This is a genomic window from Chloroflexus sp., assembly GCF_034432675.1.
Taxonomy (GTDB): Bacteria; Chloroflexota; Chloroflexia; order Chloroflexales; family Chloroflexaceae; genus Chloroflexus.
The window spans coordinates 1-57,617 of record NZ_DAOUBI010000006.1 but is presented as its reverse complement, the minus strand read 5'-3'; the positions used below and the strand labels follow the sequence as shown (position 1 = coordinate 57,617).

Annotated in this window: 44 protein-coding genes and 2 pseudogenes; 28 read left to right on the top strand and 18 right to left on the bottom strand. The window is 56.4% G+C overall.

Going from position 1 to position 57,617, the window contains the following annotated elements; all coding sequences use genetic code 11:
- Window positions 1–315: 315 nt before the first annotated feature.
- From VAE55_RS00965 to VAE55_RS00955, 3 genes are all read left to right on the top strand, one after another.
- Window positions 316–996, top strand: coding sequence for a type II CAAX endopeptidase family protein (locus VAE55_RS00965; RefSeq protein ID WP_322813958.1), 681 nt, complete (start codon window positions 316–318; stop codon window positions 994–996).
- A gap of 89 nt (window positions 997–1,085) precedes the next feature.
- On the top strand, window positions 1,086–2,366 hold the full coding sequence (locus VAE55_RS00960) for an NAD(P)/FAD-dependent oxidoreductase (RefSeq protein ID WP_322813957.1): 1,281 nt from the start codon (window positions 1,086–1,088) through the stop codon (window positions 2,364–2,366).
- Window positions 2,367–2,630: 264 nt separating this feature from the next.
- Window positions 2,631–5,912, top strand: a complete 3,282-nt coding sequence (locus tag VAE55_RS00955; protein ID WP_322813956.1) for a BTAD domain-containing putative transcriptional regulator — start codon at window positions 2,631–2,633, stop codon at window positions 5,910–5,912.
- 33 nt (window positions 5,913–5,945) lie between these two features.
- Here VAE55_RS00955 and VAE55_RS00950 read toward each other — a convergent pair whose 3' ends face one another.
- Window positions 5,946–6,767, bottom strand: a complete 822-nt coding sequence (locus tag VAE55_RS00950) for a DUF4058 family protein (protein ID WP_322813960.1) — start codon at window positions 6,765–6,767, stop codon at window positions 5,946–5,948.
- A gap of 652 nt (window positions 6,768–7,419) precedes the next feature.
- The gene (locus VAE55_RS00945; protein WP_322813955.1) at window positions 7,420–8,196 is read right to left on the bottom strand and encodes an FkbM family methyltransferase; all 777 of its coding nucleotides are present in this window, start codon (window positions 8,194–8,196) and stop codon (window positions 7,420–7,422) included.
- Between the two features lie 1,130 nt (window positions 8,197–9,326).
- On the opposite strand from VAE55_RS00945, the gene VAE55_RS00940 reads away from it, so the two are divergent.
- The 12 genes and pseudogenes from VAE55_RS00940 to VAE55_RS00885 form a co-directional block, all read left to right on the top strand.
- Entirely contained in the window at window positions 9,327–10,871 is a 1,545-nt protein-coding gene (locus VAE55_RS00940) for a long-chain fatty acid--CoA ligase (protein WP_322813954.1), read from the top strand.
- Window positions 10,872–10,884: 13 nt separating this feature from the next.
- A complete protein-coding gene (locus tag VAE55_RS00935; protein ID WP_322813953.1) occupies window positions 10,885–11,952 on the top strand; it encodes an alpha/beta hydrolase in 1,068 nt (355 codons plus the stop codon).
- Window positions 11,953–11,980: 28 nt separating this feature from the next.
- Window positions 11,981–12,757 (top strand): alpha/beta hydrolase, encoded by a 777-nt coding sequence (locus VAE55_RS00930; RefSeq protein ID WP_322813952.1) that lies wholly within the window; start codon window positions 11,981–11,983, stop codon window positions 12,755–12,757.
- Between the two features lie 13 nt (window positions 12,758–12,770).
- Window positions 12,771–13,163, top strand: coding sequence for a MaoC family dehydratase (locus VAE55_RS00925; RefSeq protein WP_322813951.1), 393 nt, complete (start codon window positions 12,771–12,773; stop codon window positions 13,161–13,163).
- Window positions 13,156–13,944 carry an enoyl-CoA hydratase/isomerase family protein gene (locus VAE55_RS00920; protein ID WP_322813950.1) on the top strand — a complete coding sequence of 263 codons (789 nt, stop codon included), beginning with the start codon at window positions 13,156–13,158 and terminating at the stop codon, window positions 13,942–13,944. The genes VAE55_RS00925 and VAE55_RS00920 overlap by 8 nt, the downstream gene beginning before the upstream one ends.
- Window positions 13,941–14,300 carry a hypothetical protein gene (locus VAE55_RS00915; protein ID WP_322813949.1) on the top strand — a complete coding sequence of 120 codons (360 nt, stop codon included), beginning with the start codon at window positions 13,941–13,943 and terminating at the stop codon, window positions 14,298–14,300. The genes VAE55_RS00920 and VAE55_RS00915 overlap by 4 nt, the downstream gene beginning before the upstream one ends.
- A 68-nt stretch (window positions 14,301–14,368) precedes the next feature.
- On the top strand, window positions 14,369–15,733 hold the full coding sequence (locus VAE55_RS00910; RefSeq protein WP_322813948.1) for a substrate-binding domain-containing protein: 1,365 nt from the start codon (window positions 14,369–14,371) through the stop codon (window positions 15,731–15,733).
- 66 nt (window positions 15,734–15,799) lie between these two features.
- Entirely contained in the window at window positions 15,800–16,570 is a 771-nt protein-coding gene (locus VAE55_RS00905) for an ABC transporter ATP-binding protein (protein WP_322813947.1), read from the top strand.
- Window positions 16,567–17,274, top strand: coding sequence for an ABC transporter ATP-binding protein (locus VAE55_RS00900; RefSeq protein WP_322813946.1), 708 nt, complete (start codon window positions 16,567–16,569; stop codon window positions 17,272–17,274). The genes VAE55_RS00905 and VAE55_RS00900 overlap by 4 nt, the downstream gene beginning before the upstream one ends.
- 187 nt (window positions 17,275–17,461) lie before the next feature.
- On the top strand, window positions 17,462–18,937 hold the full coding sequence (locus VAE55_RS00895; protein WP_322813945.1) for an ABC transporter permease subunit: 1,476 nt from the start codon (window positions 17,462–17,464) through the stop codon (window positions 18,935–18,937).
- Between the two features lie 3 nt (window positions 18,938–18,940).
- Window positions 18,941–19,984, top strand: a complete 1,044-nt coding sequence (locus tag VAE55_RS00890) for a branched-chain amino acid ABC transporter permease (protein ID WP_322813944.1) — start codon at window positions 18,941–18,943, stop codon at window positions 19,982–19,984.
- A gap of 591 nt (window positions 19,985–20,575) precedes the next feature.
- Window positions 20,576–21,199, top strand: a pseudogene (locus VAE55_RS00885) (site-specific DNA-methyltransferase); the annotation flags it as partial.
- Between the two features lie 159 nt (window positions 21,200–21,358).
- On the opposite strand, the gene gcl reads toward VAE55_RS00885, so the two are convergent.
- The 3 genes from gcl to VAE55_RS00870 form a co-directional block, all read right to left on the bottom strand.
- Entirely contained in the window at window positions 21,359–23,092 is a 1,734-nt protein-coding gene (gene gcl, locus VAE55_RS00880) for a glyoxylate carboligase (protein ID WP_322813942.1), read from the bottom strand.
- 53 nt (window positions 23,093–23,145) lie between these two features.
- A complete protein-coding gene (locus VAE55_RS00875; RefSeq protein WP_322813941.1) occupies window positions 23,146–24,021 on the bottom strand; it encodes an NAD(P)-dependent oxidoreductase in 876 nt (291 codons plus the stop codon).
- Between the two features lie 100 nt (window positions 24,022–24,121).
- Window positions 24,122–24,958 carry a hydroxypyruvate isomerase family protein gene (locus tag VAE55_RS00870; protein ID WP_322813940.1) on the bottom strand — a complete coding sequence of 279 codons (837 nt, stop codon included), beginning with the start codon at window positions 24,956–24,958 and terminating at the stop codon, window positions 24,122–24,124.
- 822 nt (window positions 24,959–25,780) lie between these two features.
- Between VAE55_RS00870 and VAE55_RS00865 the strand changes: the two genes are divergently transcribed.
- Window positions 25,781–28,519 (top strand): FAD-binding oxidoreductase, encoded by a 2,739-nt coding sequence (locus VAE55_RS00865; protein WP_322813939.1) that lies wholly within the window; start codon window positions 25,781–25,783, stop codon window positions 28,517–28,519.
- Window positions 28,520–28,651: 132 nt separating this feature from the next.
- Here the strand turns inward: VAE55_RS00865 and VAE55_RS00860 are convergent, their stop codons facing one another.
- The 7 genes from VAE55_RS00860 to VAE55_RS00830 all read right to left on the bottom strand — a co-directional run bounded on the left by VAE55_RS00860 (window position 28,652) and on the right by VAE55_RS00830 (window position 34,543).
- A complete protein-coding gene (locus VAE55_RS00860; protein WP_322813938.1) occupies window positions 28,652–29,311 on the bottom strand; it encodes a response regulator transcription factor in 660 nt (219 codons plus the stop codon).
- Window positions 29,312–29,334: 23 nt separating this feature from the next.
- The gene (locus VAE55_RS00855) at window positions 29,335–30,147 is read right to left on the bottom strand and encodes a DUF4230 domain-containing protein (protein ID WP_322813937.1); all 813 of its coding nucleotides are present in this window, start codon (window positions 30,145–30,147) and stop codon (window positions 29,335–29,337) included.
- 42 nt (window positions 30,148–30,189) lie between these two features.
- Window positions 30,190–30,912 (bottom strand): bifunctional demethylmenaquinone methyltransferase/2-methoxy-6-polyprenyl-1,4-benzoquinol methylase UbiE, encoded by a 723-nt coding sequence (gene ubiE / locus VAE55_RS00850; RefSeq protein WP_322813936.1) that lies wholly within the window; start codon window positions 30,910–30,912, stop codon window positions 30,190–30,192.
- A gap of 90 nt (window positions 30,913–31,002) precedes the next feature.
- Window positions 31,003–31,926 carry an asparaginase gene (locus tag VAE55_RS00845; protein ID WP_322813935.1) on the bottom strand — a complete coding sequence of 308 codons (924 nt, stop codon included), beginning with the start codon at window positions 31,924–31,926 and terminating at the stop codon, window positions 31,003–31,005.
- A complete protein-coding gene (locus VAE55_RS00840; RefSeq protein ID WP_322813934.1) occupies window positions 31,911–32,675 on the bottom strand; it encodes a class I SAM-dependent methyltransferase in 765 nt (254 codons plus the stop codon). The genes VAE55_RS00845 and VAE55_RS00840 overlap by 16 nt, the downstream gene beginning before the upstream one ends.
- Window positions 32,672–33,631 (bottom strand): lysylphosphatidylglycerol synthase transmembrane domain-containing protein, encoded by a 960-nt coding sequence (locus tag VAE55_RS00835; protein WP_322813959.1) that lies wholly within the window; start codon window positions 33,629–33,631, stop codon window positions 32,672–32,674. The genes VAE55_RS00840 and VAE55_RS00835 overlap by 4 nt, the downstream gene beginning before the upstream one ends.
- A 6-nt stretch (window positions 33,632–33,637) precedes the next feature.
- The gene (locus VAE55_RS00830) at window positions 33,638–34,543 is read right to left on the bottom strand and encodes a glycosyltransferase family 2 protein (protein WP_416181155.1); all 906 of its coding nucleotides are present in this window, start codon (window positions 34,541–34,543) and stop codon (window positions 33,638–33,640) included.
- Here VAE55_RS00830 and VAE55_RS19065 point away from each other — a divergent pair.
- A pseudogene (locus tag VAE55_RS19065) lies at window positions 34,484–34,618 on the top strand (hypothetical protein); the annotation flags it as partial. The gene VAE55_RS00830 and the pseudogene VAE55_RS19065 sit on opposite strands and share 60 nt — an antisense overlap.
- On the opposite strand, the gene VAE55_RS00825 reads toward VAE55_RS19065, so the two are convergent.
- From VAE55_RS00825 to VAE55_RS00805, 5 genes are all read right to left on the bottom strand, one after another.
- Window positions 34,589–36,691, bottom strand: a complete 2,103-nt coding sequence (locus VAE55_RS00825) for a glycosyltransferase family 39 protein (RefSeq protein WP_322813932.1) — start codon at window positions 36,689–36,691, stop codon at window positions 34,589–34,591. The pseudogene VAE55_RS19065 and the gene VAE55_RS00825 overlap by 30 nt on opposite strands.
- Window positions 36,692–36,915: 224 nt before the next feature.
- Window positions 36,916–39,096 carry a glycosyltransferase family 39 protein gene (locus VAE55_RS00820; protein ID WP_322813931.1) on the bottom strand — a complete coding sequence of 727 codons (2,181 nt, stop codon included), beginning with the start codon at window positions 39,094–39,096 and terminating at the stop codon, window positions 36,916–36,918.
- A 37-nt stretch (window positions 39,097–39,133) separates the two neighbouring features.
- Entirely contained in the window at window positions 39,134–40,183 is a 1,050-nt protein-coding gene (locus VAE55_RS00815; RefSeq protein ID WP_322813930.1) for an SH3 domain-containing protein, read from the bottom strand.
- On the bottom strand, window positions 40,180–41,418 hold the full coding sequence (coaBC, locus tag VAE55_RS00810; RefSeq protein WP_322813929.1) for a bifunctional phosphopantothenoylcysteine decarboxylase/phosphopantothenate--cysteine ligase CoaBC: 1,239 nt from the start codon (window positions 41,416–41,418) through the stop codon (window positions 40,180–40,182). Before coaBC ends, VAE55_RS00815 begins: the two co-directional genes overlap by 4 nt.
- A 741-nt stretch (window positions 41,419–42,159) precedes the next feature.
- On the bottom strand, window positions 42,160–42,345 hold the full coding sequence (locus tag VAE55_RS00805; RefSeq protein WP_322813928.1) for a DUF2256 domain-containing protein: 186 nt from the start codon (window positions 42,343–42,345) through the stop codon (window positions 42,160–42,162).
- 152 nt (window positions 42,346–42,497) lie between these two features.
- Here VAE55_RS00805 and VAE55_RS00800 point away from each other — a divergent pair, with 152 nt between their 5' ends.
- From VAE55_RS00800 to VAE55_RS00750, 11 genes are all read left to right on the top strand, one after another.
- On the top strand, window positions 42,498–43,154 hold the full coding sequence (locus VAE55_RS00800; protein ID WP_322813927.1) for a double zinc ribbon domain-containing protein: 657 nt from the start codon (window positions 42,498–42,500) through the stop codon (window positions 43,152–43,154).
- 57 nt (window positions 43,155–43,211) lie between these two features.
- On the top strand, window positions 43,212–44,906 hold the full coding sequence (locus tag VAE55_RS00795; protein WP_322813926.1) for a methylmalonyl-CoA mutase family protein: 1,695 nt from the start codon (window positions 43,212–43,214) through the stop codon (window positions 44,904–44,906).
- A gap of 352 nt (window positions 44,907–45,258) precedes the next feature.
- Window positions 45,259–45,831: a DUF1294 domain-containing protein gene (locus tag VAE55_RS00790; protein ID WP_322813925.1), complete on the top strand. Its 573-nt coding sequence runs from the start codon at window positions 45,259–45,261 to the stop codon at window positions 45,829–45,831.
- 143 nt (window positions 45,832–45,974) lie between these two features.
- Window positions 45,975–46,235 (top strand): FmdB family zinc ribbon protein, encoded by a 261-nt coding sequence (locus tag VAE55_RS00785; protein WP_322813924.1) that lies wholly within the window; start codon window positions 45,975–45,977, stop codon window positions 46,233–46,235.
- A gap of 273 nt (window positions 46,236–46,508) precedes the next feature.
- Window positions 46,509–47,279 (top strand): serine O-acetyltransferase EpsC, encoded by a 771-nt coding sequence (epsC, locus tag VAE55_RS00780; protein ID WP_322813923.1) that lies wholly within the window; start codon window positions 46,509–46,511, stop codon window positions 47,277–47,279.
- A gap of 37 nt (window positions 47,280–47,316) precedes the next feature.
- Complete coding sequence (gene cysS / locus VAE55_RS00775; protein ID WP_322813922.1) at window positions 47,317–48,735, top strand: cysteine--tRNA ligase; 1,419 nt, start codon at window positions 47,317–47,319, stop codon at window positions 48,733–48,735.
- A 9-nt stretch (window positions 48,736–48,744) separates the two neighbouring features.
- Entirely contained in the window at window positions 48,745–49,731 is a 987-nt protein-coding gene (locus VAE55_RS00770) for a 50S ribosomal protein L11 methyltransferase (protein ID WP_322813921.1), read from the top strand.
- Window positions 49,732–49,757: 26 nt separating this feature from the next.
- Entirely contained in the window at window positions 49,758–50,792 is a 1,035-nt protein-coding gene (locus VAE55_RS00765; RefSeq protein WP_322813920.1) for a type I phosphomannose isomerase catalytic subunit, read from the top strand.
- Window positions 50,793–50,818: 26 nt separating this feature from the next.
- A complete protein-coding gene (locus VAE55_RS00760; protein ID WP_322813919.1) occupies window positions 50,819–51,556 on the top strand; it encodes a 16S rRNA (uracil(1498)-N(3))-methyltransferase in 738 nt (245 codons plus the stop codon).
- A 13-nt stretch (window positions 51,557–51,569) separates the two neighbouring features.
- Window positions 51,570–52,913: a S41 family peptidase gene (locus VAE55_RS00755; protein ID WP_322813918.1), complete on the top strand. Its 1,344-nt coding sequence runs from the start codon at window positions 51,570–51,572 to the stop codon at window positions 52,911–52,913.
- 393 nt (window positions 52,914–53,306) lie between these two features.
- Entirely contained in the window at window positions 53,307–55,202 is a 1,896-nt protein-coding gene (locus VAE55_RS00750) for a protein kinase domain-containing protein (protein ID WP_322813917.1), read from the top strand.
- A 260-nt stretch (window positions 55,203–55,462) separates the two neighbouring features.
- On the opposite strand, the gene VAE55_RS00745 is transcribed toward VAE55_RS00750, so the two are convergent.
- Window positions 55,463–57,397 (bottom strand): ATP-dependent helicase, encoded by a 1,935-nt coding sequence (locus tag VAE55_RS00745; RefSeq protein WP_322813916.1) that lies wholly within the window; start codon window positions 57,395–57,397, stop codon window positions 55,463–55,465.
- Window positions 57,398–57,617 lie beyond the last annotated feature (220 nt).

Here is a 57,617-nt window from a genome sequence, read left to right as displayed (position 1 = left end):
GTGACCAGCCGGGTCAACGACGTGACACGTGCCAGATCGTGCGCACGGCTGGCGCGGCAGCATGGCTGCCGCACTTCAAACCACGCCACACGCGGATGATGAGCGATCAAGGCAACCTATTCAGCGCGTGATGGCACCGGAGATGGTTATTCGAGCGCGACAGTACAGCTTTTTATGAAATAGGTTCGCGTCGCCGCACAGAGATTGACTTGTCACCGTGAGTGCAGGACGCCGCAAACATCAGTACTCATTCTGACAGTTTCTCCCGTTGTTATAATACGAGTGGAACGTTGGGTATACAACAGGACGGCAACAATGTCTGGCAAGCAACGATCACCCGCAACCCTGATCGGCCTGTGTGTGGCGCTGGGTTTGCCCTTCATCCTGACCCTGGTGTCAAGTGGACGTTCGGAGGTGTTGTGGGATACTCCTCGCACCGTGCTTATCATCGCTCAGGAATGGGTTGTTACGATTATTTTGATCGGCATCGTGATCTTCTGGGAACGCCGCACACTGGCGTCTATTGGTATCGTGCGAACAACGTGGCGCGATGTACTTTGGGGATTGGTCGGTTTCGTGCTCGGTGCACTCTCATTTGTCGTGACCATGCCGCTGGTTACGGCGTTGGGTCTGGAAACAACTACAACAGGCATCAGCCAGTTGGCACAAACCCCGCTGGGGCTGCGGATAGCAATCGTGATCACTGCCGGGATTACCGAAGAGATACTCTTTCGCGGCTATCCGATTGAGCGCTTTACCGAAATGACCGGCAAGATCCACTGGGGAGCCGGTATTGCCTACCTTGCTTTTGTATTACTGCATATTCCCTTCTGGGGCTTAGGCGGAACTATTCAGATTGGAGTCTGGTCATTGATTGTAACAAGCCTCTACGTCTGGCGGAGAAATCTACTGACCTGTATAATGATGCACGTGTTGAATGATGGGTACGCATTTATCTTGCTCCCAGAACTGTTCGCGCAATACCTACCACAGTGAGAGGTTTCATGAATAGGCGATCATTTCTTACTCTGCTCGGTCTGCTATGCTTAGGTAGTGGCATAGGTGCTTGCAGTAAAGCGGGAGGGATGGAGGCAAGCCTCCGAAATAAGCGACGTACCATCGTTATTGGCGCGGGCCTGGCTGGTCTGGCAGCAGCCAATTCATTACAAGACGCAGGTCACGAAGTTATTGTGCTTGAGGCGCGTGATCGTATCGGTGGGCGCATCTGGACAAGTACGAAATGGTCCGATGTCCCCCTTGATCTCGGTGCATCGTGGATTCATGGCATTCAAGGCAATCCGTTGACAGTACTGGCTAACAACCTGAAGGCTACCCGTGTAGCAACAAGTTACAACCGAACAATCACCTATAGCGCCAATGGTACACAGTTGACAGATGCCGAAGCGAGCTTGTTAAATCGTATCCGTGAGGATGTGTCCATTGCGTTACAACAAGCGCAGCATCAGGAGGCGGATCAATCGGTTCGCGCTGCTGTGCAGAAGCTGGCAACTTCAACAGAAACGGCCCAGTTGCTCAATTTTGTATTGAGTAGCGACTTTGAGCATGAGTATGGGGGGAGTGCGGTTGATCTGTCGGCCCACTGGTATGACGATGATGATACCTTTGCAGGCGATGATGTGTTGTTTACGCAGGGATTCAGCGTGATAACCGATTATCTAGCGCAAAACATCACGATCAAAACGTCACAGGTCGTCAAAGAAATTCACTGGCAAGACCTTGAGGTTAGTGTAATCAGCCAGGATAATCGATATATCACCGATAGTGTAGTTGTTACATTGCCGTTGGGGGTGTTGAAGAGTAACGCAGTTGTATTTGTGCCAGCATTACCGACAGAAAAACAAAACGCCATTGCGAAAATCGGCATGGGTGTCTTGAACAAGTGTTACCTGCGCTTTGAAGAGGCGTTTTGGTCAGCTGATAATGACTGGATCGAATACATATCGCCTACACATGGCGAGTGGATCGAGTGGATAAATTTTCTGCGTATCGCCCAGAAGCCGATTCTCTTAGGATTCAATGCTGCCGAATTCGGGCGTGAGATTGAGGATTACACTGATAATCAGGTTGTGGAACGGGCCATGCATGTTCTGCGAGCAATCTTCGGTTCCCACATCCCGGACCCGCTCGACTATCAGATCACGCGCTGGATGCATGATCCCTTCGCCAGAGGAGCATTTTCGTTTAACGCTCTGGGCACGACACCAGCACTGCGCGATGTTCTGGCGCAACCGCTTGCCAACAGGCTCTTCTTTGCCGGTGAAGCAACCAGTAGAGCTTATTTCGGTACGGCTCACGGCGCATACCTGTCTGGTCTGCGTGCTGCGAAGGAGGTAGGGGCCGGGTAGAAGTATTCCTACCCCGCTATCATTACTACACAGGCTGTTCGCATGTTGCACGATGGTCACTTGAAACCCCAACGCACCACAAAAATCGGATAGGGGTGCACCGCTGTACCTCCTACCGGTGCGTCCGCTGCCACTTTGTTACGTTGAGGTGGGATGTTTGTGGAAAGACATTCCCACTCAGCAGGTTCTTCACTCACCCCGTCGCCTGCTCACCCTGGTATAATACAGAGCACCGTATACCCGCTTGCGAACGGCTACACCAGTATGAATCACGAAGAGACAGTGTTGTTACAGGCAAAGGTCGCGCCGCCGCGACCACACCGCTATCGGTTGGTACGACCGGCGGTGACTGCGCGTTTGCGTGAGGCGTTTGATTATCGGGTAACGCTGGTGCAGGCCGGTGCAGGCTATGGTAAGACGACGGCACTGGCCGAGCTGGTCATGAGTTCGGCAACGGTGTGCTGGTATACCATCGGTGAAAATGACCGTGATCCGGTCACCTTTTTGACTTATCTGATTGCTGCGTGTGCCCCTGTGTTATCGCAGGGAGTGTCAGAGGCACTGGCAACACTCCGTTCCCGTCCGGCTGACCGTGCGGTCTGGACGCAAACTGTCGATGGGTTGCTCAATGCGTTGGCCGGTTCGCCACGACGCCCTATGTTGCTGATCCTCGATGATTATCACTTTGTCGCGGCATCAGCCGAGATTCGGGCATTGACTGAGCGGCTGATTACGTATGCGCCGCCATGGCTCAGTCTGTTGATTGCGACGCGCTATCCGATTGTGAGCGGTGAGCTGGTGCGATGGCGCGCTCGTGGTGAGGTGCTGGAGTTACACCGCGATGCGCTGGCTTTTACCCACGATGAGATTGCTGCGCTTTTTCGCGATGTGTTTGGTATGGCGCTGAGTGACGCTGATGTTGATCTGCTCGATCACCATACCGAGGGGTGGCCGATTGCGCTGCAGTTGGTCTGGCAGGGGTTGCGAAGTGGGCAGGTGCGCAGTGTGAGTGAGCTGTTGGCCAGTGGCCCGGCGTCGCTAGCGGCGTTGTTCGATTTTCTGGCTTCGGATGTGCTGGATCGACAGTCGCCAGAGATTGCGTCTTTTTTGCGGGCAACTGCGCCGCTGCGGGTGCTGACGGCAGCGGCGTGCGATGCTGTGCGTCAGGCTGATGATAGTGATCAGTTGCTGGCTCAGGTGCGCGACCGCGATCTCTTTGTGGTTGAGCTGGATGCCAGCCATTACCGCTACCATCATCTGTTTCACGATTTCTTGCGTCAGCAGACGCGCAGTGATCCCGATTTGGCCGAGCGGCATCAGCGCGCAGCGCGGCATTATGCGGCAGCCGGGCAGGCCGAGGAGGCGATTTACCACTGGTTTGCCGCCGGTGAGGTAGCCATTGCCGCCGACACGATTGTCGCAGCCGGGGAGGATGCGCTGCGCAATGGCCGGCTCGATACGTTGACCGATTGGATTGATGCGCTGCCGGCTGAACTGATCGCGAGTCGTCCACGCTTGCAGAGCTATCTTGGCGATCTTTACCGGTTGCGCGCCCGTTTTGATGAAGCTCGGAACTGGTATGCCCAGGCCGAAACGATGAGCCGACAACGCGGTGATCGCACCGAGCTGGCCCGTGCCTTGTACGGTCAGGCTCTGGTCTATATCGATCAGGTGCAGCCGGTGCAGGCTGAGAGTGTGTTGCAGGAGGCGTTGCGGGTCAGTGAGGGGTTGGAGGATCAGGTTGCCCGCGCCCGTGTGCTTGAGCTGCTGGCCGAGAATAAGCTGAATATGGGGCAGCCGGACGAGGCAGAGGCGTTGCAGCAGCAGGCACGCCAGTTGCGCGCCGCCAGCCCGGCAGCCGATCTGCTGAGCGCACGGGTGAAGCTGCGCACCGGTCAACTGGCGGCGGCACGGACGTTGTTGCAGGCGTGGCGGGATCAGGAGCGTATGGCGACGGCACGGGGTGCCACCCCCGCTCCACGCGGTCATCGCGAGGCGGTGCTGGTGCTGGCGTTGATTGCTGCCTTTGAAGGGGAGGTTGATCAGGCGCTCAGTCTGGCCGAAGAGGGTGTGCAAGTCGGTACTGAACGCCACTCCCGCTTTATCACCTCTGTCGCCTACGCCCGTCTTGGCCACGCCTGGTTGCTCAAGAGTGCGCTAACCGGTGTGTCGGCACGAGATCGTGCGCTCGAATATTACCGCCAGGCTCTGGCCGAGGGCCAGGCGATAGGCGTTGACCGGTTGCGGGTGGAACCACTCTGGGGTTTAACCCGCCTCTATGGGCTGGCCGGTGATCTGGCGGCTGCCGAGAACGCCGCCGTTGATGGTCAGGCTTTTTGTCGCTGGGCAGGTGATTTGTGGCTGGGAGCGATGATCCAGTTGCAGCGCGGTGTGAGCCATCTGCTTGGCGGTCAGTTTGACCGTGCGCAAGAGATATTGCTGGCTGCCCGCGCCGATTTGCGCACCTGTAGTGATCGGTTTGGTCAGGCCGTAGCCGCGCTCTGGCTGGCATTGGGATACTACGAACAGCGGCATGATGCCGCAGCGACGGCGGCGATTGATGAGGCGCTGGATTTAAGTGCCACCGCCGGGTACGACTATCTCTTTACCAGGCCAACCTTTCTCGGTCTCCCCGATCCGCGTCGCATCATCCCGCTCTTGCTGGCGACCCGTGCTCGCGGCCATCATCGCGACTACATCGAGCGGCTGTTATCCGCGATGGGGCTGCGTGGTCTCGAAGCCCACCCTGGGTATCAGTTGCGGGTTCAAACGCTGGGGACGTTCCGGGTCTGGCGTGGCGATCACGAGATTGAGGCGCGTGAATGGCAACGGGATAAGGCTCGTCAGCTTTTCCAGGTGCTGATCGTGCACCGTAATCGCTGGCTGCAACGCGATGAGCTGGCCGAATTGCTCTGGCCACAGCTCAATCCTGAAGCGGCTGTGCGCGACTTTAAGGTTGCGCTGAGTGCTCTTTATCGAGCTTTGGAGCCGAATCGTACTGAAGCAACGTCGGCATTTATTGCCCGTGAAGGCGGTGCCTATCGGCTACGACCAACGGCAGACATCTGGCTTGATTGCGCCGAATTCAGTGCCGGTTGCACAACCAGTTTGCGGCTGCTCGATCAAGGCCAGATCGGTGCCGGCATGCAACGACTCCAGGCTGCGTTGCAGCTTTACCAGGGTGATTTTCTTCCCGATACGATTTATGAAGGCTGGGCCGATGCAGAACGAGAACGGTTGCGAAGTATGTTTCTGCGCAGTGCCGACCGCCTGGCCCAGTGCCTGGCTGAACAGGGGCAGAACGAGGAGTTGATTGCGCTGGCCGAACGTATCCTCACCTACGATAACTGCTGGGAACGCGCCTATCGGTTGTTGATGCTAGCCTATGCCCGTCAGGGTAATCGAGCCGCTGCGCTACGGGTTTTTCAACGTTGTAGCGATAACCTTGCCCGTGAACTCGATGTCGATCCGGCACCGGAGACCATTGCACTCGCCGAACGGCTGCGACACGGAGAGGTGCCTTTGCCACACGAAGCGGTCGGGTGACAGAGGCCGGATGGTTATGACGGGTATTGACAGCTATGCACGCAATCCGCGTGCTCGCAGGTGGGCATCGAGCCAGGCCGCCTCTTCGGGGGTGAGGTCGGGCGACGGCGGGGGCTGACGGTAGTCGATCCGCAGGTCGTAGCGTGCGTTGCGGTAGACCTGATGCACGAGGGTGGTCAACGGCAAGGGTACATCAGGGTCGAGACGACGCAACGGCACCGGCACCGTCGGGAGCGGTTTGGCCAGCGGACAGAGCCAGATGTCAATCTCCGGCCAGCGTTCGACGCGGCTGAGGAAGACTACGTAAGGGGCAGCGGGGAGCGGATCGGGGCGGGCCAGCCGCGGTCGTCGGCCACTCCGCAGCAGGTCAATTTCGAGCAGGTGCACCCCGCTTTGAAACAGTTCCCGTCGCTGTTGCTCGTAAGCATCGGCACCGTCAGGGGTCGGGCGCTTGTTCACCGGTGAGAGCAGTTCAATAGCGGTGACCAGGGTATCGTCGGTCACGGTGCGAATTTCCAGCCGGGCGTAGCGGGTAGGCACTTCGAGCAAGGCCGTTCCGGTCAGTGAGGGGGTGTCTACCACGGCTGTTGCGGGCGTTACCACTGCACTTTCCCGCTCGAACACACCAACGTCGGGCACCAGGGTGCGCCGGGGCACTGTAATCTCAACCTGATCCAGCGCAACGTAGGGGGTGATCTGGGCAACGTACCCCGGTGCAATCTGGGCCTGTAAATAGTCACTCATTGCGTTCACCAGCCGATGGTGTACATCAGGCCACAGGCTCGAACGCTCCAGATACGGATCCATGCCCGGAAATGGTGGTTCCCTAGATTGCTCCTGGGTAGTGGTATAGATATTATAGCATGGACGGCAGCTTGTCAGCGGCGGAACCATGTTACCGTGTTATATCAAATCTTCATTCATCAGTCCCGTGATAGCGGTTGCCCCGCTCCGGGGGACTCCCCGCTTATGCTCTTCCATCACCTGTACCAGTGTTATGGGATACAAAAGGGGGCTGATAGGCAGGCTGGAAGCCTGCTTCACGATCCACGCCACTGCCCACGCACAGCCAGCTCATCACGGATGGTCAAATCAGATGGGTGTGAACTGCACACACCTCGCCTCTGTGGCCCGTGGGCAAACCGCAGCGCCCCGCACCGGATCGCGAGCACGGCTGGCGCAGCAGCGTGGCTGCCGCACTCTAGACGATGCGACACGGTAATCCGGGCTGGAAGCGGTATTCCTGCCGGAACAACCTCGACCCGCAGCGGTAGCGTTACACCACGCGCCGGATCGCGAGCACGGCTGGCGCAGCAGCGTGGCTGCCGCACTCCAGACAATGCGTTACGGCAATCTGGGCGGGAAGCGGTACCAGGATGATGGTGCGATCACAAGCGATGACTTCTCGTACTGATATACCACTACTCGTGCCACCTGCAAGCAGCGCTGAAACAACAAACTTAGCGCTCGAAGACTTTTAAAAACAATCTTGTAGACGAACGTTCAATCAGGTATCTTGAGAAGCATACAAAAAACCTAAATGGGCATGAACTGGATTTCGTGCAGTTTGCACGTGGAACCCTCGTTGTTGTAAATATTCCACCAGATGCTCGTGAGAAAATTGCGTTACACCATCGTGGTATTCGAGACAGATGCGCTTAATGCGTTGTAATGCCTGCGCACTCGCATTGAATAGAATATCAAATTCAGCACCTTCACAGTCTATTTTTAAAAAGTCACATACCCCAATAGGGTGTTCATTCAATATATCATCTAGGCTACGCCCAGGTACAACTATGGAGTCGACAGCTTGTGTGGCTGATGTTGTTGAATACTGCACCGCTGCCCCGGTAGCAAACAACACCATCTCTTCTGATGATGCGCCTACTGCGAACGGAAATACCTGCACGTTTTGGATCGCATTCAAGGCGAGATTTTCCTTCAGCAAGCGAAACGAATCCGGAAACGGCTCATAGGCAAAAACCCGATACGTCGGATGATCATACGCGACGGAAACAGCAAAATCACCCAGCCCCGCACCAATATCAACAACAGTCCAGCCATCCTGGATAGGAGTTCCGTATGTCTCATAATCACGATCAAGACAGGTTTCTTTAATAATCCACACATCCATTAAACTACGCACTCTAAATTGACAGCCATTTTTAAGCTTAATCACCGTCTCGCCTTGCCGGAATAGGAGACCGAAACACACATACCAGTTCACAATCTTTTGCAAAATAGTAAATGTTGATCGCAGGTAATACCATAATCGACGTTTCACAAATCCTCCCTGCTAGCCTAAACGTTATTTCAGAAAGGGCTGACCACACCTGACCGGTAGTGTGGTAGTGTAGTAGTGTAGTAGTGTAGCATTGTAGCACAGACTGAAGCCTGTACCCTGACACCCTCCGTCAACGTCGAGTCTGATTCATCATCGCACAGATAATGTCCCAATAATAAAGCGAACGACGCACGCTTTGTACAGTTCCCGGTGCGTCGTTCGTATGGAAAGACATCCGTGCGGGCAGTGCAGAAACCCGGTTCACGCACGTAATATAACGAAACGGACTGACAGGATATTCACGAAACAGGTTCTATACAATCCATCAAGGTAGCTACCCACAAAGCGAAGTCGGATTCAGAGCCAGTTGGGGATCGCTAAAATACTTCCACCAGTTACTGGCAATCGAATCGGGACCACATCCGGTTTTTGCCGGTAGATGGCTGAACCAAAACTCTAGAAAACCAAGATGATTACAGTTCCATAGCGAGCAAGAAACAGGTGTTGCCGTACTCAAAGGGTTGCTAAGGTTTGGGTAATTACTAAAATCGGCACAATTCGACAACACTGTAGAGGGATTAGTGTAATCGTAATCATGTATACCATTCGGCGGATAGTGAATATTGCCACATCCACTATACGAGTAATTTGGCGACAACGCCTTGACTAATGCAAACCTCTCCCAATTGTGAGCAGTGCGGTTTTGCTGCCAGCTACCGTACACTCTGGTCATTGTCGATTCTGCGCGATGCCCAAAATTATGAATGGCACTATCCAGATCACGCTCAGGGCTTGGCCCCATAATCGGTATAATGCGATTGCACGAGTGCGGACCCGGTACCGGCATAGAATTATAGAAATACGCATTCGGTCCAACCAGTGTAGACTCATAGAAACTAAACCAGGGACCGTTGTATATCCACACCTCATCTATCTCACCCCGGTTCGCCCGCCCACAAATCCGGAACAATATTCGTCAGGTACGAACACTTTCGCTACGAACGTAATTACCCCATTCCTGTTACCAATTTGTAACTGCTCAGCAACCCCCTTCTGCTACCCTCGCCATCAAATCCCCGGTTGTAAGCTGCGCGTTTGCGCTATCGCGGCGGTGACGCCGCAAACGACACATGGATGTGATGTATCTCGGTGATTGGCTTGGCCGTCGTGCCCGGTTGTCTCCGACCAGGGTTGCCCTGTTCGATGCCCAAAACGGCATGCAACCGCTCACCTACCGCGAGTGGAATGAGCGGGTCAATCAGACGGCGCATCTGTTGCGCGACATGGGCGTGGCGCCTGGTGATCGGGTCGCGGCCCTGGCCCAGAATTGCGTCGATCTGCTCGATTTGTGGTTTGCCTGTGCAAAGTTGGGGGCGATTTTTCAGCCCCTGAACTGGCGCCTCACCGCAGCCGAGTTGCGTGATTTGATCGTTGATGGCGAGCCGTGCGTGCTGGCGTATGGCCCTGAATACGCCGCACTATCCCTGGCGCTGCGTCCGCAGGCGCCGTTTGTCTCCCAATGGCTGGCAATCGATGATGCGCCGGCAGCCGATCCATCCGATCTGACTATAGCCCGGCGGAATGCCTTTCCTGTCCACTTCGAGGCAGTACCACTGAGCTGGGATGATCCGTGGGTGATCTGTTACACCGGTGGCAGCACTGGGCTGCCGAAAGGAGCAATTCTTACCCATTGCAGTATCGCTGCGAATGCCGTGAATACGGTGATGAGTTGGGGGCTGCGCCCCGATGATGTTGCCATTCTCAATGCGCCGCTCTTTCACACCGGCGGCCTGAATGTATTTACTGCGCCCCTGGTGCAGATTGGTGGTGCCTCGATTGTTTGTCGCTCGTTCAACGTCGATCAGGTCTTCGATCTCATCAACCATGGCCCGGCGACGCTCTTTTTCGGCGTGCCCACAATGTTCATCGCTATGCAACAACATCCACGCTGGCCGACGGTTGATTTTAGCCGGATGCGGATTGTCATCAGCGGTGGTGCGCCTTGCCCGGAACCGGTGTTTCATGCCTTTTGGGTGCGCGGGATCGATTTCAAGACCGGGTATGGCCTGACCGAAGCCGGCCCCAACACCTTCTGGCTGCCACCCGAACTGGTGCGGGAGAAGCCAGGGGCGGTTGGCTATCCATTGATGTTTATCGATGTGCGGGTGGTTGCGGCTGATGGTCGGGAATGTGGTGTTGATGAGATTGGCGAATTGCAGATCCGTGGTCCTCATGTCTGCGCCGGCTACTGGCGCCGTCCTGCCGAGACGGCTGCGGCTTTTCGTGACGGCTGGCTGCGCACAGGTGATCTGGCCAGTTTCGATGCCGATGGCTGTTTTCGGATCGTTGGGCGGCTGAAGGATGTGATCATTTCGGGTGGCGAAAACATCTATCCCGCCGAGGTTGAGAGTGTGCTGGCCGGCCATCCGGCCGTCGCGGAAGTGGCACTGGTCGGTATGCCTGACCCACACTGGGGCGAAGTTGGCTGGGCAGCGGTGGTGGTGCGTCCCGGCAGTACCTTCTCGGAACAGGATTTGATCGCTTTTGCCGGGCTGCGTCTGGCACGCTACAAACTACCCAAACGGATTGTCACCCTCGCTGAATTACCGAAGACCGGTGCCGGCAAGATTGATAAGCAGGCTATTAAACACATGTTTCAGCAGTTGCAGGTATGAAGCGGAGAACGCTATGAGCAAGATTCCAACATTACCCGGTATCACTTCGACGATGGTGGCAACCAGTCGTTTGCAGATGCATGTTTTGAGCAGTGGCCCGGCTGACGGCGAAGCGGTGCTGTTCATCCACGGTAATGCCTCGTCGGCCACATTCTGGGAAGAGACGATGCTGGCGTTGCCGGCACAATTTCGTGCGATTGCGCCCGATCTGCGCGGTTACGGTGAGACCGAGGATTTGCTGATCGATGCGACCCGTGGCTGCGGTGATTGGGTTGACGATCTGATCGCCTTGCTCGACACCCTCGGCATTGATCGTTGTCACGCGGTGGGACATTCACTGGGTGGTGTGGTGCTGTTCAATCTCATCGCGGCTGTGCCGCAACGTATCATCACGGCCACCCTGGTAGCACCTGGTTCGCCTTACGGTTTTGGTGGTTGCAAAGGGCTAAACGGCGAGCTGTGCTGGCCAGATGGTGCCGGATCGGGTGGCGGCACGGTCAATCAAGCCTTCGTGGAGCGTATGGCTGCCGGCGATACCACCGAAGAGGCTGGCAACGCAGCCCCCAGAGTTGTCATGAACACGTTCTACTGGAAACCACCGTTCCGCCCGACCCGCGAAGAGGCATTGCTGGCCTCGATGCTAAGCGAGAAGGTGGGACCGCAGCGTTACCCCGGCGATTTCAAGCCATCGCCGCACTGGCCGGGTGTCGCACCGGGAGTCTGGGGACCAATCAATGCCATTTCACCCCTCTACGTTGGAGATGCGGTCGAGCGTTTTGTGGCTGCGGAGCCGAAGCCCCCTATCTTGTGGGTGCGTGGTGCTGATGACCAGATTGTGAGCGATATGTCGCTCTTCGACGTTGGTACGCTCGGTCAACTCGGCATTTTACCCGATTGGCCCGGTGCCGATGCACATCCCCCGCAACCGATGATCGGGCAAACGCGCGCTGTGCTGGAGCGCTACGCCGCCGCCGGTGGCCGCTTCCACGAGCTGATCTTCGCCGAATGTGGCCATACGCCGTACATTGAGCATCCTGACCAGTTCAACGCTGCATTCCATGATCACCTGCGTAACAGGTAACAGGCTTGCGCGGGAAAGTGAGAAAGCTATGCCAGTTGTCCAGGCCGGAGATCTTGAGGTTCACTACCTTGACGTTGGTGAAGGCGAGCCGATTATTTTCGTGCACGGCAATTGGGCCAGTTGCGGCTGGTGGCTACGGGTGCTCGAACGCCTCCCTGCCGGGTATCGTGGACTGGCTCCCGATCTACGTGGTCGAGGTGCCACGCAGGGGCCAGACCACGACTACCGGATACCCGCACTGGCCGCCGATCTGTGGCATTTCGCCGATGCCCTTGGCATCCAACGCTGCCATCTGGTTGGACATTCGTTGGGGGCAGCGGTGGTCTTGCAGGCAGCACTCGATCAACCAGATCGGGTAACGACGATTGCCGTGCTGGCACCGCCATGGGTTGATGGTATGCCAGACGAGGTCTATCAACCAGATCGGCAACAGCTCTTGAAAGACAACCCTGATTTCTTTGCCCAGGCCATCAGGGCGATGGCACCAACCGCTCCAGATGACGAACTGTGGCGCGAACTGGTGGCTATCGGTCACTCGCAGCGGCTGAGTGCTGCCAACGGGGCAATCAATGCACTGCGTGAATGGAAACCCGGTGATCGTCTGCGCACGATTGGCACCCCGGCACTGGTGATGGGTGGCGAACTCGATCCGTTGGTAACGCCGGAGACGGTGAAGCGGGCAGCCGAGGTCCTGGGGGTCGAGCCGCAGATCATTGCCGGGGTCGGTCACTCGGCCAATCTCGAAGCACCGGATCGATTCCTGGCGCTGTTGTTGCCTCATCTGGCAACAGCACGCGCTTCCTGAAGGGGGAGTGAACATGCACTCACTTACAGCAGGTACCCGTTATCAACAACAACATACGATCAGCCAGGAAGACATCAACCGCTTTGCGGCGATTAGCGGCGATACAAACCCGATTCACAACGATCCGGCAGTCGCAGCGGCAACGCGCTTTGGGCGCACCATCGCTCACGGTATGCTGCTCTACGGTTACATCCGTGCCGCACTGCGCAACCTGGCTCCATCAGCGGTACAGCAGCAACAGACCCTCAGCTTTACCAATCCGGTCTTTGCCGGTGATACGGTTCGTGTCACCGTGGAAGTGACCGGTAGGGACGAGAACACGATCAATTGCACGGTCAACGTCACCCGTGGCGACGGTAAGGTGGCCTGTAGTGGTGAGACGAGATTGATTGTTAGGCATGAGTAATCTGGTAACCATTCTAACAAACGGTCCGGTTGTAACTCTCACCCTTAACCGGCCGATGCAGCACAACGGCCTGACGCCAGAGCTGTTAACCGAGCTGGAAGCGCACATTATTGCAGCACGTCAGTATCATGAACTACGGGCTATCGTCTTGCAAGCCAGTGGTACCTATTTTTCGTGCGGGACTGACCTGGTAGCCCTAGCCCGGCAAACCGACCGGCTCGCTTACGCCGATCATGGGTTGCGCCTGTTGCATCAGGTGATGTTGACGCTGATAGATCTGCCGGTGCCGCTCATTGTCGCTGTGCAAGGACCGGTGAACGGAAGTGCGCTGGGACTGGTTGTGGTGGCTGACATCGTCCTGGTGACACCCAACACCCATTTCACGGCCTACGCGACAACCCTCGGTCTGTCGCCGGAAGGAGGGTGGACGACGCTCTTGCCGCGACTGATCGGCCAACGACGTGCCGGTGAAGTGTTACTTCTCGAACGGCCGATCACGGCTGAGGAGGCAGTGGCCTGGGGATTAGCCAACCGCCTGGTCGCGCCCGGCCATCTTTTTGACGAGGCCCAGGCCCTGGCCTACCAGATTGCAACGCAGATGCCGGACAGTATCGCCTGCACACGCCGGTTGCTCTGGGTGGAACGGGAACAGATCGCTGCCGCCCTCAATCATGAACGAGAAGTGTATTGCAAGCGGATTCAGTCGATTGAGGCTGATCTTGGCTTGAAAGCCTTTCTCAACCGGCAACGCACAACAATGACCACGGAGGAAACGGTATGACAGCGCTGACCGTTGGAATGCAGGCGACCGTCCAGCGCGTGATCGATCAAGCCCTGATTGACGAATATGCACGGCTCTGCGCTGACCAACCACAAAAGACTGTGCCAGAGCCGCTGATCGGCGCACTGTTTTCCCACGTGCTGGGTGTCAAATTACCGGGAGCGGGTTCAATATATCTCCGCCAGGAATTCACCTTCCACAGCACGGCCCGTGTTGGCGAGATGCTTACCACAACAGTGACCATTACCCATATTCGGACCGATAAACCACTGATCACGCTCCGCACGCAGTGTACCGGTAGCGACCAACGACTGATTGTTGATGGCGAGGCACTTGTGATGGTGCCACAAGCGTAACACGCTATGTTGTTCGGGCAACCGCCCGCCGGAATAATACAGATGTCCGTGACAAAGGAGAGCGACCGATGCACACTGTCCGTTTTGTCCGCCAACTGGCTATCACGTTGCTGATAGTCTTTGCCCTCGCCCTGAGTGCGTGTGGCGGTGGGTCGACCGCACAGCCAACTGCAGCCCCAGAACCGACTGCGGCACCGACCAGCGCACCTGAACCAACCGCCGTACCGACCACTGCCCCCGAACCAACCGCGGCACCGACCGCCGCGGCCACGACCGGCGAACCGATTGTGGTTGGGCTAATGACCGACAACTCTGGTTTGCTGGCTATCTACGGCCCGATGCTTGAACGCGGCTTCACGCTCGGCCTGGAATATGCGACGAACGGTACCAATCAGGTGGCAGGCCGACCAATCAATGTGGTGGTAAAAGATACCGCCAGTAATGCAGAGACCGGGGTCTCGCTGGCCCGCGAGGCGATCGAGAGTGATGGGGCCGACGTGCTCGTTGGTTCACCCAGCTCGCCGGTAGCACTGGCGATCTCGGCAGTTGCCGCCGAGAATAAGATCGTCTATATCGCAGCACCGGCAGCCACCCCGGCTCTCACCGGCGAGAATTTTAATATCTACACCTTTCGCGCCGGTCGTACCAGCGTGCAAGACGCCCTCACCATGAGTGCCGCTCTCTTGCAGACCGGCAAGAAATTCGTGCAGATTGCGCAAGACAATGCGTTCGGTCGCGGTTCAGCGGGTGCATTCTACCTCACGGTCAAAGCCCTCGGTGGCGAATTCGTGCTCAATGACACTGCAGAGGGTGCCGGTACCATCTTTGCACCGCCGGATACGACCGACTTCACCCCGTACATCAACCAGCTCCTCGACTCTGGCGCAGAAGTCTTGATTGTAACCTGGTCGGGAACCGGTTTCGTGCCCATGTTCCAGCAGATGCAGCAACTGGGTGTGTTCGATGTCATGACGGTAGCGACTGGGTTCGGTGACAATCAGACGATGGTCAACGGCTATGCCGATGCCATCGGTTCGGTCGGTGTGAGTGTCTATCACTACAGCCTATTCGATAATCCGGTGAATAACTGGCTGGTCGAGCGCCACAAAGCAGTGTATGGCGTTCCCCCTGATCTCTTCACTGAGAGTGGCTTCAACGCCGCTATTATGCTGGTCAAGGCGTTGGAAGAGACCAATGGCGATCCGGCTGCCGATGGCTTGATTGCCGCTCTCGAAGGGATGACCTTCGACGGGCCGAAGGGAACCTACACGGTGCGGGCCGAAGATCACGCACTCCTCCAGCCGATGACCCTGGTGCGCCTGCTCAACACCAACGATCCTGACTTCAAGTTCTTCGAGCTGGTCACCCTCTTCACCCCCGAACAGACGGCACCGCCCTGTGCTGTACCGGCAGCATTAGGACGCTGCAAGTAACCGTTACACTCGCCGCGCATGCCGGTGTGGGCATGCGCGGCACATGCTGGAAGCGAAGGTGCGTTTGTGAGCAAATGGATCATTCAAACCCAGTCCCTGACCCGTGATTTCGGCTCCCTGCGCGCCGTTGATCACGTCGATCTGCGGGTGTGCGCCGGAAGCGTGCATGCGATTATTGGGCCGAATGGTGCTGGAAAGACGACTCTTTTCAATCTGATTAGCGGTTATCTCAAACCGACAGCGGGACGGGTCTTCTTGCGTGATCGTGAGATTACGCACGTCCCCCTGCATCGAATGGCCCATCTCGGTATCGGACGGTCGTTTCAAATTACCAACATTTTTCCAACCCTGACCGTACTGGAAAATGTCCGTCTGGCTGCGCAGGCTCGTGGACGGGAAAATCTGCACATCTGGAAGCGTGCAAACCAGATCCACACCTACAGCGAACGGGCCTATGCGGCGTTACAACAGGTTGGCTTACACGAACGGGCACTCCAGATTGCAGCCACGCTCCCCCACGGCGACAAACGTCGGCTTGAGCTAGCGATTCTGCTGGCCGGTGACGTCGATATTCTCCTGCTCGACGAGCCAACGGCAGGGATGGCAACGGAACAGGTGCCGATGTTGCTGGACTTACTGCGTAACATTCGGCAAGGAACGAACAAAACGATTTTGATCGTCGAACACAATATGTCGGTGGTGATGAGTCTGGCTGAAACAATTACGGTGATGCACCAGGGGCGTGTGCTGGCAGAGGGCAGCCCGGCTGAGATCAGTGCCAATCAGGCGGTACGCGATGCCTACCTGGGAACGACCTTCGCCGGAGGTCGGCAATGAGCGAAATATTGCTGGACGTTGATAGCATTCATACCTATATCGGTCAATTTCACATTCTTGAAGGAGTATCGCTGCGCGTGCGTAGCGGAAGCATCACCGCGCTGCTAGGGCGCAATGGTGCCGGCAAGACCACGACGCTACGTTCGATCATGGGCCTGAATCCGCCGCGACAGGGAAGTATTCGCCTGGCCGGAGAAGTGATCAACGGACGTCCGGCGTATGACATTGCTCGCCTGGGGGTCGGCTACGTCCCTGAACACCGGGCTATTTTTCGCGATCTCACCGTCGAGGAGAACTTGCGGCTCGCCGAACGTAAACGCGGTGATCTGGCCCGACGGAGTGACCTGATTATGGGCCTCTTCCCCGACCTGAAGCGCTTTTACCGCCATCCCGGTGGCAAACTCTCCGGCGGCCAACAGCAAATGTTAGCGATTGCCCGGGCACTGGTAGCAGAGAATCGCTTGCTCTTGATTGACGAACCGAGTGAAGGGCTGGCTCCGATCATCGTTGAACAAATTATGGCCGCGTTGCGCCAGATGGCGACGGAAACAACGATTTTGCTCGTTGAACAGAATTTTGCTATGGCAGCCCAACTGGCCGACGAATACTACATTCTCGACGATGGCCACAGTGTTCAGCACGGGAAGATGGCCGACCTGATCCACGATCAGGCAACGATTAACAGGTATCTGGGAGCCGGGTAAGCGGGATGGCAGCAAGAGCTTAGCGCGTCATCTGATGCAGAGATGACGCTCGTCAGACCGTTGCAAGCAACCATGGCGGCAATACCGCCGGCGGTCGAGACAATCTGATGCAGAGATGACGCTCGTCAGACCGTTGCAAGCGACCGGCACGATGCCGCGCCGTTATCGTGCCACAGTGAGGAGATCCATGAATGAATTTATTCGACAGCGACGAGGCTTGCTGGCCGGGATCGGTGCGACATTGATCTTTGCATACTGGGCAATCACCTATTACGAACCGCGTGTTCTCGCCAGTATTCTCCTCTCTGGCCTGACGCTGGGGGCACTCTACTTTTTAGTCACATCTGGTCTTTCACTGATCTTCGGCCTGATGGATGTACTCAATTTCGCCCATGGGACACTGTTTATGATCGGTGCCTATGTGGGCTTTACCCTCTACGCCAACCCGCGTTTGTTGCTGAACACGATGCCGTTTGTGCTGGCGTTTGTAGCGGGGTGGCTCCTGGCGCACCGGTTCCCCACCAATCGAATCAAGGCACCGCGCTGGTGGTTTTGGGTTGGGGCATTAATCGTGGGCGGACTAGCAATGTGGGGGTTCGAGCTGGCACCGCTGGCCACCACTGCGCTCAGTTCGGGTGGGCGAGTGCCGACTGAGCAGGCACAGGCACCGACCGCCATCTTTGTTGGGCGCACGCTAGGACTGACAATAGCCGGCCTCATTGCGGGGATCGCTGTTCTGATCGGCAAAGAACACTCTCGTCCCCCAACAGGAGCCGATCTTGTCCTGGTGTTGAGCATGCTTGGGCTGGCATTGATCATCGCACCATTCCGCCTCGCTGCCGAAAGCTGGCTATTGAGCATCAACGCAAACATCCGCTTTCTCCTGGCCCTGGTGATCGGTGCTGCTAGTGGCGCTACGCTGGGTGCTCTGATGGAATGGAGCCTGATTCGCCCGCTGTACAGTCGGCCTATTTATCAGGTACTGGTCACACTGGGGCTGGTCTTCGTCGGCACCGAGCTAGTGAAAGGCATCTGGGGGCCGGGCGGTTACTTTATGGAGTTACCCGAATGGTTTAGTCGACGCGGACCTGACTGCCCATCACCCAACCTGATTGCCTGGCTCCGCGACAACTGTGCCAGTATTGACGTATTGGGGCGACCATTCCCTAGCTATCGAATCTTTATTATTGCCCTGGGCATTGCCATGTTTATCGGCATTGCCCTCCTCTTGCGCCGCACCCGCCTGGGGATGATCATTCGGGCCGGTGTTCAGGATAGCGAAATGGTACAGGCGTTGGGGATCAATGTCCGCCGCGTCTTCACTCTGGTCTTTGCGCTTGGAGCCGGCCTTGCCGCGTTGGGCGGGGTGGCAGCGGCACCATTCCTCGGCATTAGTCCTGGTTTGGGGCAGGAGTTTCAGTTGCAGGCTTTTATCGCCGTCGTCATCGGGGGCATGGGCAGCTTCACCGGCGCAGCGCTGGGCGCACTGCTGGTTGGGCTGGCGCGCGCCTTTGGTGATCAGATTGTCCTGACCGGTATCCAACTGCCATGGATGAGCGAAGCGATCACCTTTTCGCCTTCAATTGCGCGAGCTTCAACGGTCTTGATCATGGCGCTGGTGCTCCTGCTGTGCCCGGCAGGTCTCTTTGGGAAGAAGGAGTAGGCGATGCTGACACGTTTGAAAGCACCACAATGGGCCGGCCTGGCCTTGATCGGCGGTCTGATCGCCTTCCCCTATCTGATAGCACTGCTCACCGGGCAGCCAATTGACAGTGGGGTACCAAAATTCTGGCAGGGCATGCTCATCCAGGTCTTCATTCTGGCCGTTTTTGCGATGAGCTACGACATTCTGATGGGCTATACCGGTATTCTCTCCTTCGGTCACGCTCTCTTCTTCGGCACGGGTGCCTACACGATTGGGATTTTGCTCAAACATGCCGGCTGGGATCTCGGCTCAGCATTTGTGGCCGTCATCGTCATTGCGATACTGCAAAGCCTGATTGTTGGCCTGCTCTCGTTGCGGGTCAGCGGTGTCTACTTCGCGATGGTGACACTGGCCTTTGCCCAGATGTTCTTCCTCCTGGCCGAAGCAACCGACTTTCGCCAGTGGACAGGGGCAGAGGATGGGTTGCAAAGTATTCCGGTACCGGCGTGGATCAGCCCGACCAACGAACGTCTGCGCTTCTACTATCTCGCGTTAGGATTTGCAGTAGTGATGTACCTCCTGGCCCGCCAGGTCGTCAATTCGCCAACCGGGCGGGTAATGATGGCGATCCGCGACAACGAGGTACGGGCCAGAGTCTTGGGCTACCATACGCTTACCTACAAGCTGATCGCCATCACCGTCAGCGGTGTCATGGCAGCGCTGGCCGGTGCATTCAACGCGCTGTGGAATCTCAACGCAAACCCGGCGGTGCTCAGCGTAGGAACAACGATCAATGCGCTCCTGATGACGATCATTGGCGGCGTCGGTTCGCTGATCGGGCCGATGCTTGGGGCCGCCGTGATCCAACTGCTGGGGTACTGGCTGAACTTCTTCTTCGGGCCGGCGTGGCCGCTGCTGTTTGGGATCGTGTATATTCTCATCGTGCTCTTCCTGCCATACGGCATCGTCGGTACCTGGCGGTTGCGCGGTACGAGTTGGGTGGCGATGTGGCGCAGCCGCTGGCAGGAATTAGCCAGGCGACGCGGTGATGGGATGGCACGGTAGGGTTGTGATACTTCATAAGAGCGGGGTGGGTATCCACCTCGCTTTTTTGTGTCTCGCACGGGTAGTGATATTTTGCTGCGGAGGGGGTGTGCATTCAAGACTGGGGGTAGGATGGATGCGGTTGATCCCATCCAGACCAGCACCGGTAGATCGGAAGTCCGCGCTTGCAGGAATGGGGGAAGACAGGACGAGTGGCATTATTCCCGGTGCAATGGAGTAATCAACACAACAGCTTTCGTTCCGGGCGATTCAGGCCCCATCGCAGCATTTTGCAAAGATGGATATAATGATGTTATGGCAATTGGTCACTACGATGATGCGTTAGACTGGTGCCTTTTTTTGCCGGATAGTAGCCTGAGCGGATATCCTTCCGTGCAAGATCACATCTTAACGGTGAAAAGGTACAACCACCTTTAAGGCTGGAAAAAGTCAAACCTTGCCAGACAGATTTTCTTGACAAAACATTTGTTCTATTGTACGATATTTAAAAGATTATCAGCACCCAATACTTTAGAAAACACAGATGGTTGATTAACCTTCCGTGAAATCGTCTCGGTATACCAGGTTGTCGAAAATGTTCAGGTGATCATAATGTCAATCAACTATCTCGAACAGACTTACACCCTTAACCATGAATTTCACTCTTTTACCAAATCTTTAGTCATACATGCTGATTGTTTTGAATGGCTAAGCGAAGTCCCAGGCGATAGCATTCATGCCATTGTTACCGATCCACCCTACGGCGTGAAGGAATACGATCCTGAGCAATTGGAAAAGCGCTCAAATGGCAATGGAGGAATCTGGCGCATTCCGCCATCTTTTGATGGTCATACCAGATCACCCTTACCAAGATTTACTGCACTAAATCCAAAGGAAAGAGAACGAATACAACATTACTTTTACGAGTGGGCCAGGCTGGCTTTACGAGTGTTACGTCCTGGTGGCTATGTATTTCTTGCATCAAATGTTTTTCTTTCCCAAACAGTCTTTACTGCCATTGTTCAGGCCGGTTTCGAGTTTCGTGGACAGGTTGTTCGGTTGGTCCGAACGCTTCGCGGTGGTGATAGACCAAAGAATGCTGAGGATGAATTCCCCGATGTTTGCTCAATGCCACGCGGTTGCTACGAACCCTGGGGTATTTTCCGAAAACCTATTCCAGACGGCATGACCGTAAGTGAATGTTTACGGCTTTTCCAAACAGGGGGCGGGCACCGTATCTTGCCTGATTTGATCGCTTTAAGAAGCCCGATACGTCAAGGAGGAGTAATCCTGTCATCCCGGTACTGAAGTGCTACCAGCACGCCATTTGAGAGTACGGGATGACAGGTACAGCACATCCACGTTCAGGTGTAATATACCGCCAGATATTTTATGTCAAATTTCAACTGTTTGCGCTTCGGGAAGCGGATGCCACTCCCGAATTTGATCAATGCGCGAACCCATCGCCGCATTCTCTTCCGGTTCAGTCATGACCTCAACCAGGGCCGGAAGGCGGCGGGCATTACTCTCGCGCACCGCCCATTCCAATGCCGGTCGGATCTGGTCAGGTAAGGTGACACGAACGGCCAATCCACCCATTGCCTCCATCACCCGACAGTGATCAATACCGACATTATTACCATCGTCCGTCTCGTACCCCAGCTTCACCTCGTAATTCATCTGGTACGGTAGTTCGGCCATACGGATCAGACCCATGTAGGTGTTGTTGATCATCACTAACACGAACGGAATCCGATACTGTACAGTAACGGCGACCTCTTCCATTAGGAACTGAAACGAGTAATCACCGACAATACCAACAACCTGCTGATCGGGACGAGCCAGCTTCACCCCGGTACAGGCACTCACCTCCCAACCGAGCGGACCGGCCTGACCACAGACCATGTAGTGGCGGGGCCGATAAGTACGCTGGAATTGACCCGACCAGATCTGATACAGACCAATCGCTGTTACGAAGATCGTATCGCGGTCGAAGTATTCATTCAGCTCACGGAATACACGCGGTGCCTTGATCGGCACATCATCGAAGTCATCACGCCGCTGGAGCCTTTGCTTCAATTCCAATACGCGCGATTGCCAGGCGGCAGGCTGACGAGGCGATGTCTGTTGCCGGGCTTCCGCCAGCAAGCCGGTCAGGGCCAGTTTTGCATCACCAACAATGCCAAGATCGGGTGGAAAGACCTTGCCAATCTGGGTTGGTTCGATGTCGATGTGGATGAAGGTACGATTGCCGCGATACACATCGAGCTGACCGGTATGGCGGTCGGCAAAGCGAGCACCAATAGCCAGCACACAATCGCTTTCGAGAAAGATCGCGTTAGCAAACCGTTGCTGGGTCTGAATGCCCACAATGCCGGCATAGAGCGGGTGATCTTCGGGGATTACACCTTTTCCCATCAGCGTCGGTGAAACCGGAATTTGCAAATATTCGGCTAACGCCAGTAGTTCCGGGGCGGCATTGGTCAGAATGACTCCACCACCGGGCATCAAGAGCGGACGTTCAGCCGCCAGAATCATCTCTATCGCTCGACGAAGCGCAGACTGCGGCGGAGCGGGCCGGTATACTGGTAAGGCTGCATCGAGGTCAGGATCGTAGGCAATCACCTGCTTTTGAACATCGACCGGCAGATCGATCAATACCGGCCCAGGCCGCCCCTCGCGAGCAATCTGGAACGCCCGCCGAAAGACCCACGGCATTTGCGCAGCTTCTTTCACCTGCACAGCCCATTTCGTGACCGGTCGCGCAATTTCGACAATATCAACCGCCTGGAAGGCTTCTTTATGCAGCATGTCGCTACGTGCCTGACCGGTAATACAGATGATCGGGATCGAATCGGCCATTGCGGTATACAAGCCGGTAATCATGTTCGTTCCCGCCGGGCCACTGGTGCCAACGCAAATACCAACATCGCCGGTCGCTCGTGCATAACCATCAGCGGCGTGGGTACCACCCTCTTCGTGTCGAACAATGAGGTGGCGGATGTGCTGACTCTTGCGCAATGCATCGTAAAAGGGGAGAATTGCTGCTCCGGGCACCCCGAAAACGTAGCGCACCCCCTCACTCTCTAACACCTTAATCACCGCATCCATCACGTTCATCTGCGGCATGATACACTCCTTTCACATTATGGAATTATTTTCCATTATATTGAAACAAAAAATTAACGGCTCGTGTGCCCCAACGAGATCGCCAGCGCCGAATGATCGAGATCGCCATACCCCTGTTCGACAAGCGTCTGGAAATGCTGATATACCAGATCGCTGAAAGGTAACTGGAGCTGATACGTTGCCGCGGTGGAACGTACAATGCCCATATCCTTCAGATGCAGGCGCACGCGAAAGCCCGGGGTGAACGTCTTTTGCGCCATCGTCGGGCCGCGTAGTTCGAGAACCCTGCTTTGCGCAAGACCGCCACCCAGCACGCGGATCATGATGTCTGGATCAATACCGGCAGCCAGCCCCAGCGCCAACGCTTCGGCTACACCAGCAATATTGAGCGCTACCGCAATCTGGTTGCAGGCTTTGACGATCTGACCAGAGCCACTTGGCCCACAATAGGTGATCGTTTTACCCATCGCCTGGAAGAAGGGAAGGGCGCACTCAAATGCTACCGGATCGCCGCCAACCATGATCGAGAGTGTACCGGCAATCGCTCCTTTGTCACCACCACTCACCGGCGCATCGAGCATCGCTATCCCGCGCTCAAGGGCAGCAGCGGCAAGCTGGCGGGCCGTTTCGGGCAAAATAGTACTCATATCGATAATCAGGCTACCGGGCTTCATATGCTGTAGAAGACCATCAGCACCATGCACAACCTCAGCGACATCGGCACTGTCCGGTAGGATTGTTATGACCACTGGGCAGCGCTGCGCCAGCGCCGGCAGACTCTTGGCGGGGTACAGCCCTTCAGCAGCCAGCTCATCCATTGGCTGGCGTGAGCGACTCCAGACCATAACCGAGAAGCCGGCACGGTGGAGATTGCGGGCCATCGGTTTGCCCATAATCCCCAGCCCAACAAAACCGACCTGTGGTGTCATGTGCAACCTCCTGTCGATGATAGATATAAACGAGACACGCTATACCGTCCGCACAACGCCAGGTTTGGGGCAAACATCGCGGCGGTCATAACGAGAGCGATTAACGCTCCTGTTCTTCACCCACTGCCGACCAACGCAGGGCTTCAAGCGCTATCGGTTGCCGGCGGTCTGGGGGTAGCCATTCCAGGCAAGCGGCCAGTTCGCGGTCAGGGATAAACTCCAGGCCGACAAAACTGGTGTAGCCACTCTCGACAATTGCCCGGAAGATGTACGGAAAATGCAACTCACCGGTACCGGGCTGGTGGCGATGGGGAGCATCGGCGACCTGAATATGACCGATACGGGCAACGTGTTCGCGGATCGTGCGAGTAATATTCCCTTCCATCAACTGCATGTGGTAACAGTCGTACTGGTAACGCAGATTCGGTGCGCCAACACTCGCCAGAAATGCCAGCGTCTCGGCGGTATTGGTCAGCAGATAGCCACTGTTTTCCCAGGCATTGAGCGACTCGACAACCACCTCAATCCCGGCTGCGGCTGCCTGCTCGCAAGCCCATGCCAGATTCTCGCGTACTCGTGCCATCTGTGAAGCGCGATCTTCACCGGGCAGGAGCCTGCCAACCAGGGCGTTCAGCCGCCGACACCCAATCTGTTGGGCAAACTCCAGCGCCATCGGAACGTTGGCGCGAAACTCATGCTGCCGTTCCGGGTGGTTCAGCAACCCTCGTTCCCCCTGGGCCAATGCACCGGCAGCAAAATTGACCAGCGCGACTTGCAGATTGAGATCGCGCAATTGACGGCTGATTGCCTTGAGATCGGCCCCATCTGGCCACCAAAACTCGACTACACCAAAACCGAGCCGCGCCGCTGTGTCGAAGCGTTCAGACCATGCCAGTTCACGCATGGTAAGTGATAGGTTAAGCGCAAAGTGGATCATGTTGTTTTCCGTTATATGAAATATTATTTCGTTATGTGGTATGTAGTGTAGCGGAATGATGTGCGTTTGTCAAGGGGTAACCGGACCATCCTGGTGTATGTAGAACTTATCTGATAAAATCTATGCTCTCGTACTTCCAGACTGTCGCACCGACGCGTGAACGATTACCAATCACCAACGACGGACTACCCGCTCCAGTGGTGCCATCACGCGCTGGATAGTTTGCCTTGCCCGCCTGTCATCCGCGTGTTACGCGGTGTGGAGTGCGGCAGCGATGCTGCCGCAACAGTCGTACTCACGATCCGGCACGTGTTACACTGTTGACCCTACTAGATACGGGGATGCAGTATGTGATCGTTACTCATAGAATCGGTTCTGGAGTTCCCCTCGGCGCGAGTCCCCATCATCAGGCTGATGAACAGCGATGAGTGGTATCGGCAATGATGCACGGAATCACTATTTGATAACTCAAGTGGCCCCCATGCTGTGAGCACGCCACGAAGGCTGACTGCCAGGATCAACAGTACGACATTGCACTCAACACCGGGTGGTGTAACCGCATGAACGATTCAGGTAGTTCAGGTAGCATCCGGTGGTCAGGGACGCACTGCGTTACGCCTCAAGCCAGCAACTCGGGTAATGTATATCCTCTGTATCTCTGTGATGACAAAGGTAGCAACTTGGGTTATCTCATATGAGACCCCTTCCCCTCCTTGACATTCTCCTTTTTCAGAAAGTGATCCTCTCCTGTCTTGACAATGTGTTTGCAGATGGTGTATCATTTCAAAATAAGGAATTATTTTTCAATATACGGAAAGCAAAATGAATGTTACAGAACTAGTTCAGACTCTGCGTCGGTTGGTCGGCACAGAACACGTTATTGACGAACCTGAAAGACTGGCACCATACCGGCATGACTGGTTACCCGGCGACTACCGTCTGCCCGATCTGGTTGTACGCCCTACGCAGCCCGACCAGATTCCGGCTATCGTTAAACTGGTGCGTACGACTCACCTGCCGATTGTGGCGCGGGGGGCAGGTACTGGCCTCGCCGGTGGCGCACGACCACTGTATGGCGGTGTAGTGATCGATCTTTCTCAGATGAATGCGATTGAACGGATTGACACTGCCAATCGCCAGGCACAGGGACAGGCCGGTCTGATCACCTATCATCTGAGCGCCGCTGTTGCTGAAGATGGCTGGTTTTATGCTCCCGATCCCGCTTCATGGCAGATGTGCACCATTGGTGGTAACATCGCCAACAATAGCGGCGGCCCCCGCTGCCTGAAGTATGGTGTCACCACCAATCACGTGCTGGCTGTCGAGATTACCCTGCACGATGGTCGTCAATGCTGGACTGGTGACGGCACCGAGACATTCACCTGGCACACCTACGACATTACCGGCCTGATCATTGGTTCCGAGGGGACGTTTGGCATTGTCAGCCGGGCTATTGTTCGCCTCACGCGTGCGCCAGAGACGAAGCGGGTAACTATGGCACTGTTCCCGGATGTCGTTGCCGCATGTACTGCTGTTAGTGCAATCCTAGCCGCCGGACACATTCCCACCGCACTGGAGGTGATGGACAGTACAACGATGCTGGCGGTGAATCTGGCGCAACAGGCAAATTTACCGGAAGAAGCAGGGGCAGCGCTGATTGTTGAAGTCGATGGATTTACCGAGGGACTTGATGAGACGATGGCCGAGATCGGCGATATATGCCGTCAACATGGGGCTTTTCAGTTGCGAACTGCTACCACGCCTTCGGATCAAGAGCGTCTCTGGTCAGCACGACGAAGTGCGTTTGCTTCGTTTCACACGCTTGCTCCATCATTTTATCTGGTTGATACGGTGGTTCCGCGCACTCGGCTGCCGGCAATGATGGCACACATTCAGCGCTTGAGTAAAGCCTATGGTATGCCTGTCGCAAATGTGTTCCATGCAGGTGATGGCAATCTGCATCCTCTGATACTGTATAATCCCGCTGATCCCGATCAGGTTACAAAAACGCATGCGATCACTCATGCTATTTTGCAGTTGAGCATTCATGAAGGCGGGGCAGTTAGTGGTGAACACGGTATCGGATTCGAGAAGCGCGACTTTTTGTTGAGTCTCTACCATCGTGCCGATCTGGCAGCCCATGCTGCGGTCTACGCTGTCTTTAATCCAGAACGACGCCTCAATCCGGGCAAGGTTTTTCCAACCGATCTCGATCCAATTGCGCTCGCTCGCGAACGAGCCGATGCGTTGATGGCAGTGGCAGTTAATGTTCCAACTGCCCAGATTCAGCATGCATTAGCCGAGATCGTGGGATCAGACCATATCCGACGAGGTGAGGAAGCCACTCAGTATGCCGTACAGGGCCACACACCAACGTGGGTTGTGTGGCCGGCATCGACTGAGGAACTGGCTAAAGTGATGGCTACCTGCTATCGCTATGGACTGCATGTGATTCCGTGGGGTGGCGGTACCCGCCAGCAGATCGGGACACTGATCAAACCACCGGATGTCGTTGTCGTCACTCACAGATTGCAGCACGTCTTACACTACGAACCCGATGATCTCACGATTGGGGTCGAAGCCGGTATGACCCTGGCCGAGCTACAGACGTTGCTGGCAACGCACCGTCAGCAGTTCCCGCTCGATGTTGATCAGGCAGATTACGAAACTCTGGGTGGTCTGATCGCTACGGCAGCCGATGATCCGCAGCAATTGGGATATGGCGGCCTGCGCGATCTCGTGTTAGGGTTAACCATAGTACAGGTGGATGGGACAGTTATTCACGTTGGCGGGCAGGTGGTCAAGAATGTCAGTGGCTACGATCTGACGAAACTCTTCATCGGCAGCTACGGCACCCTCGGTATTATCAGTGAGGTCAGACTGCGCATATTTCCGCAACCTCCAGCCACAGTCACCTTTTCTGCTGCTTTTGAGACGATGTCAGACCTGAACGCGTGCTTATCTGCAATGGCGACAACAGTGTTTCGTCCGGTCGCGAGCGGAATCTTCCGCTCATCAACATCCCCGCTGATCAACCTTGTTGTCCAGTTTGCCGGTCATCCGGCTGCGTGTACCCGTGCAGCTTCTGAATGTGCGGTTCTTGCTACAGCGTCAGGGGCGCAGCACGTGTTGATTGATGACAGTCATGAGCAGCAGCAGCACTGGTCGCCGATTCACCGTCTGTTTGCCCCGTCCACGTCTGCCAACGAGTGGTCAATGCGCATGGCTACGCTACCATCTCAATGTATGACTGCATGGAACGATTTGCACCAGTCTGCTGCACAGTTACACATCTCTATCCAATCAGGCGGATGTCCGTACCGCGGGATTATCTATGCTCATCTCAACGGTACGGTTGATCAGATTGCAACCTTACTCAACCATCTGCGTGAACGCTGGCCGCACACCCAGATCACAACAGGAAATCTGCCGACGGAGATGGAGCAATTGCGCTGGGGATGTTCGCCGTCCGCCGAATTGAACGATCTGAGTCAGCGCTTGAAGCAGGCTTTTGATCCACAACAGCGCCTCAATCAGCGGTGGTTACCGTTTTACTGTTGATGCCAGATACTTGATGTACATCAAATCGAGGGACGTGAGGCATCAACTGCATTTCTAGCAATGTTATCCCCGTGGCCTCCAGGTTGCCTCGTAGCACAGGCCGACGCCCGTGCTACGTCTCCCATGAACTTATCACTGTAACAATGCCACCTCTCGCGTAATATCACCAACCAGGACGCTTTCATCGCCTTCAATCTGCTGACGCATACATTGCCAGGTTGACTCAAGGAGCGAGACATTGTTTGCCTGTCCGCGACCCCAGACGAGCGTTAGTAATTCAGTTGATGTAAACCGGCGGGTTGGCGCCTCGGCTAATACGGTGAGGAGGGCGAATGCAGGTAGATCGAGATCAAGTGGTTGATCGCGAAAAGAGATGGTGCGCGCGGCCAGATCAAAGGTGAAGGGACCGGCTGTGAATGGCAGCGGTAGATAACGCTGTCGTCGCCGCAACTGAGCACGTACTCGTGCTATAAGTTCATCGGTACGGAAGGGTCGGGAAATGTAGTCGTCAACACCGTGGGCAAAGGACTCCACCACCAGTTGATCATTACGAGGGCCAATCAGCATGAAGACACCCTGCCATTGTTTGAGCAGTTCAGGAATCTGACCGAGATACGACTGATCTGGAATACTGACCAGCGCCAGATCGATCTGGCGGCTTAATGTGTCGTAAAGCGGGGCTGCCCCTCGTGTGATCCATATCTGATAACCAGACGCAATGAAGATAGGCAGCAGATATTCGTCAGCGTATTCTCCCAATCCCCCAATCACTACTCCATACGGAACACTCATGTGAAGTGCCTTTGTCGTTTCCATTATGGCGAGACCGTACATGATGCTGGAGGTGAGGTCACGACCTCGACAACTGCACCATCGATCAGGCCCAGAAACTGGCGGAGTGCCAGCTCGGCATTGCGCGTACCCTCCTCCATAATCCCATCCTCGCAGGCTGCCTGCAGAATTTGCTGTTCAGCCGCCTGGCGAGCTATTGTCTCCAGATTTGGATTGTTTGGAGCCAGTAAACCACGTTCACGACTGTAGACACGAGTTTTGCTGTTGTCAAGGGTTGCGCTAAAGACCTGTACCGGTGGTAGACGCACGGTAATTTGCCGGCCACCAGGCGAAACAGTGACCGCATCAGGGGTGATCTGACTCAGATCGACCCCTACCACCACCGTGCCGTGAGCGATGAGTAATATCGCATCGCTGGCCAGCCAATCACCGATAATCGGAATATTGCTGCCCTGGCGGATATCAATAACCCGCTCAATGGTGTATTTGCTGGTTTCGAGTCGGCTGAGTTGCTGTATTCGCTGCACGACAGCCGCACCGCTGATGATCTGGGGTGTCGGCGTCTGGACAATCACCTGCACATTCGGGATTGCACTGCCAAGGGCACTGATGCGCTGTGTTATCCAGAAACCGCCAATCCCGATCAACAGCACGACTATGAAAAGGACGATGACCGAACCCGAAATACCACTTCGGATTGGCTGTGACCGATAACCGATTCTGGGTTGCATATTCCAATAATCGTCGTCATCGAACCATTCGCGTTCACGGCGCAAACGCATCAGCCGTCTGGCTCGCTGTCGAATCTCATCGTCATCATCATCGTCGTGGTACATGGGGCAACCTCATGCAAGTGTTTGAAGTGATGGTCATTGTCGCTACATCTTTTTTGCACCGACATGAATTGCAACCGCACCCAGGCCATAGAGGCGGTAAAAGACGTGACTCCAGCCCGCTTCACGCATCATTGCCGCCAGCTCATCGGGAGGCGGAAAGGCGTGCGCCGATTGCGGGAGATAGGTGTAAGCACGGCGATCACCACCCAGCAATGCTCCGATCCACGGTACGACGTGCTCAAAATAGATGCGGTGCCCCCAGCGCAGCAACGGATGCCGTGGTCGAGCTACTTCCAGACACGCTATGGTAGCACCGGGCCGGGCCACCCGGTACATCTCCCGCAGCGCTGCCGGGATGTCGGTGACATTCCGCAAGACGAAACCGGTGGTAATCGCATCGAAGGTGTTGTCGGGAAACGGCAACTGCAACGCATCACCGGCCACAAAGGCAGCACGTCCACTTTGGGCCAGGTCAGCAATTTTCGGTTGGCCGGCCTGCATCATGGGCACGGTAAAATCAACCCCGACCACCATCCCTTCACGGGCCCAGGCTGCCAGTTCGATCAAAAAATCACCGGTACCGGTACCAACATCAAGCGCACGACCGTGTACCGGTGGCGCAACATATTCCACCACTTTACGCCGCCAGCCCTGATCAAGCCCAAACGTCATCACCCGATTGACCCGGTCGTAGCCGCGGGCAATGCGGGCAAACATTTGCTCAACATACGCCGCTTTTGCTTCCGGCGGTGGTAGTACATTCATCGCAGTTCACCTCTCTACCATCGCGCATGCAACGAAATATATTCACGCGATTTGATACGCTCATGTTCCCTATCAAACCAAATCAACACACTAACGAAAGAGCGCCCGTAGTTCAGCGGGAGAACGCGCAACGGCAAGTGCAGCCATCAGCTTCAGACGGGCTTTGATCCCGTTCAGATCGGGGGCAAAGATGACCCCCAGCTTGCGCAGATCGTGGTAGGCGCCAACGTATCCGAATTCATCACCCAGCCCCCCGGCCCCGGCCCGGCTGACCACGACGACCGGAATCCGGCGCTGCACTGCTTCGCCAATCACCGGCAACCACCAGGGTGGAACTCGTCCGCTACCCAGCGCCTCAATCACAATCCCGGCGACATTGTCGGCAATGCTGTGCCGTAACTGACGATCATCGGCGCCAACCCCAATGCGTATCAGATCGACCGGCTCGACCAGGCGCGGCGCGGCAATCTGCTGTCGTCCTACCGGCTGCAAGCGCAGGCTGACCTGATCGCCTTCAACCCGTCCCAGTGCACCCAGTGGCGCCGTCACCATACCAGGCCCCTGACTGAACTGCGTCTGAATCGTGGCAGCGGCATAGATAGTACTGTCAACCACAACCAGCGCTCCTGCCCCGGCAACGGCAGGAGTTGCCGCAACGGTCATCGCAGCCTGAAGACCATTCGTCTCACTCACCCCACCGGTGCTGAGACGGGGCAAACTGGTAATAACGACCGGCGACCCGGCAGAGAGTAAGAGATCGATGAGGAAGGCGGCCTCTTCCAGCGTATCACTGCCGGTCGCAACCAGAATACCATCATACCCATCACGCACCTGTTGGATGCGCTGCGTCAGAGCAAAGATTTGCTGTGGCGTAAGATGACTACCCGGCAGATTGGCAAACTCTTCAATCACGACCGTGAGATCAGGCCGCACGGTCAGTTGATCATCACGGGCACCAAGCGCCCGTCGAATCGCTAACGCACCACCGGTTGACAGAATCAGTAATTTTGGCATAGTGGTTTACGGGCAACCCAGCAGATACGCTGAGTTGTATCAGTTGGCGGTTGAAAGGTAAAGCCGTCGTAGCATCCTTCGATCTTCAGGCCGGCTGCCTCGATCAGCGCAGCCACCAGGTCATTGGGATATGCCCGTTCGATATGCAGCTCGTCAAATCGTTCGTAACCATCGTGGTCGTTGCCAATAAAACCGGTCAGCCACATGGTAGAGAGGTTAGCTGCTGGATCGAAATGTGTTCGTTCGACCTGGACATAGCCTGGCTGCTCCTGAAAAGCGCACTCACCCCAATCAACGGCTAAAAAGTGGCGAGTATTCATATCGGCGACAAACAATCCACCCGGCACCAGCACCCGCGCCACGCTGCGCAAACAAGCCGCCAGGTCATGACTTCCGATCAGGTAATTGAGACTGTCGTAAGTACACGTCACCAGATCAAACGTATGCGCCGGCAGCAATTGCGCCAGTTCTCGCATATCACCCTGTCGCAATTCAACCGGAATCGGTACATCGGCTAGCTTTGCCGCCGCCTGTGCCAGCATCGCTGCCGAAGCATCGACTCCCGTTACCTGCCAGCCGCGCTCAGCCAGAATTGCCAGCAGTGTGCCGGTACCACAGGCAACGTCCAGCACCCGTCGCCCGGACACCGGATGGCGTTGCAACAACTCTTCCAGATACAGGGCGGTCAGCAGCGCAAAACGTATCTGACCGCTACCATCATACACGGTCGCGTAGCGCTGATATGTCATGGAGTAATTGTACCACTTCGCCCGAGGGGAAACCATAACGAAACGATAAAGCCGACGATAATGTGTTCAACATTGATGAGCAAGAAGAGTGCTGATAGCGTTAACGCCTGCTCTTGTGAGTAGCCGTAGGCGGCGAGGATCGCAACCAGTACCACATCACGCACACCAAGACCGCCAATCGAGATTGGTAATGCTTGCAACACGGCAATCAACGCCGATGCACCGACGAAGACCAGGAACGGCACGGCACTCAGATCAAGGGCCAGGAAGAGCAACCAGAGTCGGAAGAAGGTGAAAAAGGCCGAGACCAGCGTTGCCCCACCGAGCGTTGCGATAAGGATCGGCGTCAGCGTCAGACTGTGCATCTGCTCATTCCAGCGATCCAGGCGGGAGCGCAGCCGTGGCGCAAATCGCGGCAAGAGTGTGGTCAGCACCCACGAACGTGGCCGCCTTGCCGTCAAGACCACCGTGATCGTGAGCAGACCAACACCCATCGCGATCACGATCATCTGTTGTAGCTCACGGCTGGGGAGGAGCTGACCCAGCGCGAAGACGCCAATCATTCCCAACAGGGCCATAATGATCAGATCACACAACCTATCCAGTACAACCGAGAGGAGTGCTGGCGCTGTCGGTTGACCCCGTTCGCGCAGATATATCGCCTTCAACAGATCACCAGCCTGCCCCGGCGTTGTCGTTCCGTAAAAGATACCGACCATGTAGAGGGCACAGGCCGTTGGCAGATCGAGGGAGAGATTCATCGCCCGCATGATCTGAATCCATCGCCACGACTTGATAATAATGAACGGTGGCAGCAGGGCCAGCGACCAGAGAACCGGCACCAGATCAGCCGAACGCACAGTCTGCCACAACAGATTGAGATCACTGGTCAGGATAAACCACAGCAACAGCGCCGGCCCGACCAGACGGAGCAGCCACGAAAGCAGAACACGCATCACGAACTACTCCTCTTCATCGCTATGCAGGGGGCGTTGAAAGCGGAGTGCGGCAACCTGTTCGGCGTTCAGTCCGAACATAAAGACAATAATGCTGCCAACAAATAAGCCCATCGCCGAGTTAGGAACATGAAAACGGAAGGGGTCGGTGATAAAGAAGCTGATCAGAAACGAGAGCAGAGCCAACCCCTGCATCGAGAGCGCTACCGGAAAGTAGACGCGCAATGGTGCGAAGAGTGAGACGATCCGTAGAATGATCAGCCCGAACCGGATGCCGTTGCGCAGGAGCTTTTGCCCACTTCGCCCACCCTGCCGGCGTTGTCCGGTGACCGGGACATAGCCGACGTGGTAGCCCGCTTTGAGCAACGCCAACGTGCTGGTAGTGGGGTAGGAGTAGCGATTGGGCAAGAGATTGATGAACTCCATGATGACATCGCGGCGCATCGCCCGATAACCACTGGTCAAATCGCGTACCTTGGTCTCTACCAGATAACTGCCGAGCGCATCGAGGGCACGGTTGCCCCAGCGCCGAAAGATCGAGTCGCCCTGTGTCTCGTGGGTACGGACCCCCACCACCATATCATAACCGGCGGCAATGCCTCCCAACAGATCGGGAATGTAGCGCGGATCCATCTGTCCATCGGCATCCATCAGCAAAACGACCTCACCACGAGCGCGGCGAATACCAGTTTTAACGGCGGCACCGTTGCCGCGATTCACGGGATGACGGATAACCCGCGCACCTGATTTATGGGCAACGGTGGCCGTATCGTCTTGCGAGCAGTCATCCACCACAACAATCTCAGCCTCGGGTAATACCGCTCGCACACGCTCAATGACCTGAGCAATCCCATGCGCCTCGTTGTAAGCCGGGACGACCACACTTACTGTAAAGGGATATGTCTGAACCACAACCGGTTCTGTTTGGGCTGTCGTGTCTATCTGTTGCATAATACTTCACCGAACTGCTATTTGCTGCACCATCACACTCAACGGACGGGCATCGGTACTACCGGGAAAACGCTCATACGGCAAGAATGTCGGTGCGCTGAGCAAGATAATTACCTCACGTGCCCCCTGCATCTGCGCAGGTACAGGCAGATGATACACCCGCCAGCCTCCCGGCGCAACATTTACCTCATACCGCCGATCACCAATCGTCACCGTCAGGTTCGTCAGTTGCGGCATCGCCAGCCGTAGTGTCAGAATTTCGTTGCCGATCAGCGGTGTTGGCAACGGCAGGTGCACAGCACCTTCACCCTGCAACCAGCGGAACGTTGTATCACCCGTGCGCTCACCGAATGAGAAGCCATACATATACCCCAGATCAAGATCGTCTCCCAGGGTTAGCGTCGTTGTCGGTGTCGGTGATAACCAGTGCACTGCCAGCCGTTGCACGTCCTCGCCGGCGCGCTCTTCCACATCACGCAATAACATCTTCGCGGTTGCAAGATCGCCCTGCGCCCGCGCCAATGCACCACGCACGAGATCGCCACGGTGTGTTGGATAGGTCCCAATCACCTTCCAGGCTTCGTCATACCGACCTTCAGCCAGCAGCCAGCGGGCAAATTCGGCCTGACCATCGGCAAAATCGGGATCGGCGGCCAGCATGCGGCGAAATGCCTGTTCGACTGCTCCATCATCACCGCGTTGCAGCGCAGCCATCGCCGCAGCGTATGCCTGCTCGCGGGCAATACCATTCTGGATAATCTGCGGGTAATTGCGGTAGCTGAAAATCAGGAAGGCCAGCCCAAGGCTGACGATCAATGCGGGTAATTGCCGGCGATCCAGACGCCAGCGGTGTTGTCCCAACCGGGCGAGCATCGCTGCACCGTACAACGTCAGCCAGAACCAGATCGGCAACAGATAGCGCGGTTCAACGTGGATAAGCATCACCATCAGGCAGGTATAGCCGATCCAGCCCAGCGCTAACAGTCGTACTGCCCAATCCTGGCCACGCCCAAGCAGCGTAAATGGTGCCGCCAGGATCAAGCTCAACCAGGCGAGATCACTGATCAGGCCATGAAGCCAGACTTCCCGCAATGGTCGGGTAAAGAAGCTGGCTTTCACGAAGAAATCCTCGATAAACTGGGCCTTCCAGATATGCTGAAAATGCGGCCAGAGATTGCGGGTAAAGCGCCACGGTTCTGTTTGCAGAATGCGGCGCAATTCGGCACTCACAAACCGTTGCCGATCTTCTTGTGGAATGGCTTGTAGAATCCCTTTGGCTTCCCCCTCACCACGCCCTTCGTGTACCGCATCACTCATCGCGATCCAGAGATTAACCGACCCCAGGGTATCGATCACAATAAAATCGTGGTAGAGCAGGTAATTCCGCAGCGTCCAGGGAGCGATGGTGAGCACAAAGGGTAGCAGAAACGCCAACAGCGCCAAGACAATGGGCTGCCAGTGCCGACGATGGTGGACTGTCCAGGCACTGACACCGATGAAGAGTATTGCAAAGATCGCCCCGTACAATCCCGGTGAGCGAGCCAGCGCAGCGATAGCCAGCGTTACCCCGGCACCAGCTAGCCAACCGGGATGGCACGACTCGCGCCAGCGCACCAACAGCCACACATGAACTGCCAGCATGAAGAAGAAGAGCGGTTCGCTGAGAATCAGCACCGGCAGTTCAACCATCGGCATCCAGAGGGCTAGAACTGCTGCGAAGATCAGGCCGGTACGCTGATCGAAGAGCCGTCGTGCCAGATCATACCCAATCGGGATCAGGACCAGCGATAGCGAAATTTGCACAGCCCGGATCAGCGCAATCCCAATCTCCGGATCGCCCAGCCATAGCCCGATACGGATCATTGCAGTGAAGAAGAAGATATGACCGGGCGGTCGGATGAGCCACGAATTATCGCGATATTCGCCGGTCACCGCCAACTGAAGCGCCCGCAGATAATAGTCACCATCGTCGGCTGCTGAGAAACGCGGGTCGATCTGATAGATGGATAGAAACCAGAGACGCAAGATCAGACCGATTATCATCAGGAGACCAACCCAGACGACCGGTCGTCTGGGTATCAAGGCGATTCGCCATCGGTGTGGTTGCATTGCGATGATAGAACGTGGAGCAGGAGATGCCATTCTGACCTGTTTGCTACCTTTCATGCATGCTGTGATGTCTGTCTCAGACGCAAGGTATATTCTGATGTACGACGCTATTGTACATGATTAAGAGGTAGGCGAGAGAAGATAGGGAATAGGTGGGTGGAAGTGGGGCTGGTTGGCATTGCTGATGAGAAGATAGGCGAGAGAAGGTAGGAAATAGAAAGTTATCACTTTGTAGCCGGCGCTGTCAGGCTGTAGAGGGTAAAACGGCCATCACCGATTCGCCTGCGCTCAGGTTCGGGGATTGGAGGTGGCCCTTGCGCATTATCCCAAAGGAGATAGTCGGCGTCCAGCGCCTGTAATTCGGCCGCGGTGACGGTTGATGATAGGCGCACGTGAACGAGGTGCGCTATCGCGGAATATTTTGCCAACGGCAAGCGATCAGGAATAGCGGCTACCAGTCGCGAGCCGTCCGTCGGTAACGAGTGCTGCACCAACGCCACTGCTGCCACTTCATCTGCCGGTTGTGCTGCCAGTACCGCCTGCGTTGACGTCATTGGCCCCGAACTGAGTAAAACGACTATGATCAAGGCAACCGCCACCAGGTGACGCTGATCTGTCCACAGTTGTGCTACAGCCCACGCTGCGGCCACTGCGTACAGCGGTGTAAGCGGGAGAAAGAAACGGGGCAAGATGAACGCAGTCGCGATAGCAGCCACGTACAGGGCAATCAGCGCAAGCAACGCCAGCCAGCGCCGGTCGGCCCGATGCTGCCACGCCAGCCGGCCTGCTGCAACCAATCCCCCAATTGCCAGCCAGTTCGCCGGCCAGCCGAGTAAGCGTAATTGATCGGCGCGCCCGAATTCACTCACATCTTCGGCACCGGCCCCGATGAAACCAACTACATTGCGGCTCCAGTTGGTCAAAAAACGCAGCGGATCACGGCCAATTACCTCAAACAGACCGATGCTGTTGGGAACCTCATCCCAACGTCCCCAATCGGTATTGGCGTACACTGCCAGCCAGATATTTTTAGCCTGCTGATTGAACAGGGGCTGCCCGGTTTGCAGGGTGTTTACCACCAATTGGGGGGCGGCAGCCAGTACAAACCCCAATCCGAAGAGCAGTGCCGGACGGCGACCGGCAATGTACCAGAGGGTTACAGCGCCCCATGGCAGCAACAGCAAGCCGGGATGACGCATCAGAAACGCTGCGCCGGCAAAGACACCACCAATCAGCGCCAGCAGCGCGTGAGAAGGTCTACGCACATGTAATGTCACAGCTACGGCCAGTGTCATCAGCGCCGCAAACGGCATATCGCTCCCGACCAGCAAACCATACTGCACGACTATACCACTCAATGCTAGACACCCGGCTGCCAGGAATGCTAATCCAGGTGAGAGCAAACTGCGGGCCAACAGATAGCCCCCAGCAATCAGGACACCACCTGCCAGCAGCGAAATCAGGCGCGCAGCCAGAAAGGGGTTGTCGTGCGTCAGCGGTCGTACCAGCCAGAGCAGCAGCGGATAGCCGAGATTGTAGAAACCATCGGCCTGAAAGATAATTTCCAGTGTATCACGGGTAGCAAAGACGCGAAAATCGTTCTCAACGCCGGGACGGGCCAGGGTTACGTGGGCAGTCATTACCGGAAGTAATGCACCCATCCAGAGGATAATCATCACACCAACCAGCACTGGCGTTGCCCATCGCGGCCAGTATACAACGAGACGCGGCCAACGCCAGATTAACCAGATTGCCAGCAGTCCGGCTACCATGATTGGCGGCAGGTAGAGCAGCGGATAGGGGCTACTCCGGTAAAACAACCACCAGACCAGCCCATACGCGCCAACAGCAAGTGCCGGTTGCCAGCGTGGACGACCTTGCAGCAGCAGCCCACACAGTGCGCCAACCATCAGCGCGTAGCACACCTGGGCCGGATATGGCCATACCGGTGGGGTCACGGTGACAACGAGCCGGTCGAGGAGAATCTGTTCCGGTAACTCTGGAGTCGTTATCTGTACCACCAGATCGATGGCTTTACGCCAGCCACTACTCACCGTAACATCGTGCTCTTCCCACTGGCCCTGGGCAATCAGTTGGATAGGTAGCTGATCATTGATCGCGATAACAATCGGCATTCCGGCTGGCGCAAGCCAACGCATTGTCACTGTGGCCGGTGCGCCAGCCTGGGGAATACGTAGAGCGGCTGTCGGCAATACCCGTCGGCCAACACCAGCGTCAGCTTGCGCCGTAGCCGGAATCGGTTCGGGATCGGAAAATCCTTGAACGATCCCGGCATCGTTACGGCCAATATCAAACTCGCGCCGCAGCGGCACCTGTGTGAAGAGCGTGATCACACACGCGGCGAAAACAGCCCAACCGAGCGCAGGCAGATATTTCGAGATCACAGATTGCACGTGTGCAGCCACAATCGCCTGAAACGCCCTACGGCGTCGCTGTTGGTGCAGGAAGCGGTAACGGTTCCTGGATCGGCACTTCAGTTGGCGGCGGCGAAACCAGCGCACGATTGACCCAGCCGGTACCACTGCCATCGGGGTTGGCAATAAAAGAGTCCGGACTCCGTTGCTCGCCAAGGCGAATCAGATACCATTGATCGTTGGCCGTGCGAGCCAGGAAGATGATCTCATCGCCGGCATTAATCCGACCAATCGGCTGATTATTTGTACCGGGTAAAGGGCGAACATTCGCTACCTGCAGGGCCGTGCCGGTAATCACCTGGGTTGCCGGCAATGTTGTCGGTTGGCTTGCCGGTGTTGGTCGTCGCGGGGTAGCCGTTGGGCGCGGTGTGGGTAACACCAGCGTCGGCAATTCGGTCTGACCGGGAACATAACGGCCAAACTGATCAAGCTCATTCCGAAGGGTACCAATGACACCAAACGCCAGCGCCATCGACAACAGGAAGATCACGCTGACCACTGCCAGCTTCACCAGTTCAAGGCTCTGTGCCCAGATACTGCGCCGGTTCAGCAGTTCAAGCGCACTCTGGGCGGCACCGGCCACCGACTCGCCCCAGGTCGTTCGTCCCTGATCCGAACGCGCCACGTCACGAAGTGCGAAGAGGGCACGTACATCACCAACCTGGGTCAGTGCCCGTACCGCACCCCAACGCACATTCGCATTGGGATGCTTGAGCACCTTGATGAGTGGGCCAGTCGCCCGTCCATCACCGATCTGCGCCAGAGCTTCTGTGGCCCGGTAGACCGTCAACCAGGGCCGATCAGGGTCAAGCACGGCACACAGAGCCGGCACGACGGTTGCGCCCAGTGCAACCAGGGCATCCACCGCTTCGGCGTGTCGAGGGTGACTGGCATCACCCAAGGCGGTAATTAATTCGTTTACTTCAGCCCGCGATACCTGTTGACCGCTTGTGGCAGCCGCTGCCCGTGGCAATGTCGGCACCGTCAGACGACGGGTTGGGCGAGGTGCTGGAGGTGGTTCAGGCGGCGACTGATTTGATTGTGGTTCTGTCGTCATCGATCCTCAAACTCTTCACCAGATGGCCGGCGAGTGCTCAGCCAATATTCAAAACGCTCTACAATAACATCCAACAACGCTGCCGCGGCGACAGCCTTCGGCTGCCGTGGCAACTCGACGGCACGCTCACCGTCCAGCACGGTAAGCGCAATCTCAGGTTGACCAATACTGGTCACTGCATCATTGGCGACAATCAGGTTCAAACCTTTACGTCGCAGCTTGTGCCGGGCATTGACCAGCAGATCATTGGTTTCAGCCGCGAAACCAACTTTAAATATATCATGCCGCCCGGCCAGCTCACCCACAACATCGGGGTTTTGTACCAGATGCAGCACCATACCCTCATCATTGTGCTTCTTGATCTTCTCGGCAGCCGTAGAAGCCGGGCGAAAATCGGCCACTGCTGCATTCATGATAAGGATATCGGCCTGCGCACAAGCTGACTGCACCGCAGCCTGCATCTCTAATGCCGTCTCAACCGCGACAAAGGATACCGCTCGTGGTGGGGTCAAGGCAGTCGGACCACTGATCAACGTGACCTGTGCACCCAGATCACGGGCACGGGTAGCCAGCGCATACCCCATCTGCCCCGACGAACGATTACCGATATAACGTACCGGATCAATCGGTTCCCGGGTGCCACCGGCAGTAACAACCACCCGGCGCCCACGGAGCGGGCCGTACCGACGCCCCCAAAGGGCATGTATCTCGGCCAGCAAATCGGCCGGTTCGGGCAGCCGACCACGTCCGACAACCGGCTCGGCCATCCGTCCCACCTCTGGCTCAAGCACACACGCTCCGCGCTCACGCAACACCGCCAGATTCGCCTGTGTTGCCGGATGTTCATACATCGCCGGATTCATCGCCGGAGCGATCAGCAGCGGTGCTCGCGTCGCCAGGACCGTGGTCGTCAACAAATCATCGGCTAACCCGGCAGCCAGACGGGCAATCGTATTCGCGGTTGCCGGAGCAATGACCACCATATCGGCGTGCATCCCCAAACTCACATGGCCCACGACACCATCTTCGGGCAGACTCCACATATCGGTCAGCACCGGGCGTCCGGTCAGAGCCTGGAAGGTTGCTGCCCCAACAAAACGCTCGGCAGCCTCGGTCAGAATCACATCAACCAGCGCCCCGGCTAGCGTCAGATCACGAGCCAGTTGGGCCACCTTGTACGCAGCGATACTTCCGCACACACCGAGGACAATTCGCTTACCAGCCAGCGTATCCATATATCACCCGGTAACCGACCTGTCATAGCGAACAGATACTCCCGCGGGCGCATTGTAGCACATGTAGCATGATGGCGGCCGTGTTCGGCAATATACTGCGTAGCGCCTTGCCGACCCGCGGGCGCATTGTAGCACATGTAGCATGATGGCGGAGTGGCACTATGTGCATCGTTCAGATATGATCCACTTTCTGAGGCGTTGCCACATATACCGCCGGCGAGTCGCCAGTGGGTTGTGGACGACGTAACAGTAGGGGCACGGCAGAAGGTATCGCATTCATTGCCGACCAATTGTTCGTGACGGGTACACCCGGCATCAGCGTGACCAGCCGGGTCAACGACGCGACACACGCCATATCGTGTGTACGGCTGGCGCGGCAGCATGGCTGCCGCACTCCAAACGACGCCATACGCGGATGATGAGCGAGCAAGGCAACCAATCCAGTGCGTGATGGCACCGGAGATGGTTATGCGAGCGCGACAGTACAACTTTTTATGAAATAAGTTCTAGATCGCTCTCCCACGTGACCGACAGGGTGAAACCGAGCCACGCTTTAGCGCATCTCTGACGAGACTTACAGAGATGCAGCATGCTCACTTCCATCCAATCACGCCAGGGCGGAACATCGTATCCCACTTTCGCTCCGGGTAGCAAATGATTGCTGCCAGGGAGTGCCGACGTACACCGAACTCCAGATTGCGGATCGCCTTGCCAACGGGTGGAGTAGACGCCGCAACGATGTTATGCCTGTGAACGGCGACTCTCGCGCCGGCAGCGCTCTGAACAGTAACGTACCTCGTCCCAGCAGCGTGCCCACTTTTTGCGCCATTCAAATGGTCGTCCGCAAACGGCGCAGCTTTTGGTTGGTAGTTGCCCTTTACGCTTTGGCGTATGGATCGTAGCGTTGGTCAATTTTGTTCTAGCCATAACGGCGTACCTTTTTGCCTCGCAGAACGGTTATATATCCAGGAGCATAGTACCGTAAGTCTGATGAGTGAGCGCGATAGACGATCTCAAATCTCTGTGCCGGCAACCAGGCCGGTTCGGGTTGATGTCTCACTTGACCACAGGAGCAGGCCATGGATCACGCTACACCAGCTATGTTCAACCGTATGCTGAACTGGCTCTTTCCCGACCGTTGTGCCGGTTGCCGGCAGTTGACCGGCGATCTCTTCTGTGCCGCCTGCCGTAAGCGACTACGGCCTTTCCCGCCCTTTCCGCCGCCTGCTGGTCTCGACAGGGCCTGGGTAGCGTTTCGGTATGAAGGTGCGCTGGTCTCAGCTATTCACCAGCTCAAGTATGGTCGGCGACGCCGGGTAGCCCATGCCCTGGGCGATCTGCTGGCTGCGGCTGCCGGGCCATTGGTGGCTGACGCGCTGATTGCGGTGCCATTGCACCGTGACCGATTGCGTGAACGTGGTTTCAATCAGGCTGCTGAGCTTGCAGGCCGGCTTCGGCAAGCCGGTGGGCCGCCATTGATTGAGGGGCTGGTGCGGATACGCTCTACCCAACGCCAGGCCAGGCTGGCGGCCAATGCCCGCGCTGCAAACGTTGCCGGAGCTTTCGCCTGGAACCGGCCAACTCCCCCACCACCACATCTGATTCTGGTTGATGATGTCTTTACCACCGGGGCGACCCTGGCTGCCTGCGCGGCTGCTCTGCGTGCAGCCGGGGCACAATCGGTTGGGGCGATTGCGCTGGCGCGTTCGCTGATTGACGACTCCGTTGTACAATAGAAGTATACGCGCACCGAGTGCGCTTCGGCAATCTACCATTCTCAGTCAGGAGGGACGATGATGTCTGACATCGAGCAGCTCGCTGCCGCCCACGAACAATGGGAACAGCAGTACCTCTGGCCGGCTTTGCGCCGCACACCTGAACGGTCTGGACCCTTTATGACAACCAGTAGTGCACCCATTGAGCGTCTCTACACCCCACTCGATCTCACCCGTGATGGAGGCACCCCAACCGACCACTTCCTGCGCAACATTGCTTACCCCGGTCAGTATCCATTCACGCGCGGCATTCATCCAACCGGCTATCGTGGCAAATTGTGGACGATGCGCATGTTTGCCGGCTTCGGCAGTGCTGAGGAGACAAATGCTCGCTTCAAGTATCTGCTTGAGCAAGGGCAGACCGGATTGTCAATTGCGTTTGATATGCCCACCTTGTACGGGCGTGACACGGATCATCCGCTGGTTGAGGGTGAATTTGGGAAATGTGGGGTGGCTGTCTCGTCACTGGCCGACATGGAGATTCTGCTGGCCGATCTGCCGCTAGATCAGGTCAGTACCTCAATGACCATCAATTCACCGGCAGCGATGATTTGGGCCATGTATCTGGTGGTGGCCGAAAAACGCGGCATTCCGTGGAATCAGTTGCGAGGTACGATTCAGAACGATATTCTGAAGGAGTATATTGCCCAGAACGAATATATCTTCCCCCCTGAACCGAGCATGCGGCTGGTGGTCGATACCATCGAATTTGCCGCTCGCCATGTACCACAATGGAATCCGATTAGCGTGAGTGGGTATCACATCCGCGAGGCCGGTAGCACTGCGGTGCAAGAGCTGGCGTTTACGCTGGCCGATGGCTTTGCCTATGTCGAAGCAGCGCTGGAGCGGGGTCTCGATATTGATGAATTTGCCCCTCGGATCAGCTTCTTCTTCAATGCCCACAATGACTTCTTCGAGGAGATTGCCAAGTATCGTGCTGCCCGACGCATTTGGGCGCGGGCGATGCGCGAACGCTACGGCGCAAAGAATGAGCGCTCGTGGTGGTTGCGCTTCCACACTCAAACCGCCGGCTGTTCACTCACAGCCCAGCAACCTGAGATCAACATTGTCCGCACAGCGATCCAGGCGCTGGCAGCCGTGCTTGGTGGCACTCAGAGCCTGCATACCAACTCGATGGACGAGGCGCTAGCGTTGCCGTCGGAAAAGGCGGTAACGATTGCTCTGCGCACGCAGCAGATTATTGCCTACGAGAGTGGTGTTGCCAACACGGTTGATCCACTCGGCGGCAGCTATTTCGTCGAAGCGTTAACTGACCGCATGGAGTGTGAGGCCCAGCAGATCTTTGACGCGATCAATGCCCAGGGAGGGGTTATTGCGGCGATCCGCAATGGCTACTATCACCGCGAGATTGCCGATGCTGCCTATCGCTATCAGCAAGAGATCGACCATGGGGAGCGCATTATTGTGGGCGTGAATGCGTTCCAGGATGATGAGCCGCTAACGATTCCGATCTTGCAAATGGATCCGGAGGGCGAGAAGCGTCATCTTGAGCGTCTGAATCGGGTGCGGCGTGAACGCGATCAGGCACTGGTCGCTCGCCGGCTGGCAGAGTTGCGCACCGCTGCTCAGGGGAACGAGAACATGATGCCGGCAATCCTTGAATGTGTACGGGCGTATTGTACACTTGGCGAGATGTGTGATGTGCTGCGTGAAGTGTTTGGGGTCTATCAGCAAGACTCGGTGATCGTGTAGCAACTGCTGCACGGTCAGTGAGGGATTGTTTGCAGGGGCGCATGCTCTGTGCCCCTGTGATTTTTTCTGCACAGGGGATGTCTGTTGATAATATCCTGTCCAGTTTAACAAAAGTCATCGCTCGTGATCGTGGCATCGCATCAGCGTCGCCCTGAGCGCGGGTGTGGAGAACGGTGTTTCTGCTCCACACGTGGCATCACACACCGGCGTAAATACGGTTTCCCGGACAGGTTAGCTGGGGGCAATCTGGAAAGGATACATAACGGTACGCATATTCACTATACTGGATAAAAACTGGTTCCTTGCTTTCCCACAACCGGGAAGCATCGGCGACAACGCAGAGGTTTTCGTCATGGCAAAGCGCCACAAAGGCAAAATCGTTGTCTGGAAAGACGATAAAGGGTATGGATTTATTGAGTCTGCCAATGGTCGCGATAGAGTCTTCTTTCATATCCGTCATCTCGCTAATCGGCAACGGCGTCCAGAACTCAATACTTCCGTTACCTATGCCCTTGGCAACGACGACAAGGGCAGAGTGCAGGCTATCGATGTCCGCTTCGGTAATGAGCCGGTTTCATTCGTTGTGGTCACCTTGCTGGTAAGTGGTAGTTTCTTCGCTGCCCTGGCTCTCATCACCTTCATCGGTGGTATCTCACCACTGCTGCTGATTCTGTATGCACTTTTCAGCAGTATCACCTTCATCGCCTATGAGTTCGACAAAATCAACGCCCGCCAGGGCCGACGCCGCATCTCCGAACGCAGCCTGCACCTGCTCGAACTGCTCGGTGGCTGGCCCGGCGCACTGGTTGCGCAGTGGTATCTTTCGCACAAGAATCGAAAGGCGTCGTATCAACGGGTATTCTGGCTGGTAGTATTTGTCAATCTAGGTGTTCTGTTCTGGTATTGCTATCAGGTGCTCACGTGATACACACTGAACGGTGATAACAGGACACCGTTCCGACAATAAGACAACGCTAACACTCCTCTTATTGCGAGTCCTGGTATTCTGGAGTAAAATACCTTGTGTGATACATCAAACAATAACCAAAGGGAGGTAGGAACAGCGCTATGCCGACCTACGTGTACGCCTGCGATGCGTGTGGCAAACAGTTTGAACAATTCCAGAGCTTCAAAGACGAACCACTGACCGTCTGTCTCTGTGGTCAGGCCGGTCGGGTACGCCGGGTCATTCAACCGGCAGGGATTGTCTTTAAGGGTTCGGGATGGTATATTACCGACAGCCGTGGTTCCAGCAGTGGCTCGGTGACGAATAGCGACGCCGGTAAGGACAACAAGAGTGATACAAAGAGTGATACCGGTGACGACTAGACATTCTTTTACATCACATTGCACGCCGCCGTGCCACATCCGTTCGCATCGACACACTATCGTCCAGGATGCGGCTTTTCGCATCCCTTCGCCATCTTTTCCTCTTGCTACCTGCTACTGTCGTTAGGGGTGCTGCCTGATCCGGTAGCGCCCCTTCTGCATATGCGCTGACGCGTACCTACCTGCGTACAGCTCCCTCTTGTGTCTATTTGTGTCCTGATTAGTTCATATTGTGTCCTGATTAGTTCATAAGTTTATTCCCGGGGTAAGCCGATGCGTATTTCACATGCACTGTGTGTATTGCGCGATGATATTCGCGCTATTTTTCGCAATGATCCTGCTGCCCGTAATCTGGCCGAGGTATTGCTGTATCCCGGACTGCATGCCATTATTCTGCACCGCCTGGCCCATGCCCTCTACCGGCGCAATATCCCCTTCATTCCGCGCCTGATTTCGCAGATCAGCCGCTTTCTCACTGGGATTGAAATTCATCCTGGGGCCCGCATTGGTCGCGGATTTTTCATCGACCACGGCATGGGAGTAGTGATTGGCGAAACAACTGAGATCGGCGATTGGGTGATGCTCTATCAAGGAGTGACGTTGGGAGGAACTGGGAAGCAAACCGGGAAGCGCCATCCAACGGTTGAGGACGAGGTTGTTATCGGCGTCGGAGCGATTGTGCTGGGCGCTATCACGATTGGCAAAGGCGCCCGTATCGGTGGCGGTGCCGTCGTGGTCAAAGATGTGCCACCGCACTCGACCGCCGTTGGAGTGCCGGCACGGATCGTGGCTCGCCGTGATCCGGTAACCGGTCTGTCGCGCCGGGTTGAGCAATTGCCCGACCCCGAAGGCGAGATGCTGCGCGGTTTGCACGATAAGGTGCTGGAACTCGAACTGCGGATCGCCGATCTGGAGGCAGCTACCCATGTTCATCACGAAGAGCATCGCCTCAAGTACGACGCATTGCCCGATCAGCTCTGGCAAACGCTCTTGAATGACTCATCGTCGGTTGAAGAAGAGTATAATCAAGGTGCCGGTATCTGAAACCGGGAGACAACTGTTTGCAACATAGTGAGTTCGTATGACGATTCAACTCTACAATACCCTGAGCCGCCGCCTCGAACCGCTGGAGACGATTGAATCCGGCGTAGTGCGGATGTATGTCTGCGGCGTGACTCCTTATGACGAAGCTCATATCGGGCACGCAATGTCGGCTATCGTCTTTGATGTCATCCGGCGCTATCTTGAATTTCGTGGCTACGAAGTGCGGCATATCGTCAATTTTACCGATATTGATGACAAGGTGATCACCCGCGCCAATATGCTCGGTCAAGACCCCTTGACGTTGTCGGGGCAGTATGCTGCCGAGTTCCTCGCCCAATTGCAGGCCATGAATGTCTTGCCGGCAACCGCCTATCCACGAGTATCAACCACGATGCCGGCAATTATCGCCTTTGTGCAGGGCTTGATCGAGCGCGGCTATGCCTATGTCGTCGATGGCGATGTCTATTTCCGCGTTCGCCGCGACGAAGACTACGGCAAGCTCTCTGGCCGTTCGCTCGATGAGATGTTGAGCGGAACCCGCTTTGAGGTCGATCCACGTAAGGAGTCGCCGGCTGATTTCGCGCTCTGGAAAGCTGCTCGCCCCGGCGAACCATCCTGGGAGAGTCCGTGGGGGCCGGGCCGGCCTGGCTGGCATATCGAGTGCTCGGCGATGGCAATGGAACACCTCGGTCCACAGATCGACATTCATGGTGGCGGCACTGACCTGATCTTTCCGCACCACGAAAACGAGATTGCCCAAAGCGAGAGCTTGACCGGGCAGTGCTTTGCCCGCTATTGGGTACACAATGGCATGCTGCAACTGGTCAATCCGCAGACGCGCCAGGTCGAAAAGATGTCGAAGTCGCTGGGCAATGTGGTGACGATTGCCGATTTTCTGAGCCGCTACGACGCCGATGTCTTCCGTTTGATCGTGTTGAGCAGCTCGTACCGCAGCCCGCTGACCTACAACGACGAGGTTGCCGCCGATAATCAGCGCAAACTCGAGCGTTTGCTCTCGGCCCTGGCACCGGCTACCGGGACGATACACGAAGGGCCGGCAGTGACTGCCCTGCGCGAGGCAGCGGCACTTGCCCGTGAACGCTTCATCACGGCAATGGACAATGATTTCAACAGTCCGGCAGCCCTCGCCGCCCTGTTCGACCTAGTACGGGCCATCAACGCCGCACGCGACGCTGGTCTCGACAACGAGGCACTGGCAATTGGGCAGCAGACCCTGCGAGAGCTGGCCGGTGTGCTCGGTCTGCGCTTGCAACCACGGCAACGCACAACCGGTGCCGAAGCCACTCCGTTCATCGAGTTGTTGATCGAGGTGCGGAGCGAGTTGCGTAAGGCAAAACAGTACGCCCTGGCCGATATGGTGCGCAACCGGTTGAGCGATCTGGGCGTCACGCTTGAGGATGGCCCGCAGGGCACGCGATGGAAGTGGGAGAGGTGACGTACATTCATGCAAACAACATCCTGGCTCGAAATTGCAGTTGAAGTTGACCCGGAAGCCGTGGAAACGGTGTCCGAAATCCTGGCCCGTTACGGCTACAATGGTGGTGTCGTGGTCGAGCAGAGCTGGATCGCTGGCGATGAAGGGCCAGAATTCCAGTACGATCCCAACCGACCGGTCTGGTTGCGTACCTATCTGCCACTCGATGCTCAGGTCGAAGAGACCCGTCAGCAGATCGAACATGCGCTCTGGCACGTCCACCAGATTCGCCCGCTCGGCCCGATTCAGACCCGCACACTGGCCGAAGAGGATTGGGCGAACGCTTGGAAGCAGTTTTACCCGGTGCTGCGCATTGGCAAGCGCACGGTGATTGTGCCGTCGTGGCTGGAATATCAGCCGCAGCCGAACGATGTTGTCCTGCTGCTCGATCCGGGGATGGCGTTTGGTACCGGACTCCACCCGACCACCCGTCTCTGCCTGCACCTGCTCGAACGGCTGGTGCAACCCGGCCAACAGGTGCTCGATCTCGGTACTGGCTCTGGGATTCTGGCGATTGCTGCGGCAAAACTCGGTGCCGGTCAGGTACTGGCGCTCGATAACGATCCAATTGCGGTACGGGTCGCGCACGAAAATGTTGAGCGCAATCAGGTGCAAGACCTGGTAACGGTAGCCGAAGGCAGCCTGGGCGCCGGGCAGGCGATGGGGCACTGGCTTTCTGGCGATTTTGGGCCAGAAACACCCGATCCCACCCTACACGACACCACGCTCCAGGCCACCTTCGATCTGATCGCGGCTAATCTGATCGCGAAAGTCCTGGTGCTGCTGGCACCTGATCTGGCGACCGCTCTCAAACCCGGTGGTCTACTGATTAGTAGTGGTATCATTGATGTCAAAGAGGCAGAGGTCGTAGCGGCCTTCGCCGCAATCGGTCTGCAACAGATCGAACGCCATGTTGAGGGTGAGTGGGTGGCTCTGGTTCACTGTCGCCCACAATAGACCTGATTCGATAAAGACGCAAACCTATGCAAACACTCTATCCAATTCTCTGTGAACCGCGCCTGGTTGAACCGCTCTGGGGTGGTCAACGACTGGCACCGTGGCTCGATCTGCCGCACCCCCATCCAGAACGGCTGGGTGAAATCTGGCTGGTCTTCGATAGCAATCGGGTCAGCAACGGCTCCCTGGCCGGCACAACGATTGCCGATCTGGCCCGCGCCTACGGCACCGCCCTGGTCGGTTCCCGACCGTTCGCCCGCTACGGTGCCGATCTACCGTTGCTGGCGAAATTCATTGATGCCGCCGACCGCCTCTCGGTACAGGTGCATCCCGACGATGAGTATGCCCATACGTTTGAGGCGCATACCGGCTTCCACGGCAAAACCGAAGCTTGGTATATTTTGGCTGCCGAACCGGGGGCAACGGTGACATTGGGCACGTCCACGGTGCTGGAACGCGAGACACTGGCGCGGGCAATTGCTGATGGTACCGTTGAAACCCTCCTGGCGCAGCGGCCGGTTCAGTCCGGCGATCTGATCTTCGTACCGGCGGGGACGATTCACGCCATCAACGCCGGGATTATGCTGTTTGAAATTCAGCAGAAATCGGATCTCACCTATCGTCTGTACGATTACAACCGCCGCGATGCCCGTACCGGTCAGCTCCGCCCGCTGCACATCGAGCAAGCGCTGGCGGTGAGTCGGCTGGAACCGGCGCACACTGCTCGGTTGCGTCCACTGCCACTCGATGAACAGCGCGAACTGCTGGTAGCCTGCTCATCATTTGCGCTCGAACGCTGGCGTGTACAGGGAAAGCTAGAAGCAATAACCGATCCTGCCTCGCTTGAGATCCTCACCGTCATTGGCGGGACGGCACGGCTTACCTGGCAACAGCTTACCCTCGACCTGCCGCGAGGAACGGCGGTCCTCTTGCCGGCAACCCTGGGTGCATACCGTCTCCTCGCCGATGACGCAACCCTGTTGCGTTCATATATTCCCGATATACCGGCGTTAATCAGCACACTTGGAATATCACCAGGTACCGGTCCAATCTTCTCGTGAAGCTGATGGTTGATGATACACTCGCAATGCCCAACACACACCGCTTCTTCGTCAATCCTGGCCGGCTACGCACCGATCAGATAGAGATCGATGATGCCGCCATCATTCATCAATGGGAGCGTGTCTTGCGCCTCCGCGCCGGTGATCGAGTGATGCTGCTCGACGGACAGGGATTGGCGGCAATTGTTGAGATCACTCACATTGATCGGCGACGCGCTCGCGGTCAGGTAGTAGCTCGCTGCCAGGCTACCGGCGAACCGGCAGTTAGCTTTGATCTCTATCTGGCCCTCATCCGTCCTGAGCGTTTTGAATGGGCAATCCAGAAAGCGGTTGAACTGGGGGTACACCGGATTATACCGGTGACCTTCGCCCGTTCACTCATCACCGGTCGGATTGACGAACATCGTCTGGTGCGCTGGCAACGCATTGCCACCGAAGCAGCCGAACAAGCCGGGCGGGGACGCTTACCGGTTGTCGCCGAACCACAATCGTTCGCGGCGGCACTGACCAAGGCGCATACCGTAGACCTGGCCATTCTGCTCGATGAACAGGCAACAGTACATCTACGCACAGTGCTGCTACCGCAGCCATCGTTACGCCAGATCGCTATTTATTCTGGACCCGAAGGCGGCATTGATCCGGCTGAACGAACGGCGGCTCATCAGCACGGCATTCAATCAGTGTCACTGGGACCTCGCATTTTACGGGCCGAAACAGCACCGCTGGCAGCACTGGCCATGCTTCAATATGCACTTCAACTCTAGAAAAGATACTGCTATGGAACGGGTGTGGTCAATTATCGGCAAAATCGTGCAATGGCTGGCTGTGGTGGCCGTGGCTTTCCTCGGCGGATGGATTACGGGCCGTATTGTCGGAGTCTCACCGATTGATGTCTTTATTACCGGAATTTCCAATGCTGATGCCCGCCTGCTTACCCCTGGTGAACGCCGGCAATATGCAGCCGTGTTTTGGGATGTATGGGACCTGGTAGAAGGCAATTTCTACCGCCCTGAGAGTATTGATCGTCAGCGCATGATCTATGGTGCCATCCGTGGCATGTTGGTCACCCTTGACGATCCCTACACCTTCTTCCAGGAGCCAGAGGAAGCCCGGCAAAATCGCGAGACGATGGAAGGTCGCTATGAAGGGATAGGTGCCTATCTGCGCGTCGAGGATGGGATGATTGTCATTGACCGCCCCATCCCCAACTCGCCGGCAGCACAGGCTGGTTTGCAAGCAGGTGATATTGTTCTGGCCGTCGATGATCAGGAACTGGACGTATTGCTCGCCGGCCTGAACGAGAACGACGCCAGTGCTCGTGCTATCAGCCTGATCCGTGGCCCAGCTGGATCCGTTGTTCGCCTGACCCTGCGTCGTCCGGCAGAGGATCGCGTCTTTACCGTCGCCATCACCCGTGCCGCAATCCCGTTGATTACTGTCAACAGCACCATGCTGCCGAATGGCATTGCCTACATCCAAATCACCGAATTCAAGGCCACCACCACTGAGTTACTTGATGCCGCAATTGCCGACCTACGACCACAACAACCACGCGCCATTGTGCTCGATCTGCGCAACAATTCCGGCGGCTTTTTAACCACTGCGCAAGAAGTATTGGGTCGTTTTTACAACGGTATTGCTCTTTACGAAGAGGAGCGAAGCGGGGTCAGAAAGGAACTGCATACCATCACTGCCGCACCTGATCGCCGGCTCTACGACATTCCGATGGTTGTCCTGGTGAATGGTGGCTCGGCCAGTGCGGCCGAGGTCGTGGCCGGCGCCTTACGCGATCAACGACCCAATACCGTGTTGCTCGGTGAACGTACCTTCGGCAAGGGATCGGTGCAAAACATCTACACGTTACGCGACGGGAGTAGTGTACGTATCACCATTGCCCGCTGGTTAACACCCGGTGGCGAAGCAATTAATGGTGTCGGCATTACCCCCCAACACGTGGTACCGGCCTCGAATGAAGCGATCTACCCTGTCCCCTGCGTCCCTGATCGTCCTAGCGATACAAGCTGTGCTGATGCCCAACTCTATTGGACTTTACAGCTACTGGAGAACGGAACAGCACCACCACCGCCGGCAGAAACAGAAACGGCCCCTGAGGGGCCGTAGACCGGACAGCGGGCAAGGGGCAAGCGCGAGGAAACGGCATGCAGGGCGCCGCGGAGGTTAACATGGAGAGGCAGAGATCCTAGCTGACAGGAAGGACACGGATGAACCTCATCGCGTATCCGATTCTCTTGGTTGCCCGCCGTCAAACGGCACAATCACAGTAGAGCAATGATGCAACGTGGCAACAGGAAATGAGCAGCTACTATCGGTAGCGATTTCCTCACTCGCAACAGCGAGTTGACACTTTGTGCTATGATAGCCGGTCGAAGGCTGAGCTGTTATGCTCTGATCGTTAGCATCGTCCACGAAGCAACGGGCTAGAGTCGTTATTATTGACAGATACCGTATAATACGAACAAAAGTTCTATGGTAGGTAGGGGGTTTGAGGTGGCTATGAACAATCCGCGCCCCTTTATTCGCAGCGAACGGCGCCAGGATGTCGAGAATGGTGCCGAGCTGCGCGAATATCGGCTACTCGAACGCATCGGACAGGATGAACTGACTATTATCTACCGGGCCATTCATCAGACGCTGAACCGTCCGGTTTATATTTCCCTACTGCGACGCCACGACTGGATTTCCAGTAGCCGATTTCAACTGGCCGCCCGCCTGGCAGCAAGTTTGAATCATCCCCATCTGTTGCCGGTGATTGATGCCGGTCACGATGATCGGTACGGCGACTATATGGTAACGCCGTATGTCGATGCCCGTCCGCTCAGTGATCTGCTGGCTGAAGGCCCGCCGGAACTGTCACTGGCCATGCGCATCATCAGCCAGATTGCCGCAGCTCTTGACTATCTCCACGAACAACAGATCATCCATCGCGATGTGCAACCGGCGAATATTCTGGTCACGCCGCAGGGCAATGCCTATCTTACCAACCTCAGCCTTGCTGCTGCCCCCGATGCCCCTGATCTGAGCCAGATCGAGGAAGCTGATTATGTAACCCCCTACTCAGCACCTGAACTGCGCCTGATCCAGCATGAGGCGCATCCGGCTCTCGATATTTATAGTCTGGGTGCTGTGGCCTATCATATGCTGAGTGGTGAACTTCCTCCAGCCGGTCTGATTGCCGAGCTTGATCTGATCGGGAAACCACCAGCCCTGACCCTGGCCGAGCGGGTGCTCTTGCGAATGCTCGCACCGCAACCCAACATGCGTTTCACAACGGCCGGAGCTGCTGCCAATGCCCTTCGCCTGGCGCTACGCACCCTGCTCGATCAGGCCACTACTGATATGGAGGAGTCACGCTGGGAAGCCTGCGCCGAGTGGTTTGAAAATCCGCTGGAACTGGCGCTCAGCACCGATCTCTCGACGCTGGCCGACCAATTCAATGATTTTCTCAGCGAGTCCCGGAAGCGGGCAGATAAGTGGCACCGCCGCAACTATGTGCGGCAGTGGCTCAACAACTGGAGCCGCAAAAATCGTCTTCGGCGATCTTCACTTGGCCAACTGATTGAGCTTGAGACGATTGCCAGTTTCAATATCTATTTTTACGAATTACATGTTCTCTACGAGACACGCACAAAGCCAGAAGTGAAGATTCGACCCATGAATCTTGACGAACGACCCCAGGCCGAACCGGCCCTTGATCTCTGGAGCGTGCCACTACCGGTAGCAGAGGAGTTTAGTTCGGAAAAAGGCGGGGACATCGTTCTTCCGGGATCACGGCGCTTTTTTACCTGCACTGAATGTCAGGGATCAGGTCAACTGGTGTGTCCACAGTGTCAGGGCAAAGGAACGATCAAACCACGGAAGACACGCAATGACGAAACCGATCCGGTTGATCAGACCTGCAATCGTTGCAAGGGTTACGGAAAGGTGCGTTGTGAGAAGTGTGCCGGGAACGGGAATCTGGTCGAAGAAAAGGTTTTTCACTGGTCGCGTCGGGCGATTGAGCACCAGAATGATGACGATAGTGAAGGGTTGCCCAATAACGTGCGCACCCTGCTACGCCAGCGCGCTCAACCAGTCTACGAAGCCGAGATCGATCTTTTCGATAGCCACTGGCGAAGTGTTGGCACGCTAAGAGATCTGATTGACAGAGCAATTGCCAACGCCGGCGAACATACCCGACCGATACGAGCCAAACTCCGCATCAGGGGGGTGACGATGACGCAGATTAACGGCTTGCTTGATGGTCAGGAATGCGGGCTGTATCTCATCGGACCGGATGATACGCTGGTGAGCACGATTAGTCTGTGGAATATCGAACGCATCACCCTGATTGTATCGGTCATCCTGCTCGTGATCGTGATAACAGTAACACTGGCGACGATCTGGCTGTAGCCTTCGCGGATGGCCATGAATAGGCGCAGCAGGTGGCTCACCACACATCGATTGGCTAGATGATGCCCTTGCCTGCCTGGCGATCTACCTGTTGCCTTGTTTATGGAGGTAAGGACGTTCAGGTCATCTCCAGGACCTATCTCTCGAACACACTCGCGTGTTCTATCCGCCCCTGTACCCGCTGGATCGGGAATCGCTGCATCTGCCTTGCAACTCTGCGCACTTTGCCTAATCTATGAATGAGATGCCCTCTCGCTCCCTCATCGCCCTCGCGCACGTTCTCGTCCAAACGCAATGATCTCATCGAGAAAACGCGACGGTTTCAGGCGCTGACCACGCTGCCGGCTTGCCGTCCACGAGAGATAGAGCCGTTCGGCGGCACGGGTCAGCGCCACGTAGCATAAGCGCCGTTCTTCTTCGATAGCCGCCGGGTCGCCGATACTCCGTTCGTGCGGAAGCGTTCCCTCCTCTAAGCCCACCACAAACACAAATGGCCACTCTAACCCCTTAGCGGCGTGGATCGTCAAGAGCTGAACCCGATCACGCTCATCGTCTTCATCGTCTGTATTCGTCATCAGCGCAATTTCTTGCAGGAACGAACGCAGATCAGTGTGCTCTTCCGCTGCCCGCAGCAACTCCTGCAAATGGGCACGCGCCTCGGCCAGCTCTTCAGCATCGAAACGTTCAGCTAATGCCGCCATATACCCACTCTGCTCCAGCACATCGGCCAGCATGTGATCCGGCGGCATGGTGCTTTCGGCCAACCGCCACCAGCGTTGCAACAATGCGAAGAGCCGATGGGCACCTTCGACCGCCCGTGGACTCAGACCGGGAATATTCCGGGCATGACCAAGCGCTGTACTGATCGGCAACGATTGGGCTGCCGCATAGGCGGCAATGGTTGCCAGCGCCTGCCCGCCTAACCCGCGCGCCGGCACATTCGCAATGCGCGTCAAACTGAGGTTATCCGCCGGATTGGCAATACAGCGGAGATAGGCCAGGGCATCACGCACCACTGCCCGATCAAAGAAGCTCACTCCACCGCGCACCTGGTACGGAATCCGGGCATGGCGCAAGGCTTGCTCGAACGGTCGGCTCATATGACGGGTGCGGTAGAGTACGGCAATATCGCGCAACCGTCGTCCTTGCCGTTGCAGATCGGCAATCGAACGGGCTACCTGATCGGCCTCATCACGACTATCTCTGGCTTCGCTGATCAACACACAACGTTCATCAACATGACGTGCCGCAGCACGCAATTCCATCGGTGCCACGCTGCGGCTGTGGCGAATAATTGCATACGCCGCATCGAGAATAGGCTGGCGCGAACGGTAGTTCGTGGTCAGCTCAATCACACGGGCATCGGGAAAATCGGTAGCAAAGCGGTTGATAATGCTGTGATCGGCATTGCGAAAGCCGTAGATGCTCTGCATCGCATCGCCAACCACGAAGAGCGAGCGCGGGCGCTGCGCCGTTGGCCGGGTGAGCAACTCAATCAGCGCGTGCTGACTCGGATCGGTATCCTGGTACTCATCGACCAGCACGTGTTGCCAGCGCCGCTGATACGTTGCCAGCAAATCGGGATCATCACTTAGCAGGCGATACGCGGTCAGGATCAGATCATCGAAATCGAGGGCATTTGCCTGTTCGAGTGCCCGCTGGTAACGACGGTAACAGGCGGCGATAAAGCGATCAAGCGGGTCGGTAGCGAACCGTGCCATCAGGCGTGGGGTCAACATCCGGCTTTTAGCCCGTGAAATCAGGCGCAACACCTCATCGGCTTCGATCAACCGGGGTGATGTCTTACCTACGCCCGCCAATGCCTCAGCCGCCAGTTGCAATTGCTCTTCGCCGGCATAGATCGAGAACGAAGAGGTATATCCTTTCAGGCGACCCTCAATCGACTCGCGCAGGATACGTGTGCAGATGGCATGAAAAGTACCGCTGGTCAAACCACGAATGCGCAGCCCTGGCAGATTGCTTAACCGCTCACGCATCTCGCGTGCAGCCTTATTGGTAAAAGTAACCGCCAGAATCTGCTGCGGCGCTACCCCGTAGTGCGTAATCAGATAGGCGATCCGCAGCGTCAAGACCCGTGTTTTGCCACTACCGGCCCCGGCCTTGACCAGTATCGGCCCAATTGGGGCGGTAACAGCCGTGCGCTGGGCGGGATTCAGCAGGTTGAGTTGTTCCATATCGTGCCAGTTTTGCTAGAAGCTGTTAGACAATAATGCTTTGCTGAATGATGTATGTCGATCAGCAGTGCGTAACGTGCAGCAATGCGACCGCTACCCCACCGGTTCACAGCCAGACGGTTGCCTCACCCGGCAGCAGGTTGAACTAGAACCTATTTCAAAAAACATCTACGAGAAGGCATCTTCTTCATTGCCGCTCGATTCCATGTTCGTGACGAGC

Coding starts and splice junctions, on each gene's coding strand:
- VAE55_RS00965 (WP_322813958.1), top strand. CDS start 316: ATGTCTGGCAAGCAACGATCACCCGCAACCCTGATCGGCCTGTGTGTG.
- VAE55_RS00960 (WP_322813957.1), top strand. CDS start 1,086: ATGGAGGCAAGCCTCCGAAATAAGCGACGTACCATCGTTATTGGCGCG.
- VAE55_RS00955 (WP_322813956.1), top strand. CDS start 2,631: ATGAATCACGAAGAGACAGTGTTGTTACAGGCAAAGGTCGCGCCGCCG.
- VAE55_RS00940 (WP_322813954.1), top strand. CDS start 9,327: ATGGATGTGATGTATCTCGGTGATTGGCTTGGCCGTCGTGCCCGGTTG.
- VAE55_RS00935 (WP_322813953.1), top strand. CDS start 10,885: ATGAGCAAGATTCCAACATTACCCGGTATCACTTCGACGATGGTGGCA.
- VAE55_RS00930 (WP_322813952.1), top strand. CDS start 11,981: ATGCCAGTTGTCCAGGCCGGAGATCTTGAGGTTCACTACCTTGACGTT.
- VAE55_RS00925 (WP_322813951.1), top strand. CDS start 12,771: ATGCACTCACTTACAGCAGGTACCCGTTATCAACAACAACATACGATC.
- VAE55_RS00920 (WP_322813950.1), top strand. CDS start 13,156: ATGAGTAATCTGGTAACCATTCTAACAAACGGTCCGGTTGTAACTCTC.
- VAE55_RS00915 (WP_322813949.1), top strand. CDS start 13,941: ATGACAGCGCTGACCGTTGGAATGCAGGCGACCGTCCAGCGCGTGATC.
- VAE55_RS00910 (WP_322813948.1), top strand. CDS start 14,369: ATGCACACTGTCCGTTTTGTCCGCCAACTGGCTATCACGTTGCTGATA.
- VAE55_RS00900 (WP_322813946.1), top strand. CDS start 16,567: ATGAGCGAAATATTGCTGGACGTTGATAGCATTCATACCTATATCGGT.
- VAE55_RS00895 (WP_322813945.1), top strand. CDS start 17,462: ATGAATGAATTTATTCGACAGCGACGAGGCTTGCTGGCCGGGATCGGT.
- VAE55_RS00890 (WP_322813944.1), top strand. CDS start 18,941: ATGCTGACACGTTTGAAAGCACCACAATGGGCCGGCCTGGCCTTGATC.
- gcl (WP_322813942.1), bottom strand. CDS start 23,092: ATGCCGCAGATGAACGTGATGGATGCGGTGATTAAGGTGTTAGAGAGT.
- VAE55_RS00875 (WP_322813941.1), bottom strand. CDS start 24,021: ATGACACCACAGGTCGGTTTTGTTGGGCTGGGGATTATGGGCAAACCG.
- VAE55_RS00870 (WP_322813940.1), bottom strand. CDS start 24,958: ATGATCCACTTTGCGCTTAACCTATCACTTACCATGCGTGAACTGGCA.
- VAE55_RS00865 (WP_322813939.1), top strand. CDS start 25,781: ATGAATGTTACAGAACTAGTTCAGACTCTGCGTCGGTTGGTCGGCACA.
- VAE55_RS00860 (WP_322813938.1), bottom strand. CDS start 29,311: ATGAGTGTTCCGTATGGAGTAGTGATTGGGGGATTGGGAGAATACGCT.
- VAE55_RS00855 (WP_322813937.1), bottom strand. CDS start 30,147: ATGTACCACGACGATGATGATGACGATGAGATTCGACAGCGAGCCAGA.
- ubiE (WP_322813936.1), bottom strand. CDS start 30,912: ATGAATGTACTACCACCGCCGGAAGCAAAAGCGGCGTATGTTGAGCAA.
- VAE55_RS00845 (WP_322813935.1), bottom strand. CDS start 31,926: ATGCCAAAATTACTGATTCTGTCAACCGGTGGTGCGTTAGCGATTCGA.
- VAE55_RS00840 (WP_322813934.1), bottom strand. CDS start 32,675: ATGACATATCAGCGCTACGCGACCGTGTATGATGGTAGCGGTCAGATA.
- VAE55_RS00835 (WP_322813959.1), bottom strand. CDS start 33,631: ATGCGTGTTCTGCTTTCGTGGCTGCTCCGTCTGGTCGGGCCGGCGCTG.
- VAE55_RS00825 (WP_322813932.1), bottom strand. CDS start 36,691: ATGCAACCACACCGATGGCGAATCGCCTTGATACCCAGACGACCGGTC.
- VAE55_RS00815 (WP_322813930.1), bottom strand. CDS start 40,183: ATGACGACAGAACCACAATCAAATCAGTCGCCGCCTGAACCACCTCCA.
- coaBC (WP_322813929.1), bottom strand. CDS start 41,418: ATGGATACGCTGGCTGGTAAGCGAATTGTCCTCGGTGTGTGCGGAAGT.
- VAE55_RS00805 (WP_322813928.1), bottom strand. CDS start 42,345: ATGGCTAGAACAAAATTGACCAACGCTACGATCCATACGCCAAAGCGT.
- VAE55_RS00800 (WP_322813927.1), top strand. CDS start 42,498: ATGGATCACGCTACACCAGCTATGTTCAACCGTATGCTGAACTGGCTC.
- VAE55_RS00795 (WP_322813926.1), top strand. CDS start 43,212: ATGATGTCTGACATCGAGCAGCTCGCTGCCGCCCACGAACAATGGGAA.
- VAE55_RS00790 (WP_322813925.1), top strand. CDS start 45,259: ATGGCAAAGCGCCACAAAGGCAAAATCGTTGTCTGGAAAGACGATAAA.
- VAE55_RS00785 (WP_322813924.1), top strand. CDS start 45,975: ATGCCGACCTACGTGTACGCCTGCGATGCGTGTGGCAAACAGTTTGAA.
- epsC (WP_322813923.1), top strand. CDS start 46,509: ATGCGTATTTCACATGCACTGTGTGTATTGCGCGATGATATTCGCGCT.
- cysS (WP_322813922.1), top strand. CDS start 47,317: ATGACGATTCAACTCTACAATACCCTGAGCCGCCGCCTCGAACCGCTG.
- VAE55_RS00770 (WP_322813921.1), top strand. CDS start 48,745: ATGCAAACAACATCCTGGCTCGAAATTGCAGTTGAAGTTGACCCGGAA.
- VAE55_RS00765 (WP_322813920.1), top strand. CDS start 49,758: ATGCAAACACTCTATCCAATTCTCTGTGAACCGCGCCTGGTTGAACCG.
- VAE55_RS00760 (WP_322813919.1), top strand. CDS start 50,819: ATGCCCAACACACACCGCTTCTTCGTCAATCCTGGCCGGCTACGCACC.
- VAE55_RS00755 (WP_322813918.1), top strand. CDS start 51,570: ATGGAACGGGTGTGGTCAATTATCGGCAAAATCGTGCAATGGCTGGCT.
- VAE55_RS00750 (WP_322813917.1), top strand. CDS start 53,307: ATGAACAATCCGCGCCCCTTTATTCGCAGCGAACGGCGCCAGGATGTC.
- VAE55_RS00745 (WP_322813916.1), bottom strand. CDS start 57,397: ATGGAACAACTCAACCTGCTGAATCCCGCCCAGCGCACGGCTGTTACC.